Origin of the sequence: Pseudomonas sp. NPDC090203 (genome assembly GCF_044746765.1) — a bacterium.
In the GTDB taxonomy this organism is placed as follows: Bacteria; Pseudomonadota; Gammaproteobacteria; order Pseudomonadales; family Pseudomonadaceae; genus Aquipseudomonas; species Aquipseudomonas putida_AD.
Genome location: NZ_JBIVCV010000013.1, coordinates 168,083 through 222,277 on the forward strand (window position 1 = coordinate 168,083; position 54,195 = coordinate 222,277).

Here is a 54,195-nt window from a genome sequence, read left to right on the forward strand (position 1 = left end):
CGGCACGCTGATGTTCAGCGTGTCGCCGGCAGCCAGGTGCTGGTACGCAGCGTTGCTGGCGTCCAGGGTCCACTTGCCAGTGGCGTCAACGGTGAAGCCGGCTGGCTTGTCGGCATCCTTGACGCTGTAGGTCAGGACGTCGTTGTCGTCCACATCGCTGGCCTGCAACTGGCCAGTGGCGGTGGTGTCTTCCACGCCAGTGCCGGTGCTGGCTTTGGCCACAGGGGCATCGTTGGTGCCGGTAACGACGATGGTCAAGGTCGAGGTGCTGGTCGCGCCTGCAGCATCGGTGACAGTGAACGGTACGTTCAGGGTCGTGGTCTGGCCAGCGGCCAGGTGCTGGTAAGCGGCATTGCTGGCGTCCAGCGTCCACTGGCCGGTCGCGCTGTTCAGGGTCAGGCCGGCCGGGGTGTCCTTGGCTGCAATGGTGTAGGTCAGCACGTCGCCCTTGTCGACGTCGCTGGCGACCAGTTGGCCAGTGGTGACGGTGTCTTCAACCCCGGTGCCGTTGCTGATGCCCGCTACTGGAGCGTCGTTCACCGGCGTCACGTCGATATTGATGGACTGCGAGCCGGTCAGAGCGCCGCCGGTGCCGGTGTTGCCCTGGTCGTCGACGGTGATCGACAGACCGGCGGTGCCGGTGGTGTTGTTCGAGTCCTGTACCGGCGTGAAGGTCGCGCCTTCCAGTGCGGCGTTGATCTGTGCCTGCGTGCCGGACAGGGTCAGGTGGCCCTGGGCATCGCTGGTTGCGCCGCCAGTCAGGACCAGCGTGCCGCCGGTCACGGTGACAGTGATCTTCAGAACGTCAGTCGGGTTGGCATCGACGTCCTTGATGGAAATGGCATTGCCATTGGCCGCCGAGAACGTCAGCGGGGTGTCTTCAGCAGTCGTCACCTGGGTTGGCGCGGTCACGACCGGGGCATCATTGACCGGTACGACGTGAACGGTGCTGGTGACTGCAACCGAATCATTCTGACCGTCGTTGACGGTCACGGTGATGTTGCGGTCGATGGCGCTCGGGTTTTCGCTGCTGTTGCCGAAGGTGATCGATTTGATCACGGCTTCGTATTCGGCAGACGTGGCTGCGCCGCTCAGGGTCAGCACGATCTGGCCGTTGACGGTGGTCGTGGTGACGGTGATTTTCGCGTTCGGGCTGCCGACTACCAGGCTGTCGTCTGCCTGGGCGTTGGTCAGGGTGACCTTGGCGCCTTGCAGCAGCGGGCTGTCGACGTCGGTGACTTTAAGGTCAGGCGCAATCGCCACGCCCTTGTCGCCTTCGGTGAAAGTGGCCTGGTTGTTGGTGCCTGCCGCCGCACCGTTGAGGTCGACCACTGGCAGGGCATCGTTGTCGATGATGGTGGTGGTCACGCTGCCGTTGGTGCCGCTGACCACGACGTTTTCGAAGTTGCCGCCGGTGATGGCGCCAATCGATACAGTGACGTTTTCGACGCCTTCGGGAATGGTGTCGTTGATGGTCGCCAGGTCAAAGGTGACGCTGCTCGAACCGGCCGGAATCTTGACGCTGACCACCTGGGTGTAATCGGTGCCGTTGGCAGCGGTGCCGCTGTAGGTCAGGTTGATGGTGACTTCGGTCTGCGCCGGGTTGCTCAGGCTGATGGTGTAGGTCGCCGACTGGCCTTCGGTCACCTGGGTGCTGCCGGTGATGGTGGCAACGGTGGTGTCGATGGTGTCAGTGATGGTGGTCGTCGCTGGCGCCGGGTTGGTGGTCAGGACCAGGCCAGCACCGCCGGTGGTGCCGGTGATGGTGGTGGTGATGTCATGGGCGTCCAGGTACGGCGTGTTGCCGTTAGGGATCTGCACAGTGACGGAACCGGTGGTCTGGCCGGCGGCAATGGTGATCTGCGAGCCGTTGGACAGCGTGATGGTCAGGTCGCTCAGCGGCGCCTGGGTCACGGTGGCGGTGTATACCAGCGCGCCGCCTTCTTCGGTCAGGGTCGAGGTGGCGCTCAGGCTCAGGGTCGATTCGCGCTGGGGAACCGCGGCGTCTTCCTGAATGCCGGTCACGGCGTTGTTGCTCAGGCCTGCGGTGTTGAAGCCGATGTTCGGGTTCACCACGTCTGCGGTTTCGGTCAGCATCACCACGCTGTGGCCGCCGCCTGCGTTGCCGCCGTCGGCCGAGGTGCCAGTGGTCTGGCCCGCTGCGGTCGCTTCCAGGTCTTTGGTCGGGTCGGCGCCCGCGGCGATGGCTTGCTGCAGCTCGGCAACCGAAGGTGCGGCCTGGGCGGTGGCTTCGGCGATGTTGGTGGTGGACGTCGGGGTTTCCGAGCTCCACTGGCTGTCACGGCCCATGTCCAACTGACGGCCGTCCGGCAATTGCAGCGTGACAGAGCCTTCCGGGCCCGTCAGCACCTGCTCGCCGGCTAGCAGCCGATCACCCTCGATGAGTACACGGCGAATCCCTTCCGGGGAAACTGCGACTACTTGGCCAACAATGCTTTTGACGATGGCAACAACACTGCTCATGGGGGTGACTCTCCGAGTTTACCGTTCAGTTGGTATCCGTCATGCCGACTGGTCACTAAGGGATGCCGATTCGTATTGGGGTGTTCAGTAACTACAAAACTTTGGCGTCAATTAAATAAGTATTTGATTTAGTTATTGTTAATTATTTGACGTCAATTTATTAACTGCTATTTTCAAGGTCAGGCATTAACTTTATGCCAAACTATTGACCTATTCCGCGCCATCCTAAACAATCGCTTCCGTAATGTCACATTGATATTTTCTGAGATCGTGTATTTCGGTTGTTCGCTCCCAGACGCCCTTCAGAACAACGTGACTCCGCCGATCTCCTTCATGACTCTCATGCAACGCAGCAGTGAATGCTGCGTTTTCGAACAAGTACGTTCTCGGGAAGTAAACAAAATGCGAGTGCAACTCCTCACCGCTGTACCTTTCGTTCTCTCCGTCGGCTTTGCGCAGGCACAAACCTTGCCAGAAGCCATGCAGAAGGCCATGGACGTTCATCCCGAGGTGCAGGCAGGCGTCAACGCCCGCATTGCCCAGGACTATGCAGTCCGTGCGGCCAAGGGTGGTTACCTGCCTCGTGTGGATGTCACGGCGGGGTACGGCAGAGCGGGTTCGGACACGCCAACGACGCGTGCGCAGAATGACAACAATCATTGGCAGACGCTGAACCGCGGCGAGTCTGCCATCCGTTTGCGTCAAATGCTATTCGACGGTTTTGCGACAAGTAACGAAGTTGGGCGTCAACAAGCCACCGCAAACTCGCGCGGTTACTCTTTGCTCAACACCTCCGAGCGTACTGCGCTGACAGTTGCGCAGGTCTATATCGATGTTCTTACCCAGCGCGAGATGGTTCGCCTGGCGCAGGAAAACCTTAAAAGTCACGAACGTATCTACGACCAGATCAAGTTGCGCACCAGCCGCGGTGTCGGACGAATGGCAGATATGGATCAGGCCGATGCCCGTCTGGCTCAGGCCCAGAACAACCTGATCACCGAGCAGACCAACCTGGCCGACGCCCAGACCAACTACCTGAGCGCCATCGGTCAGCTGCCTGATCAACTGGAAAAGCCGGCGCCGTTCGCCCTGATGCCGGCGGATCTGGAAGAAGCTCGCCGTCAGATGCTCGAGAACAGCCCTGTGCTGCGTTCGGCCGAATCTGACATCGCTGCTGCCGAGAAGCAGTACGACGCTGCCAAGTCCTCCTTCTACCCACGTTTCGACTTCGACCTGGGTCGCAACGCCGACAACAACGTCGGTGGCGACGAAGGCCACAACAATGGCTGGGAAGCGATGGTGCGCATGCAGTTCAACCTGTATGCCGGTGGCAGCAACAAGGCCGACCTGTCGTCCAAGTCCTACCTGGCCAGCCAGGCACTGGATATCCGCAACAACGCACTGCGTCAGTTGAACGAAGAACTGGGCCTGGCCTGGAACGCCTACAACAACGCTTCCCAGCAAGTACCTATCGCTCAGCAGTACGTTGATCGGGCTACCAGCGTCCGTACGTCGTATCAGCAGCAATTCAGCCTCGGAGAGCGTACCCTGCTCGACCTGCTGGACAGCGAGAACGAGCTGTTCACCGCGCAACAGCGTCTGGTGCAGCTGCAGAGCCTGAAGACCTACACCCAGTACCGCATTCAGGCTGACATCGGCACCCTGCTGAAAAGTCAGGGCGTAGTGGCTCCGCTGGCATCGGTTGTGCAGAATGATATAAAGCCGACAGTCAAACTGCCGGGTATGAACTGATTCTTGACGCGCTCGCGTCAGGCGCCAGATTCTTTTAATTGCTTAAAGAGAGTGTCAGCGTGGACTTGGAATTACCTTCTGCCCTACTAGGTCATGATCCGCGTAGTCAGCATGATGATCCGTTGCTCGATGGTCTGCTGACACTCTGCGCCTTGCATCAAAAACCGGCGAGCCGGGCGATGTTGAGCACCGGCCTGCCGTTGCCCGACCAGCGCCTGAGCGCCGAGCTGCTGCCCCGTGCTGCGGCTCGCGCCGGTTTGCAGGGGCGTCTTCTGGTCCGCAAGCTGGAACAGATCCCTGAAATCGCCTTGCCCGCCATGCTTCTCCTTAAAGAAGGCCGCTGCGCCGTTCTGCTGGGATGGAATGGTGATGTTGCACGGCTGCTGATCAGCGAAAGCGACGGCGGCGAAGTGACGGTCGAGCGTGAAGCGCTGGCCAAGGATTACAGTGGCAAAGTGTTCTTTGCCCAACCGCAACACAAATTTGACGTGACCATGGGCTCGCTGATTCCTCGCGCGCGTTCCTGGTTCAAAGACACCCTCAAGCTGTCGCGCTGGCTGTACGCCGATGCGATCGCTGCCAGCTTCGTGATCAATCTGATCGCGCTGGCTGCACCGCTGTTCGTGATGAACGTCTACGACCGCGTGGTGCCCAACCAGGCCACCGCAACCCTGTGGGTGCTGGCGGCCGGTATCTGTGGCGCCTACCTGTTCGACCTCTTGCTCAAGGGCCTGCGCAGCCTGTGCCTGGACCTTGCCGGCAAGAAGACCGACCTGATCATTTCCGCGACCCTGTTCGAACGTATCGTCGGCATGGCGATGAAGTTCCGTCCGGCGCGGGTCGGCAGCTATGCCCAGAACATCCATGAGTTCCAGGGCATGCGCGACTTCTTGACGTCGCTGACCCTGACCAGCCTCATCGACCTGCCGTTCACCCTGATCATCCTGCTGGTGATCGCGCTGCTGGGCGGGCATCTGGTGTGGATTCCCATCGTCGCGTTCCCGCTGGCGCTGGGCATTGGCCATTTCCTGCAAAAGCCGTTGACCGCAACCCTGGAGCGCACCATGGCGCTGGGCGCCGAGCGCCAGTCGAGCCTGATCGAAACCCTTGCCGGGCTCGATGCGGTCAAGGTCAACAACGCCGAGAGCGAGCGTCAGTACCACTGGGAACAGACCATCGGCACCCTCAGCCGTCTTGAGCTGCGAGTCAAGATTCTGTCTGGCCTGGCCATGAACCTGACCCTGCTGATCCAGCAACTGGCTGGCGTGGCGATGATCTGCTTCGGCGTCTACATGATCATCGACGGCAACCTCAGCATGGGCGGCCTGGTGGCGTGCTACATGCTCAGTGGACGCGCGCTGGGCCCGCTGGCGCAGTTGTCCGGTCTGCTGACCCGTTACCAGCAAGCCAAGGTGACCATGGTTTCGGTGGACCAGATGATGGAGCTGCCGCAAGAGCGCAATTTCGAGGAGCGTCCACTCAGCCGTCAGGTCCTGCAGGGCGCGATGGAATTCCGCGGGGTCGATTTCACCTACCCGAACCAGGAACAACTGGCCCTCAAGAACATCAACCTGGTGATTCGTCCGGGCGAGAAGGTCGGCATCATCGGCCGCAGCGGTTCAGGCAAAAGCTCCCTGGCCAAGCTGCTGGTGGGCCTGTATCAACAGGATGAAGGCTCGCTGCTGGTCGACGGTGTGGACATCCGCCAGATCGACGTCAGCGAACTGCGCCACAACGTCGGTTACGTCGCTCAGGATATCCAGCTGCTGGCTGGTACCCTGCGCGACAACCTGGTTTCGGGCGCCCGTTACGTCGATGACGAAATGGTCCTGCAAGCCGCCGAACTTGCCGGTGTGCACGAATTTGCCCGCCTGCATCCGCTGGGTTACGACCTGCAAGTGGGCGAGCGTGGCCAGAACCTGTCCGGTGGCCAGCGTCAGAACGTCGCCTTGGCCCGTGCGCTGTTGCTCAACCCGCCGATTCTGCTGCTGGACGAACCGACCAGCGCCATGGACAACACCGGTGAAGAGCGCCTCAAGCAGCGTCTGCAAGCCGTTATCGAGAAAAAGACCGTGATTCTTGTGACACACCGGGCCTCGTTGCTCTCTCTGGTGGACCGCCTGTTGGTGATCGACCGTGGCCAGATTCTTGCCGACGGTCCGAAAGCCGCCGTGATGGAAGCGTTGAAGAAGGGGCAGATCAGTGTTGCTTAAATCGGGTCCAAACTCCGGCGGCGGTATCTTCGGCTACTTCAAGGGCTCGCCATCGCTCGACGGCCAGCCGATGCCCGAAGTCAAGAAAGCCCTGGTCGATGACGCACCGCGCATCGTGCGTATCACCATCTGGTCGGTCATCCTGTTTTTCGTGTTCTTGGTGCTGTGGGCCAACTTCGCGGTGATCGACGAAGTGACCAAGGGTGAAGGCAAGGCGATTCCTTCGACCAAGATCCAGAAAATCCAGAACCTTGAGGGCGGCATCGTCGCGCAGATCTACGCCCGGGACGGCGAGATCGTGGAAGCTGGTGCACCGTTGATTCGCCTGGACGACACGCGCTTTGCGTCCAACGTCGGCGAAACCGAAGCTGATCGCGTGGCCATGGAGCTGCGCGTCGAGCGTCTGAGCGCCGAGGTCGATGACCGTCCGCTGAACATCAGCCCGGAAGCTCGCAAGTCCGCGCCCAAGCAGGCGGCCAACGAAGAGTCGCTGTATCAGAGCCGTCGTCAGCAACTGGTGGACGAAGTGGGCGGCCTGCAACAGCAACTGATTCAGCGCCAGCAGGAACTGCGCGAGTTCGGCTCCAAGCAGGAGCAGTACCGCAACAGCCTGAACCTGTTGCGCCAGGAGATCGGCATGTCCGAGCCACTGGTGGCTCAGGGTGCGGTATCGCCGGTGGATATCCTGCGGCTCAAGCGCTCCGAAGTTGAAACTCGCGGCCAGCTGGACGGCACTACCCTGGCGATCCCTCGGGCCCAGGCGGCGATCGCCGAGGTCCAGCGCAAGATCGACGAGACTCGCGGCAAGTTCCGCAGTGACGCTCTGACTCAGCTCAACGAAGCCCGTACCAACCTGTCCAAGGCGCAGTCCACGGCCAAGGGCCTGGAAGACCGGGTCAACCGCACCATGGTCACCTCGCCGGTGCGCGGTATCGTCAAGCAGATGCTGGTCAACACCGTGGGTGGTGTGATCCAGCCGGGCAGCGACATCGCCGAAATCGTGCCGCTGGATGACACGTTGCTGGTGGAAGCACGCATTCGTCCGCAGGACATTGCGTTCCTGCATCCGGGCCAGGAAGCGATGATCAAGTTCACCGCCTATGACTACACCATTTACGGTGGCCTCAAAGGCAAGCTGGAACAGATCGGCGCTGACACCATTCAGGATGAAGAGAAGAAGAACACGTTCTATGTCATCAAGCTGCGCACCGACCGTAGCCACCTGGGTACTGACGATCATCCGTTGCTGATCATCCCGGGCATGGTTGCCTCGGTGGACATCATCACCGGCAAGAAGAGCATCCTCAGCTACCTGCTCAAGCCCGTCCTCAAGGCCCGCGCCGAAGCCCTGCACGAGCGCTGATCGCCAGACCCGCCGGCGGCGCACCCGAAATCGCCCCGCCGGCAAGCCGTGCTGCTACGGTTCCGCGAACAATCCTGAACCCGGGGCTCGACGCGGTCCCCGTAGCAGTCCGGCTCGCCGGCGATGGCGCCATCGAAACCGCCATCGCCAGCAAGCCGTATTGTGCGGGCGATCCGATATCCCGGACTCGGCGCGGTCCCCGTAGCAGCACGGCTTGCCGGCGGGGGCGCCTTCGAGATCGCCATCGCCGGCAAGCCGGACTGCTACGGTTTTATAGGTGATCCGATATCCGGTGTCGGTCGCGCCTCCCGGATCACTTACCGCGCTTGCTGTCGATCCTTATCAACCGTCCACCCTCGAACCGCAGGTACTGATACATCCCGTTGTTCGGGCCGTAGATCCATTCCTGAACCTGCACCTGATCGACCTGGCGGAAGTGGTTTACCGTCTCTTTGTAGCCGATGATGTCCTGGCTGATCGGCTGGCCGCATTTCTGCTGCACTTCGAACATTCGGTCGCCAGCGCTGATCAGCTGGCTGCCACAACGCAAGGTGTCCGCCTGGCTCAGGCCGCTCAGTGCGGCGAGGCCGATCATCGCGATGCATCTTGTCAAAACGCTTTTCAAGTGTCGTTACTCGCTGTCCAGATGCAGGGGGCTGATGACGCGGCCGTCTTTTTCCGGTTGGCCGAGGGCGGCATCGACGAAATAGACCCGGTCATCGGCCAATTGTCCCTTGTCCACCAGATAGTCCTTGATGCTGCCGGCACGGGCCTGGCCGAGCTGGCGCAGCAGCAGGGCGCTGGAACTCCAGGATTTGAGCACCGCCTGGCGCAGTTTGTTCTGGCGCTCTTCCTTGCCAAGATCGACCCACTCGGCCGGTGGCTGCTGCTTGAGCCGGGTACGATAGATGCCGTCCAGCATTGGCGCCTTTTCATCGTCAGGCACCTTCAGGTCCGCCGCCTGGGCCGGAACCTTGTCGCCACGACGCTGCAGGATCTTGTAGTAGGTGCTCTGGTATTCACGCTCCAGCCGCTGCTGGGCAATCAGCGGACCATCGCTGGCCTCGGCGCTGGTGCCTTCGATTTCCAGCCGCAGGGTCGGGCGTTTTTGCAGGGCTTGGGCGAGTTTGTCCAGCGACGCCTGCGCCTCCGGGCTCAGCTCATCGGAGCCCGCCGCGAAGGCCACCGTGCCCAGGTCTTCCGAGCCACCGCCACTGATGAGCCCGCCAATCAGCTTGAACGGCGCGGCCGCAGCCTTGACGATCAGGTTGCGCAGCGTCTGCCAGACAATGGGCATCACGCTGAATTGCGGATTGTTCAGGTCCCCGGTCACAGGCAGCTCGATGGAAATCTTGCCATCGACGTCCTTGAGCAGGGCAATCGCCAGTTTCAGCGGCAGGTTCACCGCGTCGGGGCTGTCGACTTTCTCACCGAGTTGCAGTTGCTCGACCACCACCTTGTTCTCGGCCTTGAGCTGACCTTTGGTGATCAGGTAATGCAGGTCCAGGTTCAACCGGCCCTTGCGAATGCGATACCCCGCAAACTTGCCGGAGTAGGGGGTGAGGGTGGTCAGTTCGACACGCTTGAAGCTGGTGGCGATGTCCAGGCTGGCCAGCGGGTTGAACGGGTTGAGAGCGCCCTTGATGGTGACAGGCGCATAGCGGTCGACCTTGCCCTTGATATCCACAGGCGCCGGTTTGTCCTGGCGGTTATCCAGGGTGCCGATGGTACCGTTGAGCTGTTGCACCGCCGTGGCGAAGTTGGGGGTGAGACTGAAGTCGGCGAAATTGGCCGAGCCGTTGTTGATGTTGACCTGACCGATGTGTATGCCCATCGGTTTGTCCGCAGTTTGTGCCGTCTTGGTCTGCGCAGCCGGTTTCACTTTCGTCGCGGGGGCCGACGCACCATCGGCCGGTTGCGGAATCAGCAGGTCGTCGATGTTGGTAGTGCGGTCTTCGGCGATCATGAAGCGGGCGTAGGGCTGGTCGAGGTTGATCGTCGCAATGCTCAGACTGTCGCCGAGCTGGAAGCTCAGGCCATCGACATTCAGGCGCTGCCATTTGACGAAGTCCCGGGACTTGAGGGTATCGAGCGTGTGCAACTGATCGACCTGCGCCTTGCCGGTGATGCCCAGCGCCAGCGGCTCGGTGCTTTTCAGGTCAACGGCCAGATCGGAATTGAGCATGCCGCTTCGCACTTCAAGGCGAATGAACGGCGTGACATAGGATTGCGCCACCCGCAGGTCGATGTCGCGGGTGGTGACATTGAGTTTGGTCCACACCGGCGCAAGGTTGACCTGGCCTTCTGCGGTGACCTTGCCCTGCTTGCCCAGGCCCGTGTCGAGCTTGATGTTGAAGGGTGACTTGTTGAGGCTGTCGAAGCCGGTCATGTCCAGGTTGAGCGGGCCGACCTCCAATGCCACCGGCTCCTTGGGCGCCTTGTCTGCCAGATGAATGCGGTAATCGCGCAGTTGGATGTCGCGCAACAGCACCTGCCAGGGCTTGCTCGGCGCTGCCGGCTGGCTGGCAGTCGTTTCGGCACCGCTGGCGGTGGCTGGCTGCTTTTTCTCGGTCTCGGCTTTTTTCTGCTCGGATTTCGACGGCTGGCTGGCAAACAGTTTCTGCCAGTCCAGTTCGCCATCGGCTTCCCGCGCGGCCCAGGTTTCCAGGCCCTGGCTGCGAATCTTGCCGACAGTGACCAGTTGCCTGGCGAGGTCGATCGAGGTGTCGCTGACTTCAAGATTCTTCAGGCGCGCCAACGGGCGGCCGTCCGGCGCGTCGATGGCGAACGGCGCGACCTTCAGTGACGTCTTGTCCAGCAGCAGCTCGGTTTCCTTGGCCAGGTTGAGCTTGTAATGGGTTTCGAGGCTCAGCACGCCATCCTTGAGCACCAGGGGCAGGGCGTCGCGCACGTAAGGCCACCAGGCTTTCATCTTGCCGTCGGTTATTTTCAGCGTGCCCTCCGAGGAGATCGGCACCAGGCTGATACGGCCCACCCAGTCGATCTGCCCCCCCGCAGGGCCTGCGGCTACCAGGGTCATGTCGGCGTTGTCTTCGGGCAGGGTGCTGAGGTTTTTCAGGTCGAAGTTGAGCGCGTCGTAGAGAAACTCGATGGGCTCGCTTGGGCGCAGGTCCTGAAAGTGCACGTAACCGTCGGCCAGCCTGATGGCGTCGATGCGTAGCGGGAAGGGTTTGGCAGGCGGCTCGTCAGGCTTGGCCGGTTCGCTCGCAGGCAGTTTGAACAGGCCGGCAAGGTTGAGTTTGCCGTCCTTTGAGAACAGCACCTCGGTCTTGGGCTTGTCCAGATGAACGGCGGCCAGATGCAGCGCCTTGGTCCACAGGCTGTCGATCTGCAGGTTGGCGTAGAGCCGTTCGAAACCGATCTGCTCCTTGCCCGGCGCGCCGATGTTCAGGCCCCAGAGCGTCACCTCCAGCGTGTAGGGGTTGAGCTCCAGACGCTCGAGTTTTGCAGGCTCGGTGGAATAGATCGCCAGTTGCTGATTGATCACCCGCAGGGCGATGCCGGGCAAAATGAAGAAGCCCAGCATGCTGTAGATGGCGAAGACGGCCAGCAAGGCGCCAATGGCGCGTTTCAATCCTTTGGGCATGTAGTCGCCAACTCTCTCGATATGAGGTGCCTTTGAGTATGGCACGCCAATCTGGTTCCAGACGCTACACCCTCAAACCTTGTGGGAAATTTCCTCGCGACTTGTGAGTGCTCAGAGTTGCAAGATCAAGGTCTTGAGCGGCGGCTGTTGGTCCTGCGACGGAAAGTCGGCGCCCGGCGTAAGCACATGGCAATCGCGGACCGGCCGGCCAATCTTGCTGGCGCAGCGCAGGACCTGGTCGCGCCAGTCGTCCATGGAAACCTTTGCCAGGTTATTGCAGCAGATCAGCACGCCGTTCTCGGCTGTGGCCAGCAACGCCGGCTTGAGCAGGCTCTGATAGTCGCGCAGCAGGTCCACCGTGCCGAACGCACTCTTGGCCCAGGCGGGCGGATCGAGCAGCACCAGGTCGAACTGGCGTTGCTCAAGGCGCGTGTAGCTGGGCAGTTTCTGGCCGCGACGGGACGCAATGGGCAAGCCGGCCAATTGGCGAATCGCCGGGAAGTAATCCGACTGGATGAATTGCATGGTTGGCAGTTGCGGGTTCAGTTCGCCGTTTTCCCGACCCACCGCCAGGTTGCCCTCGGCGAAGTCCAGGTTGCACACCTCACTGGCGCCACCGGCCGCCGCACTCAAGCCGACGCCACAGGTGTAGGCGAACAGGTTGAGCACGCTCTTGCCCTTGGCGTGGTCCTTGACCCAGCCGCGCGCGTTGCGCAGGTCCAGAAACAACAGCGGATCCTGCCCGGCATGGCGGCCGCGCACGCGATAATTCAGGCCCCACTCATGGCCGACCAGATCGACCAGCGCGGCATCGTCGGCTTGATAGACAGGGTCTGTACGATCGATCCGCGAATTGCCCTGGGAGCGGTCGTTGTAGACCAGCATCAAGTCCAGCCCCAGCCGGGCATTGATCGCAGCGTGGGCGGCCAGCAGCGATTCGCGGTCCAGGGTGCTGTGGAAGGTCTGCACCAGCAGCTGCGGGCCGTAACGGTCGATGGTCAGCCCGCCCGCGCCTTCCTGGCTGCCGTGAAACAGGCGGTAGCAGTCAGTGCCCTGGGCGTGCAGTTCGGCGAGCAGGGATTGACGGTTGTCGAGGGCGACGCTGAGCGCCTGATTCAAGGAAGACATGCTCGGCGCCTTGGGGCAGGAATAAGGCGCGCCATTCTAGCAGTTTGGTTGTTGCCGGTGTTGCGGTCCACACTTGGCCTGTAGGAGCGCGCTTGCCCGCGATGGCGGTGTGTCAGACAACATCGTCATCGCAGGTTTATCGCCGTCGCGGGCAAGCGCGCTCCTACAGGTCCTGGCGCCATTCCTGAACCTTTCCTGAAGCCCTGCGCAATTGTCCTGGCAGACCTGTAACAGCGGTTTACTCTCTAAAAAGCCGGGCGTATTCTTCGCCCGTTTTCAACAGATGCGGAGACCCACAGTGGGTACTTGTTCGAGTGACAGACGTCAGCCGGTTTCGATGACCGGCCAATCCTCGGCAAGATAACGCGCAGTCTTTTCACTGCCGTTATCTCGCCGACAAACGCGAGAAACGGCAGTGCCGCCCCGTCCGACCGGACCGGGCTTCTGTCCTTTCCCTGACGCCTCATAGCGTGACGAACGCGCGCGGTCTTTCTGGCCGTGCGGGTCAGCCTGTCGTGCGCCGTTCCTTGTGAATTGCGCGCGAGCGGTCGGCCGTGCCTGCCTGAGTCTCTTGAGTAGTAGCCCTTTAGACCAGGGGACAACACCATGAAACTCTTCGATTTGAAGTTCGCACTCCTGAAAGAGTTCTTCGCAGGCTTCCTGCGCACTCGCCACATTGCCCGGCATTTCCGCCGCCTGGCGATGCTCGACAGCCTGACCGACGCCACCGTCAGCCGCGAAGTGCCGCCAACCCTGGCGCAGACCCTGACCCGTGGCGCCGGTAGCGAAGTGCCCGAATTGCTTTCCCGCCTGGGCAGCCATCCTGACGGCCTGACCGAAGAGCAGGCTCTTGAACTGCGTCAACAGCACGGCCTCAACGAAGTCGAACACGAGCAGCCGCTGCCATGGTGGGTGCACCTGTGGCACTGCTACAAAAACCCGTTCAACCTGCTGCTGACCCTGCTCGCGTTCATTTCCTGGCTGACCGAGGACATGAAGGCCGCCACCGTGATTTTCTCGATGGTGGTGCTCTCGACCCTTCTGCGTTTCTGGCAGGAAACCCGCTCCAACCAGGCGGCCGATGCGCTCAAGGCCATGGTCAGCAACACCGCGACCGTGCTGCGTCACCACGAACCATCCCAGGGCGACGCTCACACCAACGGCAAACAGCACCGCGTCGAGCTGCCGATCAAGCAACTGGTGCCGGGCGATCTGATCGTGCTCTCGGCTGGTGACATGATCCCCGCCGACTGCCGCGTGCTCAGCGCCAAGGACCTGTTCGTCAGCCAGGCAGCCATGACCGGTGAGTCGATGCCGGTGGAAAAATTCGCCCGCCGTCAGGAGGTCGACACCGGCAACCCGCTGGACCTGGAAAACATCCTGTTCATGGGCACCAACGTGGTGTCGGGTGCCGCCACCGGGGTGATCCTGGCCACCGGCAACCAGACCTATTTCGGCGCCCTGGCCCAGCGTGTCAGCGCCACCGACCGCGCGCCGACTTCGTTTCAGGCCGGGGTCAACAAGGTCAGCTGGCTGCTGATCCGTTTCATGTTCGTCATGGCGCCACTGGTGCTGTTCATCAATGGCTTCACCAAGGGTGACTGGATGGAGGCACTGCTGTTCGCGCTGTCCATCGCCGTGGGCCTGACCCCGGAAATGCTGCCGATGATCGTCACCTCGACGCTGGCCAAGGGTGCGGTGTTCCTGTCGCGCAAGAAAGTGATCGTCAAACGCCTGGACGCGATTCAGAACTTCGGCGCCATGGACGTGCTGTGCACCGACAAGACCGGCACCCTGACCCAGGACAAGATCTTTCTGGCGCGCCACGTCGATGTGTGGGGCGATGAGTCCGATGACGTGCTGGAAATGGCCTACCTGAACAGCTACTACCAGACCGGCCTGAAAAACCTGCTGGATGTGGCGGTGCTGGAACACGTTGAAATCCATCGCGAGCTGCAAGTCGGTACGGCCTTCAGCAAGGTCGACGAGGTACCGTTCGACTTCACCCGTCGGCGCATGTCGGTGGTGGTTCAGGAGCAAGGCCAGCCGCATCTGCTGATCTGCAAGGGTGCGCTGGAAGAGGTGCTCGGCGCCTGCAATCGCGTGCGCCATGGCGAGGTCGATGAAGCGCTGACCCCTGAACTGCTGGAGCGCATTGTGCAGGTCACGGCCGAGTTCAACGACGAAGGCCTGCGTGTCGTCGCTGTCGCCGCTCGTGCAATGGAAGCCGGGCGCGACACCTACGGCCTGGCCGATGAAAGCGACCTGACGCTGATCGGTTACGTGGCGTTTCTCGATCCGCCCAAGGAAAGCACCGCGCCTGCACTCAAGGCACTGGCCGAGCACGGTGTGGCGGTCAAGGTGCTGACTGGCGACAACGAGCGCGTCACCGCCAAGATCTGCCGCGAAGTGGGCCTGGAACGTCAGGGCCTGTTGCTGGGGGGCGATGTTGAACGCATGAGCGATGCCGAGCTGGCTGTGGCCGTGGAAACCACCAACGTGTTCGCCAAGCTGACGCCTTCCCACAAGGAACGCATCGTGCGGCTGCTCAAGGCCAACGGCCACGTGGTGGGCTTCATGGGGGATGGCATCAACGACGCGCCAGCGCTGCGCACCGCCGATATCGGGATTTCAGTGGACAGCGCGGTGGACATCGCCAAGGAAGCGGCGGACATCATCCTGCTGGAAAAAAGCCTGATGGTGCTGGAGGAGGGCGTGCTGGAAGGGCGTCGCACCTTCGCCAACATGCTCAAGTACATCAAGATGACCGCCAGTTCCAACTTCGGCAACGTGTTCTCGGTACTGGTGGCCAGTGCGTTCATCCCGTTCCTGCCGATGCTGCCGATGCATCTGCTGGTGCAGAACCTGCTGTACGACATTTCGCAGATCGCCATTCCGTTCGATAACGTGGACGAGGAACTGCTGAAAAAACCGCAACGCTGGCAGCCTGCGGACGTGGGGCGTTTCATGATGTTCTTCGGGCCGATCAGCTCGATCTTCGACATCACCACCTTTGCGGTGATGTGGTACGTGTTCGGCGCCAATACACCGGAACATCAAACCCTGTTCCAGTCGGGCTGGTTCGTGGTGGGACTGCTGACCCAGACGCTGATCGTGCACATGATCCGCACCCCGAAAATCCCGTTCCTGCAAAGCCGTGCAGCGATGCCGTTGATGGTGATGACAGGGGTGATCATGGCCGTCGGGATCTTCCTGCCGATGGGGCCGCTGGCGCACTACTTCAAGTTGCAGGCATTGCCACCGCTGTACTTCGTCATCCTGCCGGTGATTCTGCTGGCGTATGTGGGGCTGACTCAGGCGGTGAAGGGGTTCTACGTACGCCGGTTTGGCTGGCAGTAAAGCCCTGCTGATCACGGTCATTTGTAGGAGCGCGCTTGCCCGCGATTGCGGTATGTCTGTCATGGAAATGCTGTCTGACACACCGCCGTCGCGGGCAAGCGCGCTCCTACGATGGGTGTGGGCTTATTACCGCGCCAACGCCAGCGCAACACCCTGACCACCACCGATGCACAGCGTCGCCAGTCCCTTCTTCGCATCGCGCTTGATCATTTCATGCAACAAGGTCACCAGCACACGGCAGCCCGATGCACCGATCGGGTGGCCGATGGCGATGGCGCCGCCGTTGACGTTGACCTTGTCCATGTCCCAGCCCAACTCCTTGCCCACCGACAGCGACTGCGCGGCAAACGCTTCGTTGGCTTCGATCAGGTCCAGCTCGTCCAGAGACCAGCCGGCCTTGTCCAGGCAGCGGCGGGTGGCGCTGACCGGGCCGATACCCATGATCGCCGGGTCCACGCCAGCATTGGCGTAGGCGGCGATGCGTGCCAGCACCGGCAGGCCCAGTTCTTCAGCCTTTTTTGCGCTCATCAGGATCACTGCCGCAGCACCGTCGTTCAGCGACGAGGCGTTACCGGCGGTCACAGTGCCGTCCTTCTTGAATGCGGGCTTGAGTTTGGCCAGCGACTCGGCGGTCGTGCCTGCACGCGGTTGTTCGTCGTTGGCGAAGGAAACGGGGTCGCCCTTGCGCTGTGGAATCAGGATCGGCGTGATCTCATCGACGAAACGCCCGGCTGCGATGGCCGCAGCGGCTTTCTGCTGCGAGGCGGCAGCGAAGGCGTCTTGCGCCTCGCGGCTGATCTCGTACTTGTCCGAGAGATTTTCGGCAGTGATGCCCATGTGGTAGTCGTTGAAGGCATCCCACAGGCCGTCGCTGATCATGGTGTCGACCATGGTCGCGTGGCCCATGCGCAGTCCGGTACGCGCGCCCGGCATAACGTAGTTGGCCAGGCTCATGCTCTCCTGGCCGCCAGCAATGATGACCTCGGCGTCGCCGCAACGAATGGCCTGGGTGCCCAGGTGCAGCGCCTTGAGGCCTGAACCGCAGACCTTGTTCAGGGTCATCGCTGGCACCGCGAACGGCAGGCCGGCCTTGATCGACGCCTGGCGCGCAGGGTTCTGCCCGGCACCCGCAGTGAGGACCTGGCCCATGATGACTTCGTCGACTTGCGCAGGATCCAGGCCGGTCTGCGCCAGCAATTGGCGAATGACCGCAGCACCCAGATCAACCGCAGGAATATTCGCCAGCGAACCCTGGAAACTGCCGACGGCAGTGCGGGTGGCGGCAACGATAACGACGTCTTGCATGATGCGGATCCTCATTGTTGTAGGTTTCGAGCGCTGGGCCGATTGAAGCGAAGACGATTATGGTGGCATGAATGGGCATCAACGGAAATTCAAACCACGCCCATCCTGCGCCTGGCACGGTGCACCGATGCGTTGCGTACGGCCCATCGCAATACCGGTGCCGTGCGGTTGATGGCCGTTCGAATCATTCTGCGCCTGAAAGCCCCGAACTCAATACCGAACATCGCGCTGGCCCACTGCGGCAGCAGCTCTATGCCGGCCTGCATCATCAGCTTGCCCATGGGCCTGGCCATCCGGCTGGGCGCCGGGGCGTGGCGCAGCACGTGCAGCACCTCGAAGGTACGTTCGTCGCACAGCAATTGCGGACGCATCTGTTCAAGGTAATCGGCAATGGCACGGGCGGATCGCGGTACATCCCGGGCACCCAGACGCTCGGCCACCAGCGCGGTCTCGGCGTAGTAACGGTCCTGTTCATCAAGGGAAAGGTCAGGATTCAGATACCGCAGATGAGCCGCCATGAAGCTGCTGACCTCGGCCACATGCACCCACGTCAGCAGCTCCGGATCGTCGGCCTTGTAATGGCTGCCGTCCGGCGCCGTGCCGCTGATCTGTGCATGAATGCCCCGCACCTTGTCGATCAGCCAGTTGGCGTCGTGGGTTGAGCCGAAGGTGGTGCCCGAGACGAATTGCCCGGTACGCCGCAGCCGGCCGAGCATGTCTTCACGAAAATTGGAGTGGTCCCAGACCCCGGCCAGCACTCGCGGGTGGAGCATCTGCAGCATCAGGGCGCAGATGCCGCCGACCAGCATGCTGGCAAAGTCCCCATGCACTTGCCAGCACACCGCCTGCGGCCCGAACAGCCCGGGATCGCCCTTAGGGTTCTCGATGTCCAGCTGCCCAAGGGCCAGGCCGGTCATGCTCATGACCTGGGTTTCGATGCGTGTGCGGATGAATTCCATGGGTGTCCGATAAACATTGGGAGGAGCACCTGTAGGAGCGCGCTTGCCCGCGACTGCGATATGTCTGTCACGGCAACGTTGTCTGACACACAGCATTCGCGGGCAAGCGCGCTCCTACGGGTAGGCGTTACCTGTTCAAGCGCTTTTCGATCAAGCCTTCCACGACACTCGAATCGGCCAGGGTCGAAATATCCCCCAGGCTGTCCAGCTCGTTACAGGCGATCTTGCGCAGGATGCGACGCATGATCTTCCCGGAACGGGTTTTCGGCAAGGCCGGTGCCCACTGGATCAATTCAGGCTTGGCGAAACTGCCGATTTCCTTGCTGACCAGCGCCAGCAATTCCTTCTGCAAGGCCTCATCGGGCTCGACCCCGGCCATGGTGGTGACGAACGCATAAATGCCCATGCCCTTCACGTCGTGGGGGTAGCCGACCACGGCGGCTTCGGCGACGCTGTCATGCAGCACCAGCGCGCTCTCCACCTCCGCGGTGCCGATGCGGTGGCCGGACACGTTGATGACATCGTCCACGCGCCCGGTGATCCAGTAATGGCCGTCCTGGTCGCGCCGCGCACCATCGCCGGTGAAGTAGTAACCGGGGTAGGGCTTGAAGTAGGTTTCGACCATGCGTTTCTGGTCGCCATAGACGCCGCGAATCTGCCCTGGCCAACTGGCCTTGATCGCCAGTAAACCGCTGGTCGCGCCTTGCAACTCCTTGCCCTTGTCGTCGAGCAACACCGGTTGCACCCCGAACATGGGCTGGGTCGCGCAGCCGGGTTTGAGCGGCGTGGTGCTGACCAATGGGGTGAGCATGATGCCGCCGGTCTCGGTCTGCCACCAGGTGTCGACGATAGGGCAGCGTTCTTTTCCTACCTGGTGGAAATACCATTCCCACGCCTCGGGGTTTATCGGCTCACCCACGGTGCCCAGCACGCGAAGGCTTTCCCGGCTGGTGCCCTGCAAGGGTTTCGGACCTTCGCGCATCAGCGCACGCAAAGCGGTTGGCGCGGTGTAAAAGATGTTCACATGGTGCTTGTCGATCACCTGCCAGAAGCGCGAGGTGTCGGGGTAATTGGGCACACCCTCGAAAATCAGCGTGGTCGCCCCGTTCGCCAAGGGGCCGTAGACGATATAGCTGTGCCCGGTGACCCAGCCCACGTCAGCGGTACACCAGTAGATTTCCCCGTCGCGGTAGTCGAACACGTACTTGTGGGTCAGTGCGGCCTGCAACAGATAGCCGCCGGTGGTGTGCAGCACGCCCTTGGGTTTGCCGGTGCTGCCTGAGGTGTAGAGGATGAACAGCGGGTCTTCGGCGTCCATCGGCTCGGGCGGGCAATCATCGCTGATGCCGTGCAGGGCTTCGTGGTACCAGATGTCGCGGCCTTCGATCCAGTCGACCTCACCCTCGGTGCGCTGGACCACCAGCACGGTGCTGACGTTCGGGCAGCTTTGCAGGGCCTTGTCGACGTTCTGTTTCAGCGGGATGTATTTGCCGCCGCGTACGCCTTCATCGGCGGTGATCACGGTGTGGCAATCGGCGTCGAGAATCCGGTCGCGCAGGGCGTCCGGGGAAAATCCGCCGAACACCACCGAATGCACCGCGCCGATGCGCGTACAGGCCAGCATCGCGTAGGCCGCTTCCGGGACCATCGGCATGTAGATACACACCCGGTCACCTTTCTTCACCCCGCGCTGCTTGAGCACATTCGCCAGGCGGGCGACGTTGTGGTGCAATTTCTTGTAGGTGATTTCAGCGGATTCGGCAGGATTATCGCCTTCCCAAAGAATGGCCACCTGATCGCCGCGCTTTTCCAGATGACGATCGATGCAGTTGTAACTGACATTCAATTGGCCGCCCTTGAACCAGTTGGCGGCGCCGGTCTTGAGGTCGCATTGCTGCACCTGATCCCAGGGGCGGGACCAGTCGAGAAACTGGCTGGCCTGCTCGGCCCAGAATGCATCGGGCTGTTCGACCGACTGCCGGTACATGCGCTGGTAGTCCTCAGCGCTCAGTTGAGCGGCCTTGCGCGTGGCGTCGGCGTGGGGGAAATCGCTGAGATTGAACATGGCGTCTCCTTTTCTTGTGGCGTTGTGTAGCCGCGACATCTCATCAGAGTAGTTCGAAAACCCATGGGTTCAGCCTCTGTACACATCCCGTAGCAGCACGGCTTGCCGGCGGGAGCGTCGTGTCAGACAAGTATCTGTCACTGACCCACCGCTCCCGCCGGCAAGCCGTGCTGCTACGGGAGCCAATAAAAAACCCGCCGCCTCTTGCGAGGGGGCGGGTTTCGGATGCTGCGATCAGGCTTTATCAGCCGCGGTGACGACCACGGAAGTAGTTGATGAGCCCTTGGGTCGAGGCATCTTCAGCGGCGGTTTCTTCAGTGCCGACAAGGCGGCTGTAGACGCCTTTGCCCAGTTCCTTGCCCAATTCCACGCCCCACTGGTCGAAGGCGTTGGTGCCCCAGATCACGCTCTGCACGAATACCTTGTGCTCGTACATCGCCACCAGCGCGCCGAGACGGCGAGGGCTGATACGTTCAACGACGATGGTGTTGCTCGGACGGTTGCCTGGAATCACCTTGTGCGGCGCCACGCGCTGCACTTCTTCCTCGGACATGCCCTTGGCGCGCAGTTCGGCCTCGGCTTCTTCGCGGGTCTTGCCCAGCATCAGCGCCTGGCTCTGGGACAGGCAGTTGGCGTACAGCCACTGATGGTGGTCGGAGACCGGGTTGAAGCTGACGATCGGCACGATGAAATCGGCCGGGATCAACTGGGTGCCCTGGTGCAGCAACTGGTGATACGCATGCTGGCCGTTGCAACCCACGCCACCCCAGATCACAGGGCCGGTGTCGGTCTTGACCGGCACGCCGTCCTGGCGAACGCTCTTGCCGTTGGATTCCATGTCCAGCTGTTGCAAGTGCTTGGTGATGTTACGCAGGTAGTGGTCGTACGGCAGGATCGCGTGGCTCTGCGCGCCCCAGAAGTTGCCGTACCAGACGCCCAGCAGCGCCAGCAGGGTCGGCATGTTCTGCTCGAACGGCGCGTTCTGGAAGTGCTGGTCCATGGTGTAGGCACCGGACAGCAATTCCTTGAAGTTGGACATGCCGACCGCCAGCGCGATAGGCAGGCCGATGGCCGACCACAGCGAGTAACGACCGCCGACCCAGTCCCACATCGGGAAGATGTTCTCTTCACGGATACCGAAGGCCACAGCGGCGGCGTTGTTGCTCGATACCGCGATGAAGTGGCGATACAGCTCGGCTTCCGAACCGCCCTGGGCCAGGTACCAGGCGCGCGCGGCGGTGGCGTTCTTCAGGGTTTCCAGGGTCGAGAAGGTCTTGGACGAGACGATGAACAGCGTGGTCTCGGCGCGCAGCTTGCTGGTCAGTTCGTGCAGCTCGGTGCCGTCGATGTTCGCCAGGTAATGACAGCGAACGCCTTTCTGCGCGTAGGACAACAGCGCTTCGGACACCAGCTCAGGGCCAAGGAACGAGCCACCGATGCCGATGTTGACCACGTCAGTGATCGGCTTTTCGGTGTAGCCGCGCCACAGACCGTCGTGAATGCGGCCCACCAGATCGGTGATCTGGTTCAGCACCTTGTGCACTTCGGGCATCACGTTGACGCCGTTGACCATCAGCTTGTCACCCACCGGACGGCGCAGCGCGGTGTGCAGCGCCGGACGGCCTTCGGAGGAGTTGACCAGTTCGCCGTCGTACTGCGCCTTGATGGCGTCCTTGAGGCCCACTTCGTTGGCCAGGTTGACCAGCAACTGGCGGGTCTCGGCGGTGATCAGGTTTTTCGAGTAGTCGAGGAACAGCCCGCTGCTGCTGAGGGTGAAGTTGTTGAAGCGCTGCGGGTCTTCGTTGAACGCATCGCGCATGCTGAAATTCTGCATGGCCTTGCGGTGGTCGTTGAGCGCCTGCCAGGCGGGCAGGGTGGTGACGTCATGAGGAGTGCGGTAGTACGCCATCGCTACGGGGTTCCTTAAACTTGAACTGCCTTTGGACATTGAAAGCCAGACTGTCCGAAGCCTAATCCCCGGACGCGCTTATGTCTGCGCCTGACTTTACCTTTGCTCGGTACTTTTTCTCACAATCTAATGCATGGCCGCCTTTCTCAGGCGAGCTGTACCGGTATGGCATTGCTCGTGTGGCTAAGTTCATTACCCGGTCTGCATGGGTCTGGTAAACCTGGCCGCCGGGTACTGAGCATAGTCGCCATTGCAGACGTGGTGTTTATTCCTTGGCCAGGTGCAGGTTGTCGATCAGCCGCGTCTTGCCCAGGAATGCCGCACCCAGCACTACCAGGTCGTGGTCGTCTGGCGTTGCCGGACGCAGGGTCACGGCATTGCGGATTTCCAGGTAGTCGGGGCGAAAGCCTGCGGCTTCGAGGGCTTTCCAGCCATCGGCGAGCAACTGCGTGTGGTTCTGCTCGCCATTGTGAAGGGCGTCTGCGATCTGTTTGATGACACGGTAAAGCGCCGGTGCCGTCGCGCGTTCGGCTTCGGTCAGGTAACCGTTGCGCGAGGACAGCGCCAGGCCGTCGGCGGCGCGTACGGTGGGCTCGCCAATGATCTGGATCGGCATGTTCAGGTCACGGGCCAGTGCGCTGACGACTGCCAGCTGCTGGAAGTCTTTCTGGCCAAAGATGGCGATGTCAGGCTGGACCATGTTGAACAGCTTGCTGACCACCGTGGAAACACCGTCGAAGTGCCCAGGACGGCTGCCGCCGCACAGGCCTTCGGAGACCACGGGCACGCGGACGATGGTCTGGTCGGCCATGCCGTGGGGGTACATTTCCTCGACCGTCGGCGTGAACAACAGGTGGCAACCGGCTTGCAGCAGTTTTTCCTGATCCGCCGCCAGGGTGCGCGGGTAGGTGGCCAGGTCTTCGTTGGGGCCGAACTGCAACGGGTTGACGAAGATGCTCGCCACCACGAAGTCGGCGCGCTGGGTCGCCTTGGTCACCAGCGCCGTGTGGCCGCTGTGCAGGTTGCCCATGGTCGGGACCAGTGCGATACGTTTGCCTTCGCTGCGGGCGCGGGCAACGGCGGCGCGCAGTTCGCGAACGGTTTTGACAGTGTTCATGCCGAGAATCCGTGTTCTGGTGCAGGGAAGCTGACGCTTTTGACGGCGCTGACATAGGCCGCGATGGCCGACTGAATATCTGGCTGGCCGGTCATGAAGTTCTTCACGAACTTGGGCACGCGGCCGCTGATCGACAGGCCGAGCATGTCGTGCAGCACCAGCACCTGGCCATCCACCGCGCTGCCTGCGCCGATGCCGATCACCGGAATCTTCACTGCGTGGGTGATTTCCTGAGCCAGTTCGCTGGGCACGCATTCCAGCAGAATCATCGCCGCACCCGCCTGTTCCAGGGTGATGGCGTCGGCGCGCATCTGCCGTGCCTGCGCCTCGTGACGCCCCTGCACCTTGTAGCCGCCCAGCACGTTGACCGCCTGCGGCGTCAGGCCCAGGTGCGCGCACACCGGGATGCCGCGCTCTGCCAGCAGGCGGATCGAGTCGGCGAGCCACGCCGCGCCTTCGACCTTGAGCATGTGTGCACCGGCCTGCATCAGCGCGGCGCTGTTGGCGAAGGTCTGCTCGGCAGTGGCGTAGGACATGAACGGCAGGTCGGCGAGAATCAGCGCACCCTGATTGCCGCGTTTGACGCAGGCGACGTGGTAGGCCATTTCGGCGGTGGTGACCGGCAGCGTGCTGTCGTGCCCCTGCAGGACCATGCCCAGCGAGTCGCCGACCAGCAGCACTTCTACACCCGCCTGGCTTGCGGTGTGGGCGAAGGTTGCGTCGTAGCAGGTCAGCATGGTGATTTTCTCACCTTTTTGCTTCAGGCCCAGCAGGGACGTAACGGTGATATCTGGCATGAAAAAAGTCCTCGTTCAGGCGCTGTGAACACTACGGCGAGCAACGCGTGATTCATTCGTAAGACACAGGCACACCGTCGTTTCGCGGTGTTTGAAAAAGCCTGTTCTGCGCCTTGTGGCCGGTAGTCCGGCGTTGGGACGCTTATCTTCGTGAGGAGGGGGCGGGAAGTCAATTCCGGGTGTTACCGGTTTGGTCGGGTTGTTACCGGGCGGGTAACGGGCAAGCGCGATTTATGCCTGTAGGAGCGCGCTTGCCCGCGAATGCGGTGTACCTGTGACGAATAAGGCGCCAGGCATACCCCCATCGCGGGCAAGCGCGCTCCTACAGGATGGAGTCAGCCTGGCAGGCGCTCCAGCCCTTCAAACGGGCAGGCGGCCAGCAGGTTGTCCAGTGCTCGCCCATCGGCCAGGATCAGGCCCGGCGCAAGCTCGGCCAGCGGGTACAGCACGAACGCCCGGGCGTGCATGTGATAGTGCGGGACCTTCAGGCGCGGCTCGTCGATCAGGCGGTCACCGAACAACAGGATGTCCAGGTCCAGCGTACGCGGCCCCCAGCGCTCGAGGCGCTCGCGACCCTGGCCGTTCTCTACGCCTTGCAAGGCATCGAGCAGCGCCAGTGGCGCAAGGCCCGTGTCCAGCGCGGCAACGGCGTTGGTGTAACGCGGCTGGCCTGGCAGCAACGAGTCACTGACATAGAAAGAAGAAACGCCTGACAGGGCAGTCTGCGGCAATTGCGCGAGCGCCTTGAGGGCTTCGCGTAATTGCTCGGCGGGCTCGGCCAGGTTACTGCCCAGGCCGATGTAGACACGTTCCATGTTCATCGTACGCGCTTATTCTCCTGCGTCGGCGCCAGCACGCTTGCGCTTGCCGCCACCGCTGCGACGGCGTTTGCGCGGGCCCTGGCCTGCGGCGTCGGGCTTGTTGCCCAGCTCGCGAATCATGTCGCGGCGCCCGGCCTCATTGGCATCCTGATACTCCGTCCACCAATCGCCCAGGCCATCGGTTTCCTCGCCTGCGCCTTCACGCAGCAGCAGGAAGTCGTAGCCAGCGCGGAAGCGTGGGTTCTCCAGCAGCAGGTCGGCGCGCTTGCCGGAACGGCGGGGCAGACGCTCCTGCATGTCCCAGATCTCGCGGATCGGCATGGTGAAGCGCTTGGGGATCGCGATGCGCTGGCATTGCTCGGAAATCAGCAAGTGCGCCGCTTCCTGCATGGCCGGGATCGGCGGCATGCCGCGCTCTTGCAGGCGCAGCACCAGCGCAGGCAGGGCCGGCCACAGCAATGCGGCGAACAGGAAGGCCGGGGTGACCGGCTTGTTCTGTTTCACCCGCAGGTCGGTGTTGGCCAGCGCGTCGCTGATGAGCGTGTGGGTGTAGGTCGGGTTGTGCTCCAGCGCGTGGGAACTGGCCGGGAACAGTGGATCGAACAGCTCCAGATCCACCAGCATCTCGAAGGTCGGCTCGGCATGGCCCGACAGGAACAGCTTGAGCACTTCCTCGAACAGGCGCGCAGCCGGAATGTCGCGCAGCATCGAGGCCAGCGGGCGAATCGGCGTGGCACTGTGCTTCTCGATGCCGAAGTCCAGCTTGGCGGCGAAACGCACGGCGCGCAGCATCCGCACCGGGTCTTCCTTATAGCGCTGTTGCGGGTCGCCAATCAGGCGGATCAAGCGATTGCGGATGTCGTGTACGCCGTTGGCGTAGTCGAGCACCCGCTCGGTGACCGGATCGTAGTACAGGGCGTTGATGGTGAAGTCGCGGCGCTGGGCGTCTTCTTCCAGGGTGCCGTAGACGTTGTCGCGCAGGATCCGCCCACTCTCGTTGCGGGACGACTGGTTGCTGTCTTCGTCCTCTTCATCCTGAGGGTGGTTGGCGCGGAAAGTCGCCACTTCGATGATTTCACGACCGAAATGGATATGAACCAGCTTGAAACGCCGGCCAATGATCCGCGCGTTGCGGAACTCGGCGCGCACCTGTTCAGGCGTGGCGCTGGTGGCGACGTCGAAATCCTTTGGCGTAATGCCCAGCATCATGTCCCGCACGCAGCCGCCAACCAGATAGGCCTGGTAGCCGGCATTTTGCAGACGCTCGACGATGTTCACCGCATAGCGGCTGAATTGGTTGCGTTGCAACGAATGCTGGCTGCTGTTGAGCACTTCAGGCGTTGTGCGCATGTGTTGCTGCGGCTTGGTGCGCAGAGGGGTACGGAATGACTGGAACAGCTTCTTCAGCATGGGATGCACTGTTTGAAGGAATATTCGGCCAATGACAAAGAATGACCGCATGATGGGCGGGGATTCTAGCATTTAGTCGATCAATGGTGTAGGAAGCTGCGCGAACGCCGCCGGGAGGCAGGAAATACAGGGGTTGGACGGTGGTTGCAGGGCAAGGATTTTGTTCTGGAAGCTACTGGGGGAGCCGAAGCTCCCCCAAAGTGCGTGCTCTTATTTTTATTGTCTGTTGGGCTTTTTGTTTTTGTTGAGCGCCCAATTCACGGCATTTCGCCTGTGAAACCTCCCAATCGGGAGTCAAGAGCAAACGGATTGCTTTGGTCGCTGTGCTGCAGTAATCGTTCGATCCAACCAGTTCAGGCTCTACCTTGGGGTAGTTTTTTGTTGTTCTCGGCCTGGTTGCGGGACAAGTCCCAAATGCAACGCCTCTCCAAAAGAATCAGTTAGCTGCGCCTCCGCCGTTTTGTTCTTGTTATGCGTGAGTCGATACGTCTTGTTTTTATTGTGTTTTTTTGCGGGTGACTGATTTTTGTTGTTCTTGTACGAATACATATAGCAGAACCCGTGCCAACTTTTGACGAAAGCGCTGCAGCCCTTTAAAACCGGGGGTGTGGCAAAACGACGCTATCGCGCGCAGTTTTGCGCAGGCCAAAAAAAGCCGGGGCTGCGTTACCGTACGCCCCGGCTTTTGTTACGTTCCGCTTTCGAGGTAACAGTTCTTTTCGAACTTGCTGAAGGCCCTGTGCCAGAGCCTTCGCGCGCCTCAGGTCTCGCTGGCCACGCCGGTCTTGCGCCGTGGAATGCCCAGGCGCTGGCGACGTTCCCACAGGCACTTGCGGCTGACGCCCAGCTTGCGTGCCAGTTCAGTCTCGGTCATGTGGTCCTGATGTTCGAGCACGAAGTGCTGGAAATAATCTTCCAGGGACAGGTCCTCGGTCGGCTCATGGGCGGTGGAACTGGCGCTGGCCGCCTGAGGCGCCAGGCCAATGAACTCGTCCACGTCCAGATCGCTCAGCTCGATATCGATGCCGAGCAGGTCGGCCGAGATTTCAGGGCTCTCGCAGAGGATCACCGCGCGCTCGACAGCGTTTTCCAGTTCGCGCACGTTACCCGGCCAGGAGTAGTGACGAATCGCCTGCTCGGCATCGGGGCCGAATTTCAGGTCGTTACGGCCAGCCTTGGCGCTCTGGCGGGCCAGGAACGCGTTGGCGATCTCGTTGACGTCGGCGCCACGCTCGCGCAGTGCGGGCAGTTTCAGCGCGATCACGTGCAGGCGATAGTAAAGGTCTTCACGGAACTGGCCGACCTTGGCCAGGCTCTTGAGGTCGCGGTGGGTCGCGGCGATCAGGCGCACATCGACCTTTTGCGACTGCACCGAGCCCACGCGGCGAATCTCGCCTTCCTGAAGCACACGCAGCAGGCGCGCCTGGGCTTCGAGGGGCAATTCACCGATTTCGTCGAGGAACAGCGTACCGCCGTCCGCCGCTTCCACCAGGCCCGCGCGACCTGCGCTGGCACCGGTGAATGCGCCTTTCTCGTGGCCGAACAGTTCGGACTCGATCAGGGTTTCCGGGATGGCTGCGCAGTTCACCGAAATCATCGGTGCCTTGGCGCGGCGCGACAGGTTGTGCAGGGCGCGGGCGACCAGTTCCTTGCCGGTCCCGGATTCACCCTGGATCAGCACGTTGGAGTCGGTCGGCGCCACCTTGCGAATCTTGCCGTAGAGGTCCTGCATCGGCGGGCAGGAGCCGATGATGCCGATCTCGCCATTGCTGTTGTCAGGGCCCGGCTTGTCAGCCGAAGGCTTGCCGGCAGCGGCGGCGCGTTCTGCCTGGATGCTCTGCACCGTCTGTCGGTCACGCAGGATGCGCGAGACCGCCTGGAGCATTTCGTCGTGGTCGAAGGGCTTGGCGATGTAATCCACCGCGCCCATCTTCATCGAGTCCACGGCCGAGCGCAGGCTGGCATAGCTGGTCATGATCAGGACGGGCTTGCCCTGGCCCAGCTTGATCAGTTCAGTGCCCGGAGCGCCGGGAAGGCGCAGGTCGCTGACGATCAGGTCGAACGAGGGGATGCTGAAACGTTCCTGAGCTTCCTGCACGGATCCGGCTTCACTGACCTGGTACTGATTACGTTCCAGCAGGCGACGCAAGGCAGAGCGGATAATGGTTTCGTCTTCGACGATCAAAATGTGCGGCATTGATTCGATTCTCTCGACGGTCTCAGTTCACAGCGGACGTCGCTTCGACATGTCGCGGTAATGTCACCCGAATACGGGTTCCGCGTTGTTGCTCGGGGTCAGCCGGGCTGTCGATGGTGATTTGTCCATAATGCTCTTCAACGATGGAATAGACCAGTGCGAGCCCAAGGCCTGTCCCTTCACCCGGATCCTTGGTGGTGAAGAACGGCTCGAACAAGCGGTCCATGATCGCTTTTGGAATACCGGTGCCTTCGTCTTCGACGATCAGATCCACCGTATGTTCAGACGCCTCGCTCTTGACCCGGATCGCGCTGCCGGCAGGCGAGGCGTCACGGGCGTTGGAGAGCAGGTTGATCAGCACCTGCGCCAGGCGTTGCGGGTCGCCGTCGACCCAGTGGTTCGGGTTGCACAGGTTATAGAACTGCACTTCGAAATTGCGCCGGTTCAGGGCCAGCAGACCAATGGCATCCTGCGCCACTTCGGCCAGGCACACCGCTTCGTCGGATTGTTGATGGCCGCCGGCATGGGCGAAGCTCATCAGCGATTGCACGATGCGCGAAACACGTTTGGTCTGCTCGATGATCTGGCTGCTGATTTCGGTCAGTTCGCCGTCTTCTTCACGCTCTTCGCGCAGGTTTTGCGCAAGGCAGGCGATGCCGGTGATCGGGTTGCCGATCTCGTGGGCCACGCCCGCCGCCAGCCGGCCAATGCTGGCCAGGCGCTCGGAGTGCACCAGTTTGTCTTCGAGCATCTGGGTGTCGGTCAGGTCCTCCACCAGGATCACCAAGCCGCTGTTGCCCGGAGCGAGGGGCTCGTCGATGGCGGCCTTGTGCAGGTTGAGCCAGCGGGTCTGCCCGTCCAGCCCCAGGCGCTGCTTATGCAAGTGCTCGTCCGGCACGTTGATGAACCCCAGCAGCAACTGGCGCCATGGATCGGCGATGGTTTCCAGCCGAGAGCCGACCACCCGCTGTGCACCGATGCCGGTGAGTTCTTCCATGGCCTTGTTCCACATCAGGATTTCCTGATCCTTGGCCAGGGAGCAGACGCCCATCGGCAGCTCCTGCAAGGTCTGGCGGTGGTAGCGGCGCAGGGCGTCGAGTTCGGCGGCAAGCCCTGTGAGGCGCGAGTGGTAATCCTCGAGGCGGCTTTCGATGAAGTGGATGTCTTCGGTGACGTAGTTTTCGCTGCCGGATTTGTACGGCAGGAAGGTTTCCACCATGTCCTGGGCGACACTGGGGCCCATCAGGCCGGACAGGTTGGCCTCGATCCGGTCCCGCAGGCGGCGCAGGGCATAGGGCCTGCGCTCGTCGAAGGGCAGGTAGAGATCGCGCAGCGCCTGTTCGACTTCCTTCTGCGCGGCCTTGGCGCCCAGGGGCTTGGCCAGTTGGGTGGCGAACTCCTGGGGCGATACGGCGTGCAGTTCCCGACGCTGCGGGCGGCGCACGTTGTCCACCGCGCAGGCCTCGGCGGCGCTGGCTTCCTCGGCGCTGGGGTTGCTGAACAGAGAGATCAGGGTGAACACCAGCACGTTGGCCGCCAGCGAGGCGATGGCCGCCATGTGCCAACTGGTGTCGTCGAGCACGTAGATCATGTTCAGCAACGGGATGTAGAAGCCCTGGAAGTTGCCGATCAACGGCAACAGCATGCTGACCAGCCACACCACGATGCCGGCGATCAGCCCGGCCATGAAACCTCGACGGTTGGCGGCGGGCCAGTACAGCACCGACAGCACGCCCGGCAGGAATTGCAGGGTGGCGACGAAGGCGACGATGCCCAGGTTGGCCAGGTCCTGCTTGGCGCCCAGCAGCAGGTAGAAGCCGTAGCCCGCCATGATGATGGCCACGATCAGCCCGCGACGGGTCCACTTCAGCCAGCGGTAGATATTGCCTTCGGCAGGCGGTTGATAGAGTGGCAGCACCAGATGGTTCAGCGCCATGCCGGACAACGCCAGGGTGGTCACGATAATCAGCCCGCTGGCTGCCGACAGCCCTCCGACATAGGCGAGCAGGGCCAGGGCCGGGTTATGGGCAGCGATACCGATGCCCAGCGTGAAGTATTCCGGGCTGGTGGTGGCGCCCAGTTTCAGCCCGGCCCACAGCACCAGCGGCACTGCCAGGCTCATCAACAGCAGGAACAGCGGCAAGCCCCAGCTGGCACTGACCAGCGCGCGGGGGTTGAGGTTTTCGGTGAAGGTCATGTGATACATGTGCGGCATCACGATGGCCGAGGCGAAGAACACCAGCAGCAATGTGCGCCACGGACCTTCCTGTAACGGGGTATGCAGAGCGGCGAGGGCACTCTGGTTTTGCAGCAGCCACTGTTCGAGGCTTTGCGGGCCGTCGAAGACACCGTACAGCGCATACAGACCCACGCCGCCGATGGCCACCAGCTTGATGACCGATTCAAAGGCGATGGCAAACACCAGCCCTTCGTGTTTTTCCCGGGTGGCGATGTGGCGTGAGCCAAAGAAGATGGTGAACAGGGTAATCAGCACGCAGAACGCCAGGGCGACGTAGTTGCGCACCGGCTCGCGGGTCAGAATGCCGATGGAGTCTGCCACCGCCTGAATCTGCAGGGCCAGCAGCGGCAGCACGCCGATCAGCATGAAGATCGTGGTCAGCGCACCGGCCCATGTGCTGCGAAAGCGGAAGGCGAACAGGTCGGCCAGCGACGACAGCTGGTAAGTGCGGGTGATCTTGAGGATCGGGTAAAGCAGCACCGGCGCCAGTAGAAACGCGCCCGACACCCCGAGGTAGCTGGACAGGAAGCCATAGCCGTACTCGTAGGCTAGCCCTACCGTGCCATAGAACGCCCAGGCGCTGGCGTAAACCCCCAGCGACAAGGTGTAGGTCAGTGGGTGACGAATGATCCAGCGCGGAATCAGGCCGCGCTCACTGATCCAGGCAACGCTGAACAGCGCCAGCAGGTAGGCGGCACTGACCAGGATCATCTGGGTCAGGCTAAAGCTCATCGGCATCTCGTTGGCTCTGCAGAATGAAAGTCACCACGATCAGGATCAGCCACAGCATGTAGGGCCGGTACCAGGCCCCCGTCGCGTCGATCCACCAATCCATGATGGCCGGGGAAAATAGATAAATGCCTACCACCAGGAGCAGGACCAATCGGTAGATGTACATTTGGCCTCCCAGGTTGACTGACCGACAGATGAGGAGCGGCATGGTAACGGATGGCTATCAGGCCGCAAGCGACGTTTCGGCCAGTTTTCTACGGCAGTTTGGAGCAACCGCTCTAGTTCAGTCTATTCGAGCTTCTTCGATCGTGGCGACCCGCGGAATCAAATCGGCATTCCAGTGTGCGATTCCCCAGTCCAGCACCTCGCGCGGGGTGGCGAACGACAGGTCCGCTGGCGCGGGCTGCCCGAGTGCACGCAGGGCCCGCATCAGTAGCGGGGTCGCCTGATCGGCGGGCAGGGGCGGGGAGCGGTAGGTCTTGCCCAGCTTGTTGCCGTTGGGCTGGGTAATCAGCGGCACATGCAGGTAGCGCGGTTGCGGCAGGCCCAGTAGCTCCTGCAGGTACAGCTGGCGCGGCGTGGAGTCCAGCAGGTCGGCGCCGCGCACGATGTCGGTGACCCCTTGCCAGCCATCGTCGAGGACCACCGCCAGTTGGTAGGCGTAGAAGCCGTCACGGCGGCGGATCACGAAATCGCCGACGTCGCGGCCCAGGTGCTGGGCGAATGAGCCCTGGACCCGGTCTTCGAAGCGGTATTGCAGTTCCGGCACGCGAATGCGGATCGCGGCGTTGTCAGGCGAATGCCCTGCGTTGCGGCAGAAGCCTGGGTAAATACCCTGGAAGTCTTCCAGTTGCTTGCGCGAACAGGTGCAGGCGTAGGCCAGGCCATGGCTGAACCAGCGGTTGATGATGTCCTGGTAGGCGTCGTGTCGGTCGCTTTGTCTGACCAGTTCGCCGTCCCACTCGAAGCCGTAGGTTTCCAGGGCACCGAGGATGGCCACCTGCGCGCCGGGTTCTTCCCGGGGCGGGTCCAGGTCTTCCATGCGCATCAGCCATTTGCCGCCAACAGCGCGCGCATCCAGATAGGAAGCAAGCGCCGCGACCAGTGAGCCGAAGTGCAGATAACCGCTGGGGGTTGGCGCAAAGCGCCCTATATAAGGAAGGGATTTCATGGACGCAGATGGTACTGGAAATCGGATGGCCGAAGAACCGGACGAATCATCAGACCCTGTAGGAGCGTGCTTGCCCGCGACAGCGATCTTGCGGGCACCGACGCCGGCAAGCCGGACTGCTACGGGGCCGGTGTGTGACGAATATCTGGCTCTTGGCCGAAGGCCGCCCCCGCCGGCAAGCCGTGCTGCTACGGACTGATGTGCGACCACGATCTGGTTTCTGGCCGAAGGCTGTAGGAGCGCGCTTGCCCGCGACAGCGATCTTGCGGGCACCGACGCCGGCAAGCCGGACTGCTACGGGGCCGGTGTGCGACGAAGATCTGGCTCTTGGCCGAAGGCCGCCCCCGCCGGCAAGCCGTGCTGCTACGGACCGATGTGCGACCACGATCTGGCTCCTGGCCGAAGGCTGTAGGAGCGCGCTTGCCCGCGACAGCGATCTTGCGGGCGCCGACGCCGGCAAACCGGACTGCTACGAGGAAATCACTTCGCTCCAGAAACAACAAAAGACGCCGAAGCGTCTTTTGTTCTGAAAGAAAACACGATCATTTACCGATCTGTTTTTCCTTGATTTCAGCCAAGGTCTTGCAGTCGATGCACAGGTCGGCGGTCGGACGGGCTTCCAGGCGGCGCAGGCCGATCTCGATGCCGCAGGATTCGCACCAGCCGTACTCTTCGTCTTCGATCAATTGCAGCGTCTTGTCGATCTTCTTGATCAACTTGCGCTCACGATCACGAGCACGCAGTTCAAGGGCGAATTCCTCTTCCTGACTTGCACGGTCTGCCGGGTCAGGAAAGTTGGCCGCTTCGTCCTTCATATGATCAACGGTGCGATCAACTTCCTGCATCAAGTCCTGTTTCCACTTGTTCAGGATCTTGGTGAAGTGAGCGCGCATGGGCTTGCCCATGTATTCCTCGTCCTTCGTCGTGACGTAAGGCTCGAAACCGCTAATCGTTTGGTTGCTTTTTTGCTTTTCTTCGGTGGGCATGAACGGACAGCCTCTCACTCTTCTAAGCCATTGCGCAGGGTAAAGATCCATCGCCGACGCCTGCCGGCCCTGCGGCTGCAAGCGGGCGAACTTACCAGATCGAATCGGAGCGCGCTACTCCCGGTTGTCGAGCATGGCTCTACAACGCGCCCGTGAACTATGACCACGGCCAAAGCGCCCGGTTTTATATTATTTTGCAGTGCCATCAGTCTAGCCCCCTTGTGCAACTACACCGGTTTTTGCGGATCATCGGCAGCGCGTGAGGCCAGTCTTCTCCGATAATCCTGTAGCGGCGCAAGCGGTTGGGTAGAATCAGGCGACAGTTTTCGACACCTGCCAGTAAAAGGAAGGACCATGCCCCAGCCCTACAGTGCGCGCAGCCGCGCCATCGAACCCTTTCATGTCATGGCGCTGCTGGCCCGTGCCAATGAATTGCAGGCAGCGGGGCACGATGTCATCCACCTGGAGATCGGCGAGCCGGACTTCACCACCGCCGAACCCATCATCAAGGCCGGCCAGGCTGCACTGGCCGCGGGGAAAACCCGGTACACCGCAGCGCGAGGCCTGCCTGAACTGCGCCAGGCGATTTCCGGGTTCTACGCCCAGCGCTATGGCGTGGACATCGATCCCGAGCGGATCCTGATCACCCCTGGCGGCTCCGGAGCCTTGCTGCTGGCGGCCAGCCTCCTGGTCGATCCCGGCAAGCACTGGTTGCTGGCCGACCCAGGTTACCCTTGCAACCGGCATTTCCTGCGGCTGGTGGAAGGCGCGGCGCAATTGGTGCCAGTGGGGCCCGATGTACGCTATCAACTGACGCCGGATCTGGTGGCCCGGCATTGGGACCAGGACAGCGTCGGCGCGCTGGTCGCGTCCCCTGCCAATCCGACGGGCACTCTGCTGCACCGCGACGAACTGGCCGCGTTGTCCGCTTCACTCAAGCAGCGCCACGGGCATCTGGTGGTGGACGAGATCTACCACGGGCTGACCTACGGCATGGATGCGGCCAGCGTGCTGGAAGTGGATAACGATGCGTTCGTATTAAATAGCTTTTCAAAGTATTTCGGCATGACCGGCTGGCGTCTTGGCTGGCTGGTTGCACCCCAGGCTGCGGTCGGCGATCTGGAAAAACTGGCGCAGAACCTCTACATCAGCGCGCCGAGCATGGCGCAGAGCGCGGCGCTGGCCTGCTTCGAGCCGCAGACCCTGGAAATTCTCGAACAACGCCGGGCCGAGTTCGGCAAGCGTCGAGACTTCCTGCTGCCTGCATTGCGTGAACTGGGTTTCAACATTGCGGTGGAGCCCGAAGGCGCCTTCTATCTTTATGCAGATATCAGCGCATTCGGCGGCGATGCCTTCGCGTTCTGTCGGCATTTCCTGGAAACCGAACACGTCGCCTTCACCCCGGGCCTGGACTTCGGTCGCCATCAGGCGGGCCATCATGTGCGGTTCGCCTATACCCAGAGCCTGCCGCGCCTGCAAGAAGCAGTCGAGCGGATCGGGCGCGGGCTGCGGAGTTGGCAAGGCTGATGCGTTTTTTTCCCGAACTCGAAGAAGCACGCCTGCTGCAACGCTACAAACGCTTTCTGGCAGACATCGAAACGGCCAGTGGCGAGCGTCTGACCATCCACTGCCCCAACACCGGCTCCATGTTCAATTGCATGATGCCGGGCGGCAAGGTCTGGTTCAGCCGCTCCAACGACCCCAAGCGCAAGCTGCCCGGCACCTGGGAAATCAGCGAAACCCCGCAGGGGCGCTTTGCCTGCGTCAACACCGGGCGGGCCAATAAACTCGTTGAAGAGGCGCTGCTGGCGGGTGTCATCACCGAACTGAACGGCTTCACGGGGCTAAAGCGCGAAGTGGCCTATGGACAGGAAAACAGCCGGGTGGATTTCCGCCTGGACTACCCCGACGGCTCGCTGTTTCTTGAGGTCAAGAGCGTCACCCTGGGCTTTGACGACAGTGCCGTGGCGGCCTTTCCGGATGCCGTCACCCAGCGCGGCGCCAAACACCTGCGCGAACTGGCCGCCCTGGCTCGCGAAGGTGTGCGCGCCGTGCTGTTGTACTGCGTGAACCTCACCGGTATCGAAGGGGTGCGACCGGCCGAGGAAATAGACCCCGCCTACGCCGCCGCGCTAAGGGAGGCGGTTGCCGCAGGCGTGCAGGTCCTGGCCTATGGCGTGCAACTGACGCCCGAAGAGGTGCGGGTGGATCGTCGACTGGACGTCCATCTGCATCAGCTCAAGCCTGCGCTGGCAGATTGATCCAGATGCCCTGAGCGTCTTCGTTCGCCGCGATCACGTTCAGGTGTTTGCCCTCGCATGGCCCGGCGATGCATTCACCGTTTTCGATGAGGAACAGCGCGCCGTGGGTTGCGCACTGGATCAGGCTGGCGCTGTCATCAAGGAACTGGTCCGGCTGCCATTCCAGAGGAACGCGGCGATGCGGGCACTGGTTTTCGTACACGTAAACCTGCCCGCCACGGCGGACTGCAAGCAGCCTTATGCCGTCGATGTCGAAGCCCCGGCTTTTACCCTCGGCCAGATAAACGCTGTTACACATGTATTTCAGTTGAAACTCCTTCGCGCTTGACGCGCAAATGCAAATAATTATCAAATTGCCCGGCTGTCGGGAGCCGCCTAGTCTGACAGCTCTGCAAACGGCGCGTCGATTCCGTCGGTCTTCGGGCCTGCCCTGTCACGACGTGAGCTGCCGTGTTCCCTCCCTTTAAAGGACTTTCCCCATGCGCTTCGTTGCCAGGCTGACTGCCATTCTGACCGGGTTTCTCATCACTCATCTGGCACTGGCCGATTCGCAGCAGCCCCAGCGCTGGGTCAGTGCCGGCGGCGCGCTGACCGAGTGGGTCGTGACCCTCGGCGGGCAATCGCATCTGGTGGGCATCGACACCACCAGCCAGCATCCGGAATCCATCAAATCCTTGCCCAACATCGGCTATCAGCGGCAGTTGTCGTCGGAAGGCATCCTGAGCCTGCGTCCGAATGTTCTGATTGGCACCGAAGAAATGGGGCCGCCGCCGGTGCTCGCGCAACTCCGCACTGCCGGGGTGAAGGTCGAGGTGTTTTCCGCAGCCGCTGAGGTGAGCGCGCTGCAGGGCAATCTGCAAAAACTCGGCAATTTGCTGGGTGACGAGGATCAGGCGCGTCAGGTTGCCGATCAATACGTGCGCCAACTGGACAGCCAGCATGACTGGGTAGCCCGTGCACAACAGCACCAGACGGCGCCGGGCGTTCTGTTGCTGGTCAGCCATGCGGGTGCGGCGCCGATGGTCGCCGGTGCCGGGACGGTGGGGGACTGGCTGATCAAACAGGCCGGTGGCCGCAATCTGGCGACCCATAATGGTTACAAGATTTTTTCTGCCGAGGCGATGGCAGGGCTCAATCCTGAGGTGCTGGTGTTCACCGATCGCGCACAGAACGGCGCCTCGTCCCGCGATGCTTTGATGCGCGAAAACCCGCTGCTGGCCGCGACCCAGGCGGTGCGCAACAAGCGCGTGCTGGAAGTCGACCCGACGCTGCTGGTCGGCGGCCTGGGCCCGCGGCTGCCCGAGGCCATGCAGGCGCTGTCCAGGGCCTTCTACCCGGCTGACTCATCGCTCAACGCCAAGGTAACGCCAGCTCAATGAGGCTCATGCTCAAGCCACGCACCTTGTTCGTATTGCTGGCCCTGGCCTGCCTGTTGGCAGTCTGGTTGTCGCTGGCTCTTGGCCCGGTCAGCCTGCCGTTGATGGACACCCTGCGCGCCGGCTTGCGCCTGCTGGGCGTGCCGGTGTCCGGGGATGATCTGCAACAGGCCGAACTGATTCTCGGGCAGATCCGTGTGCCTCGGACCTTGCTTGGCCTTGCGGTGGGTGCCGTACTGGCGCTGTCCGGTGTGGCGATGCAGGGCCTGTTTCGTAATCCGCTGGCCGATCCGGGGCTGGTGGGCGTGTCCAGCGGTGCGGCGCTGGGTGCCGCAATCGCGATCGTCACGGGGGCATCCCTGGGTGGCCTGCCCGAAGCTTTTGCCCCTTATCTGTTATCCATTTTTGCCTTTGTCGGCGGCCTGACAGTGACCGGCATCGTTTATCGCCTGGGTCGCCGGGAGGGACAGACCAGCGTCGGCATCATGCTGCTGGCCGGGGTGGCGATGACTGCGCTGGCCGGTTCGATCATCGGCTTGTTCTCCTATCTGGCTGACGACGCGGCATTGCGGACCCTGACCTTCTGGAACCTGGGCACGCTCAACGGCGCCAGTTACGCAAGGCTCTGGCCACTGCTGCTGGTGTGCGCGGCGGTGATCGTCTGGCTGCCGAGGCGGGCCAAGGCGCTGAATGCCTTGCTGCTGGGGGAATCCGAAGCCCGTCACCTGGGGATCGAAGTCGAGCGGCTCAAGCGCGAGCTGGTGGTGTGTATCGCCCTGGGCGTCGGCGCGGCAGTGGCGGCGGCGGGACTGATCGGCTTCGTCGGCCTGATCGTGCCGCACCTGGTTCGCCTGATCGTCGGCCCCGACCATCGCGTGCTGTTGCCGGCCTCGGCACTGGCGGGCGCGAGCCTGTTGCTGTTTGCCGACGTTTTCGCGCGCCTGGTGCTTGCGCCTGCCGAGCTTCCCATCGGTATTGTCACTGCATTTATCGGTGCGCCGGTTTTTCTGTTCATGCTGGTGCGGGGGCGTACGTGATGTTGAAGGTCCAGAACCTGTCGGTTCATCGCGATGGCAAGCCGGTGCTCGCCGATGTCGACCTGACCCTGCACCCCGGCCAGATGCTCGGGGTGTTGGGGCCAAATGGTGCTGGCAAGAGCACGCTGCTGGGCGCATTGTGTGGGGAGTTGAAAACCACCGGCGGGGAAGTCTGGCTCGATGAGCAGCCGCTGGCGCACTGGACGGGGCAACAACGGGCGCGGCGCCTGGCGGTGTTGCCGCAGACCTCCACATTGAGCTTCGCCTTCAGCGTGCGTGATGTGGTGGCGATGGGGCGCCTGCCTCACGACAGCGGCCAGCAGCGCGATGGCGAAATCATCGAGCAGGCGCTCAAGGCCGCCGATGCTGCTCATCTGCAGGATCGCAGTTACCTCGCGCTGTCGGGCGGCGAGCGCCAGCGGGTGCACCTGGCCAGGGTGCTGGCGCAGTTATGGCCGGGCGAGGGCGGACAGACTTTGCTGCTGGACGAACCAACGTCGATGCTTGACCCGCTGCATCAACACACGACGTTGCAGGCCGTGCGTGAATTTGCCAATCGTGGTGGCGCGGTGCTGGTGATCCTCCACGACCTCAACCTGGCGGCGCGTTATTGTGACCGCCTGATGCTGCTCCAGGCGGGTCGCCCGTATGCGCTGGGCACGCCCGAGGCGGTGCTGGTGCCCGATGCACTCAAGAGTGTCTTCGGGCTGGAGGTTCTGGTGCAGCCTCATCCGGAGCGGGGCCATCCGTTGATCATCGCGCGCTGATTGGCGCGCAAGGTGCGTGGAACAAGGAGGTCCTGTGCGTCGTTACCTGTTGCTGCTGGTGCTGTCCTTGGCGAGCGCATGCCAGTCGTCGCCAACGTTGCCACCCCTACCTTCCTGGCAGAGCCCCGAGGGGCGCGAGCATGCGGAGCTGGGTGTGATAAAGGATCTGAACAACGGGCAGGTACTGACGCCGCAGCAACTGGTCCATCGACTGGCCGGCGCCACGCGGGTGCTGGTCGGTGAGCAGCACGACAACCCCGATCATCACGCGCTGCAACTGTGGCTGCTGCAAGCCCTTGGCGACCAGCGCCCGCAAGGCAGCCTGTTGCTGGAAATGCTCACCCCGGACCAGCAAGGCCGTGTGGACTTCGCGCAGCGTGACCTTCGCCAGGGCAAGCCCCCTGCAGATTTGCCTGCGGCACTGGGCTGGCAGAAAGGCTGGGACTGGACCCTTTACGGCCCTGTGATGCGCTTCGCCCTGATGCAGCCGTATCCAATCCTTTCAGCCAACCTTTCTGCGGTGGAGGTCGGCGCGATCTACCATCAACGCCCTGTGTTGAGCGGCGTTCATTCCACCACCAAGGGCGTGCGCAATACTTTGCTTGCCCAGGTGCGCGAATCCCATTGCGGCATGTTGCCGGAAGACGCCTTGCCCGCCATGCTCGCCGTTCAACAGCAGCGCGACAGGCGCATGGCGCAGCGCCTGATGGACGCCCCCGCTCCGGCGTTGTTGTTCGCTGGCGGCTACCACGTGCGCAAGGACCTCGGCATCCCGTTGCACATGGCTGATCTGGGCAGTGACGAACACCCGGTGGTGCTCATGCTTGCCCAGGTCGGCAGTGAGGTTCAGCCGGCGAGCGCGGACTACGTCTGGTTCACCGCTGCGCTGCCCGATCAGGATTACTGCGCCCAGATGCGGCCGCCTTCGCGCTGAGCAGTTACGTTTTTTTGAAGGCAATGTCCTTAAGACCTTTCTGATAGTTGCGTAGGCGCGTTCTTTAGCGTTCCCACGGCCATCCACTGACCCTCCCGCTGGATTATCGTCGCTCCCCCCAAACGCAGGAGAGCGAAATGAAACAGCAGGATGACTTCGAAGAAGCAGTGGCGCAGACGGCAATCAGGCTGATGGAGTTGACCTCACTCAACACCGATGACACCGCAGAGCGCATCGTCGCGCTGTGTCACCGGGCACTGACGCCCCTTGGCAATGTCGCTGCGGTCTGCGTGCTGCCCAGGTTCGCCGGAATTGCGCGGCGCACGCTCGATACCTTGCAGGCACGGGAGGTGAAAGTCGTTGCCGCGGTGAATTTTCCCAACGGACGCGCGCCGATTTCCACCGTGGAGTCAGAGACCCACGCCGCGATGCTGATGGGGGCTGACGAAATCGATCTGGTCTATCCCTTCAATGCCCATCTGATGGGCGACAGGCTGATGGGTGCCAGGATGATCGCGGCGTGCAAGGCCAAGTGCGGCAGCCGCGGGCAGTTGACGGTCTCCCTGGAAACCGGGGTGCTGGCTGATCCGCAGATCATTCACAGCGTCTGCCGGACCGCGATTGCCGAAGGGGCATCGTTTCTCAAGCCTGGCACGGGGAGGCAGGTCGAAGGCGCGACGGCCCAGGCCGTGCGCATCCTGCTCGAGGCCATTTCCGAGCGCAGTTATCTGGTGGGTATCAAGGCACCGGGGAATGTTCGGACTCTGGAGCAGGCCAAAACCTACATAGACATGGCGTGTAACCGTTTCGGGCCGCAATGGCTCGAGCCTGGAAGGATGCGCCTGGGCACTTCAAGCCTGCTGGACGACGCGTTGATGCGCCTGGGTGTGTGCCCCTGATCGCAGTGAAAAATCGCGGGCAAAAAAAGACCCGGCAAAAAGCCGGGTCAAAAACCGTGATTAGCCTGATGAGGAGATAATCTGAGAGTCCGAACCAAGGAGCCTTTCAGGTTACCAGCCAGTCTCGCGACTGGATGTGATAATCATAGTGATTCTCATTTGTAAGTCAACAGGCAATTTCAAACTATTTTCCTGACCCGGTTTTGCTGCACTCCAGTGCCTCCACATCGAGCTTGATGAGCTGTCGATTCAGCGAATCCTTGAGCTCCGTGGACAAGTCACACCAGTGCTGGTCGAGCAAGGCGCCTTCGATGGCGTAGAGCAGCACCTTGGATGTGCGAAAGCCGCGGGTCTTGACTGCGCGATAGGCGTGGATGGCGCCGATGCGGCGCAGGTCGGCGGCATTGTGGATGCCGGAAGCATGTAGCCATTGGGCGGATGTCTTGCCCAGATTTCTCATCGACAGCAGTTCGTCTTCCATGATGACGCCTCCTTGCAGCGTGTTGCTCCGTATGTGGTGACCTCCCTGGACTTGGACAAACTGCGGGCGCAAGCCAAGGAGTGAGTGTAGTTGGCTGCGAGGAGGGTTGGGCAAGCGGAGGTGGGCAGGCGCCGGACGGTAGTTCGCGCAAGGAAAAGCCGACAGACGACGCGGCCCCGGCATGTCCGCGCATGCACGGCGGCGGCGCTGTGGGCAGATTGAAACCTTCGGTATGGATTGAACACGTTCCCGTAGGAGCGCGCTTGCCCGCGATTGCGATCTGGCCGTGACGATTTTCCGCCTGACCCAGCGCCATCGCGGGCAAGCGCGCTCCTACGGTACGGGGCTTTGAACCTGTTATCGGGTGCGGTAACGCAGGCGGGTGCCGAAATTGACCGACATCAGGATCTCGTCGGCGCTCAGCTCAGGCGGGAAGTAGGCGCCCGAGATCTGCGCATGGGCAATGCTCGCGCCTTCCAGGGAGGCCGTGCGGAAGTCCACGCCGCGCAGATCGGCGGAGCGGAAGTAGGCGTCGGTGAAGTCGATATCCTCAGCGTTCAGCTCCCGCAGGTCCAGACCACGGAAATCTCCGCCGGCGAGGTCGATAGGGCCGGTTCTCGGGCGCTGGAGATTGAACGCGTTGACGTCATCTTTTCGCAGCAAGGCGAAGAGCGGCGAGTCGAGCTGCTTGGGCTGGGTCATCTTGGCGTCACCTTGTTGGAATTCTGACGCCATTATAATGCCACTACCATCGAGCCGTGAAGGGGCACGCTTCACGTCTCGATGATTGGTTCGCCGAAGCTGTTTACAGGCCTGGCAGGCACTGGCGGATGTCAGTGACCAGCTTGTCCAGATCGCCGCTGATATTGGTTTCCACGTGGCGGCTGCGCAGTGTTTCGTCTGCGGTCAGCGGCTCGCGGTTGGCCAGTTGGGCTTCGATCACTTCCATCGTGGCGTCGGAGGGGTCTTCGTTGGTGGCCTGGCGCTGGGCCAGCCAGCCCTGGATGACTGCCTTGGGCGCTGCGCAGTCGAGAATCAGGAACGGCGCGCCGGTCGCCTCGGCCACCTGCGCCGTCGCAAGGCGCTGCTCGTGCTTGAGGTAGGTGGCATCGATGACCACCGGCAGGCCTGCATGCAGGACCACTGCCGCCAGTTCGTTCAGGCGCTTGTAGGTCGCCGCGCTGACATCGGCCGCGTAGAGGTCTTTGCTGTCACCGAACAGACGCTTGCGTTCGACGTCCGAGCGCAGGCGAACGGCGCCGAGCGCCTCGACCAGGCGCATCGCGACGTGGCTTTTGCCAACGGCGGATACGCCATGGGTGATGGCCAGGAAGCTGGAAGGGATGGCGCTGTAGCTTTCGGCCAGGTTGGCGTAGTTGCGGTACTGACGCAGGGTGGCGGCGCGCTGGATGTTGTCGGTGTCCGGTTGCAGGCTGAACAGTGCGACCTTGGCACGTACCAGGGCGCGGTAGGCCTTGTAGAAATTCAGCAGTTCCAGGCCTGCGTAATCACCGGTGCGCTCCAGATACTGGCTGACCAGGCGTCGCGACAGGCTCTTGAGGCCGCGGTCTTCAAGGTCCATGGCGAGGAAGCCGAGGTCGGCGTAGACGTCGGTCATGCGGAACGGTTCGTTGAACTCGATGCAGTCGAAGATCACCACCTTGCCGTCGATCAGGGTGATGTTGCCCAGGTGGATGTCGCCGTGGCATTCGCGGATGAAACCGTCGGCCTTGCGCTGTGCCAGCAGGGGCTTGAGGCGTTCGAAGCTGGCGTTGGCCCAGGCTTCCAGCGCCTGGAGCTGGATCAGGTCAGACTTTTCGCTGAGGAATGGCAGAATCTGTTCGAAGTTCTGCGTCACCGGCGCCATCACGCTTTCTGGCGAGCCCAGCACGTTCTCGGCCAGGACCCGGGGTGCGCTCAGGTGGAACTCGGCGATTTGCCGGGCCATGTCGTCGATGTGCGCGGTGGTCAGTTCGCCTTTCGCCTGCAGGGCGCTTAGCAGGCCGTCCTGTGGGAACTGACGCATTTTCAGCACGTATTCGATGGCCTCGCCGGTGCCGCCCAATTGAGGTGCTTCGGCGGTGCCGGTGACAGGCAACACTTCAAGATACAAATTCTCGGTCAGGCGCTGATTGAGGATCAGTTCCTGTTGGCAGAAGTGCGCGCGGGACTCGAGCGTGGTGAAATCCAGGAAGCCGAAGTTCATCGGTTTCTTGATCTTGTACACATAGGGGCCAGTGAGCAAAACCCAGGAAATATGGGTCTCGATGACCTGGAACTGCTCCACGGGATGGGGAAACAGGGCAGGGTTTTGCAGAGCTGCAATCAGTGTCTGGCTCACGGACGGTCCTTGAAAGTGACAAGTCGATATTTTGAGTGTCTAAAGGTGGCCATTATGGCCGCTCGGCGCCGCGCTGCAAACCGCTGTGAGGGTGGTCTGCCGATGACCTTGAAAGTGCGTATAATCCGCCGCCATGACTCGATCCCGTACCTCGAAAAAATCCCCCAAACCCGCCAACAGCCGCCTCCGCAGCCTGTTGGGCTGGGCCCTGAAACTCAGTCTCGTGGGGCTGGTGATCCTGGCCTGCTTCGCCGTTTACCTGGACTCCATCGTCCAGGAAAAATTTTCCGGCAAGCGCTGGACCATTCCGGCCAAGGTGTATGCGCGGCCGCTGGAGCTGTTCGTCGGCCAGAAGCTCTCGCGCGATGACTTTCTGATCGAGCTCGACGCCCTGGGCTATCGCCGCGAAAGCGTGGCCAACGGCCCCGGCGCAGCTTCGGTGAATGGCAATAACGTCGATCTGAATACACGCGGTTTTCAGTTTTATGAAGGCGCGGACCCTGCGCAGCAGATCCATGTGCGTTTCTCCGGCGACTACGTGGCCGACCTGACCGCCGCCAACGGCTCCAAGCTGGCCGTGGCGCGGCTTGAACCGCTGATGATCGGCGGCCTGTATCCGAAGAACCTCGAAGACCGCATCCTGATCAAGCTCGATCAGGCGCCGCCGTACCTGCTCGACACCCTGGTCACCGTTGAAGACCGCGACTTCTACCATCACTTCGGCGTATCGCCCAAGTCGATTGCCCGCGCCTTCTGGGTCAACGCTTCGGCGGGCCAGATGCGCCAGGGCGGCTCGACGCTGACGCAACAGCTGGTCAAGAACTTCTACCTGACCAACGAGCGCAGCCTGTCGCGCAAACTGACCGAAGCCATGATGGCGATCCTGCTGGAGATCCACTACAGCAAGCAGGAAATCCTTGAGGCGTACCTCAACGAAGTGTTCGTCGGTCAGGACGGTCAGCGTGCTGTGCACGGTTTTGGCCTGGCCAGTCAGTATTTCTTCAGCCAGCCGCTGTCGGAATTGAAGCTGCATCAAGTGGCGTTGCTGGTCGGGCTGGTCAAGGGGCCATCCTATTACAACCCTCGTCGCAACCCGGAGCGTGCCCTTGAGCGCCGCAACCTGGTGCTCGATCTGCTGGAACAGCAGGGCGTGGCTTCGGCGGAAGCGGTGGCAGCGGCGAAGAAAATGCCACTGGGCGTTACCAAAATGGGTTCGCTGGCCGACAGCTCCTTCCCCGACTTCCTGGACCTGGTCAAACGCCAGCTGCGTCAGGACTACCGCGACGAAGACTTGACCGAAGAAGGCCTGCGCATCTTCACCAGCTTCGATCCGATCCTGCAGATGAAGTCCGAAGCGGCGGTGCGTGAAAGCTTTGCCAAGATGGCCGGTCGCAAGGGCTCCGACGAGATGGAAACGGCGATGGTCGTGACCAACCCGGAAACCGGTGAAGTGCAGGCGCTGATCGGCAGCCGTCAGGCCGGTTTCGCCGGCTTCAACCGCGCGCTGGATGCCGTGCGGCCGATCGGCTCGCTGGTCAAACCCGCCATCTACCTGACCGCCCTGGAGCGTCCGCAGCAATATACGCTGACCAGTTGGGTGCCGGACGAGCCGTTCCAGGTCAAAGGCGCCGATGGCCAGATCTGGAAGCCGCAGAACTTCGATCACAAGGCCCACGGCAACATTTTCCTGTATCAAGGCCTGGCGCATTCCTACAACCTTTCCAGCGCCAAGCTGGGGCTGGACCTGGGCGTGCCGAATGTCTTCAAGACCCTGACCAAGCTGGGCGTGACCCGTGACTGGCCAGCGTTTCCGTCGATGTTGCTGGGTGCTGGCGCACTGACCCCGATTGAAGTGGCCACCATGTACCAGACCATTGCCAGTGGCGGGTTCAACACGCCACTGCGCGGGATCCGCAGCGTGCTGACCGCCGAGGGCGAACCGCTCAAGCGTTATCCGTTCCAGATCCAGCAGCGCTTCGATCCAGGCTCCATCTATCTGCTGCAGAACGCCATGCAGCGCGTGATGCGCGAAGGTACGGGCAAATCGGTGTACAACGTATTGCCAAGCTCCCTGAATCTGGCGGGTAAATCGGGCACTACCAACGATTCCCGTGACAGCTGGTTCGCCGGTTTCAGCCAGGACCTGCTGGCGGTTGTCTGGATGGGCCGCGACGACAACGGCAAGACGCCATTCACTGGCGCGACCGGTTCGCTGCAGATCTGGACCAGTTTCATGAAAAAGGCCGACCCGCTGCCGCTGGACATGGCCATGCCTGACAATGTCGTGCAGGCGTGGGTCAATGCGTCAACAGGGCAGGGCTCCGATGCCAACTGCCCGAATGCCGTGCAGATGCCGTATATTCGCGGCAGTGAGCCACAACCAGGGCCAACGTGCGGTGGGCCGACAGCGCCTGCCGAGTCGGTCATGGATTGGGTCAAGGGCTGGTTGAATTAAGCGAAGAGGGTGTGAAGTGAACAAGTGGTTGATTCCGGCTTTAGCGGCTCTGGCTTTGCTCAATGGCTGCGCGACACAGACGCGTGGCAACATTCCGGTGGTGGATTCAGGTTCTCGCGTCTCCAACGGCGAGCGGGTGTCGGCCAATCGCAGCAACACCTACCGGGCGCCGGTGCAGGCCCAGACGCCTGCCCAGGCTCAGTCGATCCAGGAAGACTCCGGCGTGACGGTCATGGTGCCAGGCGGGGCCAACGCCAGCGCCGCGCCTATTTCGACCTTTACCCCGCCGATCAGTACCTCGCAGGCACCGATCAGCACCGCGCCGGTCAATCAGGCGCCGATCAACAACACCTACACGCCGCCCGCGGCAACCGGTAGCACCTATAACATGCCGTCTTCGGCGCCGACCGGCATCCCGTCGGCCTCCAGCGGCGGTCTGTCGGCGGATGAGCAACTGGATGGCCCTGTGCTGGCGCTGCTGACCACCGCTCAGCAACAGCAGAGCAGCGGTGACCTCAACGGCGCATCGTCGAGCCTGGAACGCGCACAGCGTGTGGCTCCTCGTGAACCTCAGGTGCTGTACAAACTGGCCCAGGTGCGTCTGGCCCAGGGCGATGCGCCACAGGCCGAGCAACTGGCCCGTCGCGGCCTGACCTACGCCAACGGTCGTGCCAGCCTTCAGGCAAGCCTGTGGGGGCTGATCGCCCAGGCACGGGAAAAGCAGGGTGATGCGGCCGGTGCGGCGCTGGCCCGGCAGAAGGCCAATGGATAAGCGTTTTCCACAGATCGCCGATCAACTGCTGCTGATCGAGCGTGAACTGCGCACCTTGGGCTGGTGGAAGGCTGTGCCACCCAGCGATGACGACCTGGCCAGCCGTGAGCCTTTCTGCGTCGATACGCTGGATTTCGATCAGTGGCTGCAATGGATATTCCTGCCCCGGATGAAAACCATCCTGGAGCAGGATCTGGAGTTGCCCAACGCATCGGGCATTCTGGAAATGGCGCAGATGGTCTATGTCGACCGCGCCGTGCAAACTCGTCGCTTGCAGGAACTGCTGGCGCAATTCGACCGGCTGATCACCGAGTCGGTCTGAAGGTCAGTTGCACGTGTCGTCGATGGACTTCTTGACCTCGGCGATACGCGCCTGGCGCTCCTCTTCCGTGAAACGCCTGAACTCTCCGTTCACCTCTTCCCGAACCCGCGGGTTGTTCTGCAACTGCGCAAGATTGGTGCGCTGAGTCTCGCAATACTCCTTGCGCTTGGCCTCCTGCGCCGCCACTTGCCGTTTCACTTTCGCGTCAACGGCCTGCTGTGCCGAATCCTCTGAGGGTTTGGCGGGCGCGGGCGCAGGCGGCGCAACCGGCTTTTGCACGTCGATTTCCTGCGCCGATTGCCCGGCAGGCGGCTGGGCATCGAAGTGAGTGATCCCCTGAGCGTCAACCCACTTGTAGATCTGGGCGGCCTGGGTGGCGACCGAACCTGTAGCCAGCGTCAGTGTGGCGGCAAGCATCATCCAGCGCATACTGCTTCCTTAACTTCGTTTGCTGTACAGGTGCAACCTATCACAAGCATGCAGTCACGACCTCATTCGGTGCTTTTTCGTCCGGGATGGGTGAAGAAAGCGCATCGATGACTTGACTTGAGAGGGTTGAATCAGAACAATCCAAAGTCCGCTGTAGAGGGACTGCCAGAAGCAGACCGTCTCGGCAGATCATGAGGCGCACACCCGCGCCGACCTGTTACACCCGCAACGCGTTACCTCGCGCTGGGTGGGAAGACCCCGAAACATTAATGGGGAGACTCCCAATACTTGCTCAGTCAGTGCTGACGTAGTCGGCGACCACCGTCGCTCATGCTCTGCTTGGCAGTAAACCTATTAGACCCGTCCCGCTTGGAGCGGACGGTTTTCTGGCGTTTTAGAGGTGGACAACGTGGAGCTTTTATCTGGCGGGGAAATGATCGTCCGCTTTTTGCGCGACGAAGGCGTCAAGTATATCTATGGGTACCCAGGTGGTGCCGCACTGCATATCTACGACGCGCTTTTCAAAGAAACGACTGTTCAACATATTCTTGTCCGTCATGAGCAGGCTGCCACCCACATGGCCGACGGCTATGCGCGTGCGACCGGCAAGGCCGGTGTCGTACTGGTGACTTCGGGTCCCGGCGCGACCAACGTCATTACCGGTATCGCTACCGCGTACATGGACTCCATTCCGATGGTCATCCTGACCGCCCAGGTCCCGAGCTTCATGGTCGGTACCGATGCGTTCCAGGAAACCGACATGATCGGGATCTCGCGTCCGATCGTGAAGCACAGCTTCATGGTCAAGCACGCATCGGAAATCCCTGAAGTCCTGAAAAAGGCCTTCTACCTGGCAGAGTCCGGCCGTCCTGGTCCGGTTGTCGTCGATATCCCGAAAGATATGACCAACCCGGCCGAAAAGTTCGAATACATCTATCCGAAGAAAGCCAAGCTGCGTTCCTACAGCCCGGCGGTCCGTGGCCATTCCGGCCAGATCCGCAAGGCCGTGGAAATGCTGCTGGCGGCCAAGCGTCCGGTCATCTACGCCGGTGGTGGCGTCATCCTGGGTCACGGTTCGGCGCAACTGACTGAACTGGCCCGCTTGCTCAACGCTCCGGTGACCAACACGCTGATGGGCCTGGGTGCCTACCCTGGCACTGATCGTCAGTTCGTCGGCATGCTGGGCATGCACGGCGCCTACACCGCCAACATGACCATGCACCACTCGGACGTGATCCTGTGCGTCGGTGCCCGTTTCGACGACCGCGTGATCAACGGCGCTTCGCGTTTCTGCCCTGGCGCCAAGATCATTCACGTCGACATCGACCCTGCGTCCATTTCCAAGACCATCAAGGCCGACGTGCCAATCGTCGGGCCTGTGGAAAGCGTGCTGACCGAAATGGTCGCGACCTTCAAGGAAATCGGCCAGACGCCTGACAAGGCGGCGGTCGCTACCTGGTGGAAGCAGATCGAAGAGTGGCGCGGCGATCGCAAGATGTACCCGTACAACGAAGGCGATGGCAGCGTCATCAAGCCTCAGACCGTGATCGAGACCCTGAGCGAAGTCACCAAGGGCGATGCCTATGTCGCCTCCGACGTCGGTCAGCACCAGATGTTCGCGGCGCAGTACTACCGTTTCGACAAACCCAACCGCTGGATCAACTCCGGTGGCCTGGGCACCATGGGCTTCGGTTTCCCGGCGGCCATGGGCGTCAAGCTGAGCTTCCCGGATGCGGACGTTGCCTGCGTGACGGGTGAAGGCAGTATCCAGATGAACATCCAGGAACTGTCGACCTGTCTGCAGCACAACCTGCCGGTGAAGATCGTACTGCTCAACAACGGCGTACTGGGCATGGTCCGTCAGTGGCAGGACATGAGCTACGGCTCGCGTCATGCCCACTCGTACATGGAATCGCTGCCTGACTTCGTCAAGCTGGCCGAAGCCTATGGTCACGTCGGCATGCGCATCACTGACCTCAAAGATCTGAAACCGATGATGGAGCAGGCCTTCGCCATGAAGGACCGCCTGGTGCTGATCGACATTCAGGTCGACGCCAGCGAGCACGTCTACCCGATGCAGATCAAAGACGGCGCGATGCGCGACATGTGGCTGAGCAAGACGGAGCGTACCTAATATGCGGCACATCATTTCCTTGTTGCTGGAAAACGAACCAGGTGCTCTTTCTCGCGTCGTCGGTCTGTTCTCGCAGCGTAACTACAACATCGAAAGCCTGACCGTGGCGCCGACCGAAGACCCGACCCTGTCGCGTCTGACGTTGACCACCGTCGGTCATGATGAGGTGATCGAGCAGATCACCAAGAACCTCAACAAGCTGGTTGAAGTGGTCAAGCTGGTCGATCTGTCGGAAAGTGCTCACATCGAGCGCGAACTGATGCTGATCAAGGTCAAGGCCACTGGCGCCCAGCGCGCCGAAATCAAGCGTACCACGGACATTTTCCGCGGCCAGATCGTTGATGTTTCCAGCAGTGTCTACACCGTGCAGCTGACAGGGACGAGCGACAAACTGGATAGCTTTATCCAGGCCATCGGCACCACCGCCATCCTGGAAACCGTACGCAGCGGCGTCACGGGCATTGCCCGCGGCGACAAAGTGCTGAGCATCTAACCTTACACATTTAGCGAATGGCCTTGCGGCCGAGATAACAGGGGAATTTCATGAAAGTTTATTACGACAAAGACTGCGACCTTTCCATCATCCAGGGCAAGAAAGTTGCCATCATCGGTTACGGTTCCCAGGGCCACGCTCAAGCGTGCAACCTGAAAGACTCCGGCGTTGATGTCACCGTTGGCCTGCGTAAAGGTTCGGCTACTGTCGCCAAGGCTGAAGCCCATGGCCTGAAAGTGACTGACGTCGCTTCCGCCGTTGCCGCTGCCGACCTGGTCATGATCCTGACCCCGGACGAGTTCCAGTCCCAGCTGTACAAGAACGAAATCGAGCCGAACATCAAGAAAGGCGCCACCCTGGCCTTCTCCCACGGCTTCGCGATTCACTACAACCAGGTCGTGCCACGCGCTGACCTGGACGTGATCATGATCGCGCCAAAAGCGCCAGGTCACACCGTACGTACCGAGTTCGTCAAAGGCGGCGGTATCCCTGACCTGATCGCTGTCTACCAGGACGCTTCGGGCAACGCCAAGAACGTCGCACTGTCCTACGCTTCGGGCGTTGGCGGCGGCCGTACCGGCATCATCGAAACCACCTTCAAGGACGAGACTGAAACCGACCTGTTCGGCGAACAGGCCGTTCTGTGCGGCGGTACCGTCGAGCTGGTCAAAGCCGGTTTCGAAACTCTGGTCGAAGCTGGCTACGCGCCAGAAATGGCCTACTTCGAGTGCCTGCACGAACTGAAGCTGATCGTTGACCTCATGTACGAAGGCGGTATCGCCAACATGAACTACTCGATCTCCAACAACGCCGAATACGGTGAGTACGTGACTGGTCCTGAAGTCATCAACGCCGAATCCCGTCAGGCCATGCGCAACGCTCTGAAGCGCATCCAGGACGGCGAATACGCGAAGATGTTCATCGCCGAAGGCGCGAGCAACTACCCATCGATGACCGCCAAGCGCCGCAACAACAAGGCTCACGGCATCGAAATCATCGGCGAGCAACTGCGCTCGATGATGCCTTGGATCGCCAAGAACAAAATCGTTGACCAAACCAAGAACTAAGCTTTTCTAAAGCGCGTTCAGGTTTACGAAAAACGCGGCCCTCGGGTCGCGTTTTTTCGTTCTGGGGGGCTCATCTGGTATAAAGCTGCATCGTTTGCCGGCGCGAAGCCGCCGCGAGCATTATCGAAAATTCCCAGCTGCAAGGTATTGTCCATGAGCGAACGTCCCGACGAGCCGAACAAGGCCTCTGACGCCGAAAGCCTGCTACCGATCGACGAACATATAGAAGAGGGCCACGACGCCGAAGGGCGCAAGGTCCGTCATCGCGGCATCTATCTGCTGCCGAACCTCTTCACCACCGCCAACCTGTTTGCCGGTTTCTACTCGATCATCAGCTCCATGAGCGCGCAAAGTGCGATGAGTGCCGGTGACCTGGTGGGTGCCAGCAAATACTTCGGGTTCGCCGCAGCCGCCATTTTCATCGCCATGGTGCTCGACGGCCTGGACGGGCGTGTGGCCCGCATGACCAATACGCAAAGCGCGTTCGGCGCCGAGTACGATTCCCTGTCCGACATGGTCGCCTTTGGTGTGGCACCTGCGTTGCTGGCCTTTGGCTGGGCCTTGGGTGGTCTGGGCAAGGTGGGCTGGATGGTCGCCTTCATCTATGTGGCAGGGGCTGCGCTGCGCCTGGCCCGCTTCAATACCCAGGTGGGCACTGCTGACAAACGCTATTTCATCGGTCTGGCAAGTCCTGCCGCGGCGGGTGTGATCGCCGGCACGGTGTGGGCATTCAGTGACCACGGCATCGACGGCTCGGGTTGGGCCTTCCTGGTCGCGTTGCTGGTGGCCGCCGCTGGCATGCTGATGGTCAGCAACATCAAGTACAACAGCTTCAAGGAACTGGACCTCAAGGGGCGCGTGCCTTTTGTGGCAATCCTGGCCGTGGTGCTGGTCTTCGCCGTGGTATTCAGCGATCCGCCGCGTGTCCTGCTGCTGATCTTCCTCGGTTACGCAGCCTCGGGCCCGATTCAGTACCTGTTGGGCCCGCGTCGTCGTAAATAGCCATACAGATTCATTTCACATGGCGCTGCGCAGCCTATAAGGTTGATTCATACACCTTGGCTGCGGAGGCGCCATGCTCATCAAGATCCCTTGCGCATCCGCTTGCAACGAGTCGGATGTCACGCCCGAATCCATCTACCTCTCACGCCGTGCTGTGCTGGGCGCCTCATTGGCCGGCCTGGCTGTCAGCGCCTTGCCTTCCTGGGCGCAGGCTGGCGATGCTTCGCAATATGACGGCGTCGAAGCCGCAGAGGCACCTGCCTGGTTCAAGGACAAGCTGCCTTCGACCAAGTGGCAGGCGGTGACGGTCCAGAACGAGTCCGTCACGCCGTTCAAGGACGCCACGCACTACAACAACTTCTATGAGTTCGGCACTGACAAGGGCGACCCTGCGCAGAATGCAGGCTCCTTGAAGACCGAGCCCTGGAGTGTGGTGATCGATGGCGAAGTGGCCAAGCCCGGCCGCTACGCGCTGGAAGACTTCATGAAGCCTTATCAGCTGGAGGAGCGGATCTACCGTTTGCGCTGCGTAGAGGCGTGGTCGATGGTCATTCCCTGGATGGGCTTCCCGATTTCCGAACTGCTCAAGCAGGTCGAGCCGACTTCCAAAGCGAAATACATTCGTTTCGAAACCCTGCAGGATCCCAAGGTCATGCCGGGACAGCGTTCCGGCTTTGCATTGATTGACTGGCCCTATGTCGAGGGGCTGCGGCTGGACGAGGCGATGAATCCTCTGGCCATCCTGGCGGTGGGCATGTACGGGCGAGCGTTGCCGAATCAGAATGGCGCGCCGCTACGCCTGGTGGTGCCGTGGAAGTACGGCTTCAAGAGCGTAAAGTCCATCGTGCGGATCAGCCTGGTCAGTGAGCAACCCAAGACCACCTGGCAGAGCATCGCGGCGAACGAGTATGGCTTTTATGCCAACGTGAACCCGACGGTGGATCACCCGCGCTGGACCCAGGCTCATGAGCGGCGCTTGCCCAGCGGCTTGTTCAGCCCGAACATCCGCCAGACTGAAATGTTCAATGGGTATGGGGAGCAGGTGGCGGCTCTCTATACGGGTATGGACCTGCGGAAAAACTATTGATGCGATATCTGTGGTGGCGCCTGGCGGTTTTCCTGGCGATCTGTGCCGTGCCGGTGGCCTGGCTGCATCAGGCGTGGATTCTCGATCTGGGGCCGGACCCTGGCAAGACGCTGGTCGACCGATTCGGCTTGGGCACGCTGGTGCTGTTACTGGTCACCCTGGCGATGACGCCGTTGCAGCGGGTGACCGGTTGGGCAGGGTGGATCGCCGTTCGCAGGCAGTTGGGGCTATGGTGCTTTGCCAGCGTGGTGGTGCACATGCTCGCCTATGGCTTCTTCATTCTGGGGTTTGACTGGGCGCAATTGGGTGTCGAACTGGTCAAGCGCCCTTACATCATTGTGGGCAGCCTTGGTTTTCTCTGTCTCCTTGCAATGGCGGTGACGTCGAATCGTTACAGTCAGCGTCGCCTGGGTGCGCGCTGGAGGAAGTTGCACAAGTTGGTCTACGTGGTTCTTGGGCTTGGTTTGCTACATATGTTGTGGATTGTACGGGCCGACCTTAAAGAGTGGGCTATCTATGCAGGGGTAGGGTGCTTTCTTCTGGCGCTCAGGATTCCAGCAATTGCTGGGCGAATCCCTCGCCGCAAAGCCAGGAAAACAGTAGCTGTAACAAAAGTTTAAATAAGTGCTTGACGCCCCCTCGAATCTCTCTATAATTCGCCCCACTTCCGGCGCAGTCGGAACGGAAAACTCCTTGAATATCAACGAGTTAGACGTTCAGGAT

The 54,195-nt window shown here is 61.6% G+C and carries 42 protein-coding genes; 20 read left to right on the forward strand and 22 right to left on the reverse strand.

From position 1 onward, the window contains the following. A partial coding sequence (locus ACIPO9_RS21895) for a retention module-containing protein (protein WP_400783453.1) occupies positions 1-2,484 on the reverse strand: 2,484 nt, incomplete at its 3' end. A gap of 402 nt (positions 2,485-2,886) precedes the next feature. On the opposite strand from ACIPO9_RS21895, the gene ACIPO9_RS21900 reads away from it, so the two are divergent. Genes ACIPO9_RS21900 through ACIPO9_RS21910 form a run of 3 tightly spaced genes read left to right on the forward strand, consistent with a single transcriptional unit; the run spans position 2,887 to position 7,812 of the window. Then, positions 2,887-4,236, forward strand: coding sequence for a TolC family outer membrane protein (locus tag ACIPO9_RS21900; protein ID WP_274134878.1), 1,350 nt, complete (start codon positions 2,887-2,889; stop codon positions 4,234-4,236). 59 nt (positions 4,237-4,295) lie between these two features. Next, positions 4,296-6,449 (forward strand): type I secretion system permease/ATPase, encoded by a 2,154-nt coding sequence (locus ACIPO9_RS21905; RefSeq protein ID WP_274134876.1) that lies wholly within the window; start codon positions 4,296-4,298, stop codon positions 6,447-6,449. Further along, positions 6,439-7,812: an HlyD family type I secretion periplasmic adaptor subunit gene (locus tag ACIPO9_RS21910; RefSeq protein WP_400609161.1), complete on the forward strand. Its 1,374-nt coding sequence runs from the start codon at positions 6,439-6,441 to the stop codon at positions 7,810-7,812. Before ACIPO9_RS21905 ends, ACIPO9_RS21910 begins: the two co-directional genes overlap by 11 nt. Positions 7,813-8,125: 313 nt before the next feature. Here ACIPO9_RS21910 and ACIPO9_RS21915 read toward each other — a convergent pair whose 3' ends face one another. The 3 genes from ACIPO9_RS21915 to ACIPO9_RS21925 all read right to left on the reverse strand — a co-directional run bounded on the left by ACIPO9_RS21915 (position 8,126) and on the right by ACIPO9_RS21925 (position 12,547). Beyond that, positions 8,126-8,407, reverse strand: a complete 282-nt coding sequence (locus ACIPO9_RS21915; RefSeq protein ID WP_400609163.1) for a DUF2845 domain-containing protein — start codon at positions 8,405-8,407, stop codon at positions 8,126-8,128. A 36-nt stretch (positions 8,408-8,443) separates the two neighbouring features. Then, on the reverse strand, positions 8,444-11,419 hold the full coding sequence (locus ACIPO9_RS21920) for a DUF748 domain-containing protein (protein ID WP_400783456.1): 2,976 nt from the start codon (positions 11,417-11,419) through the stop codon (positions 8,444-8,446). Between the two features lie 111 nt (positions 11,420-11,530). Further along, positions 11,531-12,547 carry a class I SAM-dependent rRNA methyltransferase gene (locus ACIPO9_RS21925; protein ID WP_400783458.1) on the reverse strand — a complete coding sequence of 339 codons (1,017 nt, stop codon included), beginning with the start codon at positions 12,545-12,547 and terminating at the stop codon, positions 11,531-11,533. Positions 12,548-13,168: 621 nt separating this feature from the next. Between ACIPO9_RS21925 and mgtA the strand changes: the two genes are divergently transcribed. Then, the gene (gene mgtA, locus ACIPO9_RS21930) at positions 13,169-15,907 is read left to right on the forward strand and encodes a magnesium-translocating P-type ATPase (protein WP_400783514.1); all 2,739 of its coding nucleotides are present in this window, start codon (positions 13,169-13,171) and stop codon (positions 15,905-15,907) included. Between the two features lie 126 nt (positions 15,908-16,033). On the opposite strand, the gene ACIPO9_RS21935 is transcribed toward mgtA, so the two are convergent. From ACIPO9_RS21935 to dksA, 13 genes are all read right to left on the reverse strand, one after another. Continuing rightward, complete coding sequence (locus tag ACIPO9_RS21935; protein ID WP_400783461.1) at positions 16,034-17,212, reverse strand: acetyl-CoA C-acetyltransferase; 1,179 nt, start codon at positions 17,210-17,212, stop codon at positions 16,034-16,036. Between the two features lie 89 nt (positions 17,213-17,301). Next, positions 17,302-18,171 (reverse strand): oxygenase MpaB family protein, encoded by an 870-nt coding sequence (locus tag ACIPO9_RS21940; RefSeq protein ID WP_400783463.1) that lies wholly within the window; start codon positions 18,169-18,171, stop codon positions 17,302-17,304. A 127-nt stretch (positions 18,172-18,298) separates the two neighbouring features. Continuing rightward, complete coding sequence (gene acs / locus ACIPO9_RS21945; protein ID WP_400783465.1) at positions 18,299-20,236, reverse strand: acetate--CoA ligase; 1,938 nt, start codon at positions 20,234-20,236, stop codon at positions 18,299-18,301. 244 nt (positions 20,237-20,480) lie between these two features. Continuing rightward, on the reverse strand, positions 20,481-22,145 hold the full coding sequence (gene pgi, locus ACIPO9_RS21950; protein ID WP_274134865.1) for a glucose-6-phosphate isomerase: 1,665 nt from the start codon (positions 22,143-22,145) through the stop codon (positions 20,481-20,483). 265 nt (positions 22,146-22,410) lie between these two features. Continuing rightward, the gene (gene panC, locus ACIPO9_RS21955; RefSeq protein WP_400609175.1) at positions 22,411-23,262 is read right to left on the reverse strand and encodes a pantoate--beta-alanine ligase; all 852 of its coding nucleotides are present in this window, start codon (positions 23,260-23,262) and stop codon (positions 22,411-22,413) included. After that, on the reverse strand, positions 23,259-24,059 hold the full coding sequence (gene panB / locus ACIPO9_RS21960) for a 3-methyl-2-oxobutanoate hydroxymethyltransferase (protein ID WP_274134862.1): 801 nt from the start codon (positions 24,057-24,059) through the stop codon (positions 23,259-23,261). Before panB ends, panC begins: the two co-directional genes overlap by 4 nt. 335 nt (positions 24,060-24,394) lie before the next feature. Further along, complete coding sequence (gene folK / locus ACIPO9_RS21965; protein WP_400783516.1) at positions 24,395-24,874, reverse strand: 2-amino-4-hydroxy-6-hydroxymethyldihydropteridine diphosphokinase; 480 nt, start codon at positions 24,872-24,874, stop codon at positions 24,395-24,397. A 15-nt stretch (positions 24,875-24,889) separates the two neighbouring features. After that, entirely contained in the window at positions 24,890-26,290 is a 1,401-nt protein-coding gene (locus tag ACIPO9_RS21970) for a polynucleotide adenylyltransferase PcnB (RefSeq protein ID WP_400783467.1), read from the reverse strand. Between the two features lie 760 nt (positions 26,291-27,050). Then, positions 27,051-28,487, reverse strand: coding sequence for a sigma-54-dependent transcriptional regulator (locus tag ACIPO9_RS21975; RefSeq protein ID WP_400783470.1), 1,437 nt, complete (start codon positions 28,485-28,487; stop codon positions 27,051-27,053). Positions 28,488-28,509: 22 nt separating this feature from the next. Then, positions 28,510-31,464, reverse strand: coding sequence for a sensor histidine kinase (locus ACIPO9_RS21980; protein WP_274134859.1), 2,955 nt, complete (start codon positions 31,462-31,464; stop codon positions 28,510-28,512). Continuing rightward, positions 31,448-31,624, reverse strand: coding sequence for a hypothetical protein (locus ACIPO9_RS21985; RefSeq protein ID WP_002552060.1), 177 nt, complete (start codon positions 31,622-31,624; stop codon positions 31,448-31,450). The genes ACIPO9_RS21980 and ACIPO9_RS21985 overlap by 17 nt, the downstream gene beginning before the upstream one ends. A 117-nt stretch (positions 31,625-31,741) precedes the next feature. After that, positions 31,742-32,629, reverse strand: a complete 888-nt coding sequence (gluQRS, locus tag ACIPO9_RS21990) for a tRNA glutamyl-Q(34) synthetase GluQRS (protein WP_400783472.1) — start codon at positions 32,627-32,629, stop codon at positions 31,742-31,744. Positions 32,630-33,171: 542 nt separating this feature from the next. Next, on the reverse strand, positions 33,172-33,615 hold the full coding sequence (dksA, locus tag ACIPO9_RS21995) for an RNA polymerase-binding protein DksA (RefSeq protein ID WP_274134884.1): 444 nt from the start codon (positions 33,613-33,615) through the stop codon (positions 33,172-33,174). Between the two features lie 354 nt (positions 33,616-33,969). On the opposite strand from dksA, the gene ACIPO9_RS22000 reads away from it, so the two are divergent. Next, the gene (locus ACIPO9_RS22000) at positions 33,970-35,142 is read left to right on the forward strand and encodes a pyridoxal phosphate-dependent aminotransferase (protein WP_400783475.1); all 1,173 of its coding nucleotides are present in this window, start codon (positions 33,970-33,972) and stop codon (positions 35,140-35,142) included. Further along, positions 35,142-35,876 carry a DNA/RNA nuclease SfsA gene (gene sfsA / locus ACIPO9_RS22005; RefSeq protein WP_274134817.1) on the forward strand — a complete coding sequence of 245 codons (735 nt, stop codon included), beginning with the start codon at positions 35,142-35,144 and terminating at the stop codon, positions 35,874-35,876. Before ACIPO9_RS22000 ends, sfsA begins: the two co-directional genes overlap by 1 nt. Here sfsA and ACIPO9_RS22010 read toward each other — a convergent pair. Beyond that, positions 35,854-36,174 (reverse strand): Rieske (2Fe-2S) protein, encoded by a 321-nt coding sequence (locus ACIPO9_RS22010; RefSeq protein ID WP_400783478.1) that lies wholly within the window; start codon positions 36,172-36,174, stop codon positions 35,854-35,856. The two genes, sfsA and ACIPO9_RS22010, sit on opposite strands and share 23 nt — an antisense overlap. Positions 36,175-36,355: 181 nt before the next feature. On the opposite strand from ACIPO9_RS22010, the gene ACIPO9_RS22015 reads away from it, so the two are divergent. The 5 genes from ACIPO9_RS22015 to deoC all read left to right on the forward strand — a co-directional run bounded on the left by ACIPO9_RS22015 (position 36,356) and on the right by deoC (position 40,889). Next, positions 36,356-37,255, forward strand: coding sequence for a hemin ABC transporter substrate-binding protein (locus ACIPO9_RS22015; protein ID WP_400783480.1), 900 nt, complete (start codon positions 36,356-36,358; stop codon positions 37,253-37,255). A 50-nt stretch (positions 37,256-37,305) separates the two neighbouring features. Beyond that, a complete protein-coding gene (locus tag ACIPO9_RS22020) occupies positions 37,306-38,289 on the forward strand; it encodes a FecCD family ABC transporter permease (RefSeq protein WP_400783519.1) in 984 nt (327 codons plus the stop codon). Continuing rightward, positions 38,289-39,056 (forward strand): heme ABC transporter ATP-binding protein, encoded by a 768-nt coding sequence (locus tag ACIPO9_RS22025; protein ID WP_400783483.1) that lies wholly within the window; start codon positions 38,289-38,291, stop codon positions 39,054-39,056. Before ACIPO9_RS22020 ends, ACIPO9_RS22025 begins: the two co-directional genes overlap by 1 nt. Positions 39,057-39,090: 34 nt before the next feature. Next, positions 39,091-39,990: a ChaN family lipoprotein gene (locus tag ACIPO9_RS22030; protein WP_400783485.1), complete on the forward strand. Its 900-nt coding sequence runs from the start codon at positions 39,091-39,093 to the stop codon at positions 39,988-39,990. Between the two features lie 137 nt (positions 39,991-40,127). Further along, on the forward strand, positions 40,128-40,889 hold the full coding sequence (gene deoC / locus ACIPO9_RS22035) for a deoxyribose-phosphate aldolase (RefSeq protein ID WP_400783488.1): 762 nt from the start codon (positions 40,128-40,130) through the stop codon (positions 40,887-40,889). Between the two features lie 184 nt (positions 40,890-41,073). Here the strand turns inward: deoC and ACIPO9_RS22040 are convergent, their stop codons facing one another. The 3 genes from ACIPO9_RS22040 to ACIPO9_RS22050 form a co-directional block, all read right to left on the reverse strand. Continuing rightward, positions 41,074-41,370, reverse strand: coding sequence for a TfoX/Sxy family protein (locus ACIPO9_RS22040; protein WP_400783490.1), 297 nt, complete (start codon positions 41,368-41,370; stop codon positions 41,074-41,076). Between the two features lie 357 nt (positions 41,371-41,727). Beyond that, entirely contained in the window at positions 41,728-42,072 is a 345-nt protein-coding gene (locus ACIPO9_RS22045) for a pentapeptide repeat-containing protein (RefSeq protein WP_274134811.1), read from the reverse strand. Positions 42,073-42,175: 103 nt separating this feature from the next. Next, the gene (locus tag ACIPO9_RS22050) at positions 42,176-43,711 is read right to left on the reverse strand and encodes an AAA family ATPase (RefSeq protein ID WP_400783492.1); all 1,536 of its coding nucleotides are present in this window, start codon (positions 43,709-43,711) and stop codon (positions 42,176-42,178) included. Positions 43,712-43,844: 133 nt separating this feature from the next. Between ACIPO9_RS22050 and mrcB the strand changes: the two genes are divergently transcribed. The 3 genes from mrcB to ACIPO9_RS22065 are packed head-to-tail and all read left to right on the forward strand — an operon-like array spanning position 43,845 to position 47,260. After that, a complete protein-coding gene (gene mrcB / locus ACIPO9_RS22055) occupies positions 43,845-46,166 on the forward strand; it encodes a penicillin-binding protein 1B (RefSeq protein WP_400609206.1) in 2,322 nt (773 codons plus the stop codon). Between the two features lie 16 nt (positions 46,167-46,182). Further along, positions 46,183-46,938, forward strand: a complete 756-nt coding sequence (locus tag ACIPO9_RS22060; RefSeq protein ID WP_274134808.1) for a M48 family metallopeptidase — start codon at positions 46,183-46,185, stop codon at positions 46,936-46,938. Then, complete coding sequence (locus ACIPO9_RS22065) at positions 46,931-47,260, forward strand: YqcC family protein (protein ID WP_400609208.1); 330 nt, start codon at positions 46,931-46,933, stop codon at positions 47,258-47,260. The genes ACIPO9_RS22060 and ACIPO9_RS22065 overlap by 8 nt, the downstream gene beginning before the upstream one ends. 3 nt (positions 47,261-47,263) lie before the next feature. Here ACIPO9_RS22065 and ACIPO9_RS22070 read toward each other — a convergent pair whose 3' ends face one another. Further along, on the reverse strand, positions 47,264-47,689 hold the full coding sequence (locus ACIPO9_RS22070; protein ID WP_274134806.1) for a DUF4124 domain-containing protein: 426 nt from the start codon (positions 47,687-47,689) through the stop codon (positions 47,264-47,266). A 409-nt stretch (positions 47,690-48,098) separates the two neighbouring features. On the opposite strand from ACIPO9_RS22070, the gene ACIPO9_RS22075 reads away from it, so the two are divergent. From ACIPO9_RS22075 to msrQ, 6 genes are all read left to right on the forward strand, one after another. Beyond that, a complete protein-coding gene (locus ACIPO9_RS22075) occupies positions 48,099-49,823 on the forward strand; it encodes an acetolactate synthase 3 large subunit (protein WP_274134805.1) in 1,725 nt (574 codons plus the stop codon). A 1-nt stretch (position 49,824) separates the two neighbouring features. Next, on the forward strand, positions 49,825-50,316 hold the full coding sequence (gene ilvN, locus ACIPO9_RS22080; RefSeq protein WP_093469284.1) for an acetolactate synthase small subunit: 492 nt from the start codon (positions 49,825-49,827) through the stop codon (positions 50,314-50,316). A gap of 50 nt (positions 50,317-50,366) precedes the next feature. After that, positions 50,367-51,383 carry a ketol-acid reductoisomerase gene (ilvC, locus tag ACIPO9_RS22085; protein ID WP_062385125.1) on the forward strand — a complete coding sequence of 339 codons (1,017 nt, stop codon included), beginning with the start codon at positions 50,367-50,369 and terminating at the stop codon, positions 51,381-51,383. A 153-nt stretch (positions 51,384-51,536) separates the two neighbouring features. Continuing rightward, positions 51,537-52,385 (forward strand): CDP-diacylglycerol--serine O-phosphatidyltransferase, encoded by an 849-nt coding sequence (gene pssA / locus ACIPO9_RS22090; RefSeq protein ID WP_400609212.1) that lies wholly within the window; start codon positions 51,537-51,539, stop codon positions 52,383-52,385. 73 nt (positions 52,386-52,458) lie between these two features. Next, positions 52,459-53,472, forward strand: a complete 1,014-nt coding sequence (gene msrP, locus ACIPO9_RS22095; RefSeq protein WP_400609215.1) for a protein-methionine-sulfoxide reductase catalytic subunit MsrP — start codon at positions 52,459-52,461, stop codon at positions 53,470-53,472. Further along, entirely contained in the window at positions 53,472-54,092 is a 621-nt protein-coding gene (msrQ, locus tag ACIPO9_RS22100) for a protein-methionine-sulfoxide reductase heme-binding subunit MsrQ (RefSeq protein WP_400783495.1), read from the forward strand. The genes msrP and msrQ overlap by 1 nt, the downstream gene beginning before the upstream one ends. The last annotated feature ends 103 nt before the right edge of the window (positions 54,093-54,195 follow it).

Excerpts from the sequence above, each read along its gene's own strand:
- ACIPO9_RS21970 (WP_400783467.1), bottom strand. The coding sequence starts at position 26,290 with ATGCTGAAGAAGCTGTTCCAGTCATTCCGTACCCCTCTGCGCACCAAG.
- ACIPO9_RS21915 (WP_400609163.1), bottom strand. The coding sequence starts at position 8,407 with ATGATCGGCCTCGCCGCACTGAGCGGCCTGAGCCAGGCGGACACCTTG.
- ACIPO9_RS21920 (WP_400783456.1), bottom strand. The coding sequence starts at position 11,419 with ATGCCCAAAGGATTGAAACGCGCCATTGGCGCCTTGCTGGCCGTCTTC.
- ilvC (WP_062385125.1), top strand. The coding sequence starts at position 50,367 with ATGAAAGTTTATTACGACAAAGACTGCGACCTTTCCATCATCCAGGGC.
- deoC (WP_400783488.1), top strand. The coding sequence starts at position 40,128 with ATGAAACAGCAGGATGACTTCGAAGAAGCAGTGGCGCAGACGGCAATC.
- panB (WP_274134862.1), bottom strand. The coding sequence starts at position 24,059 with ATGCCAGATATCACCGTTACGTCCCTGCTGGGCCTGAAGCAAAAAGGT.
- mrcB (WP_400609206.1), top strand. The coding sequence starts at position 43,845 with ATGACTCGATCCCGTACCTCGAAAAAATCCCCCAAACCCGCCAACAGC.
- ACIPO9_RS21925 (WP_400783458.1), bottom strand. The coding sequence starts at position 12,547 with ATGTCTTCCTTGAATCAGGCGCTCAGCGTCGCCCTCGACAACCGTCAA.
- ACIPO9_RS22065 (WP_400609208.1), top strand. The coding sequence starts at position 46,931 with ATGGATAAGCGTTTTCCACAGATCGCCGATCAACTGCTGCTGATCGAG.
- panC (WP_400609175.1), bottom strand. The coding sequence starts at position 23,262 with ATGAACACTGTCAAAACCGTTCGCGAACTGCGCGCCGCCGTTGCCCGC.
- ACIPO9_RS21985 (WP_002552060.1), bottom strand. The coding sequence starts at position 31,624 with ATGTACATCTACCGATTGGTCCTGCTCCTGGTGGTAGGCATTTATCTA.
- dksA (WP_274134884.1), bottom strand. The coding sequence starts at position 33,615 with ATGCCCACCGAAGAAAAGCAAAAAAGCAACCAAACGATTAGCGGTTTC.
- ACIPO9_RS21935 (WP_400783461.1), bottom strand. The coding sequence starts at position 17,212 with ATGCAAGACGTCGTTATCGTTGCCGCCACCCGCACTGCCGTCGGCAGT.
- ACIPO9_RS21980 (WP_274134859.1), bottom strand. The coding sequence starts at position 31,464 with ATGCCGATGAGCTTTAGCCTGACCCAGATGATCCTGGTCAGTGCCGCC.
- gluQRS (WP_400783472.1), bottom strand. The coding sequence starts at position 32,629 with ATGAAATCCCTTCCTTATATAGGGCGCTTTGCGCCAACCCCCAGCGGT.
- ACIPO9_RS22070 (WP_274134806.1), bottom strand. The coding sequence starts at position 47,689 with ATGCGCTGGATGATGCTTGCCGCCACACTGACGCTGGCTACAGGTTCG.
- ACIPO9_RS22015 (WP_400783480.1), top strand. The coding sequence starts at position 36,356 with ATGCGCTTCGTTGCCAGGCTGACTGCCATTCTGACCGGGTTTCTCATC.
- ilvN (WP_093469284.1), top strand. The coding sequence starts at position 49,825 with ATGCGGCACATCATTTCCTTGTTGCTGGAAAACGAACCAGGTGCTCTT.
- ACIPO9_RS22010 (WP_400783478.1), bottom strand. The coding sequence starts at position 36,174 with ATGTGTAACAGCGTTTATCTGGCCGAGGGTAAAAGCCGGGGCTTCGAC.
- acs (WP_400783465.1), bottom strand. The coding sequence starts at position 20,236 with ATGTTCAATCTCAGCGATTTCCCCCACGCCGACGCCACGCGCAAGGCC.
- ACIPO9_RS21975 (WP_400783470.1), bottom strand. The coding sequence starts at position 28,487 with ATGCCGCACATTTTGATCGTCGAAGACGAAACCATTATCCGCTCTGCC.
- msrQ (WP_400783495.1), top strand. The coding sequence starts at position 53,472 with ATGCGATATCTGTGGTGGCGCCTGGCGGTTTTCCTGGCGATCTGTGCC.
- ACIPO9_RS22000 (WP_400783475.1), top strand. The coding sequence starts at position 33,970 with ATGCCCCAGCCCTACAGTGCGCGCAGCCGCGCCATCGAACCCTTTCAT.
- ACIPO9_RS21940 (WP_400783463.1), bottom strand. The coding sequence starts at position 18,171 with ATGGAATTCATCCGCACACGCATCGAAACCCAGGTCATGAGCATGACC.
- ACIPO9_RS22045 (WP_274134811.1), bottom strand. The coding sequence starts at position 42,072 with ATGACCCAGCCCAAGCAGCTCGACTCGCCGCTCTTCGCCTTGCTGCGA.
- msrP (WP_400609215.1), top strand. The coding sequence starts at position 52,459 with ATGCTCATCAAGATCCCTTGCGCATCCGCTTGCAACGAGTCGGATGTC.
- pssA (WP_400609212.1), top strand. The coding sequence starts at position 51,537 with ATGAGCGAACGTCCCGACGAGCCGAACAAGGCCTCTGACGCCGAAAGC.
- pgi (WP_274134865.1), bottom strand. The coding sequence starts at position 22,145 with ATGGCGTACTACCGCACTCCTCATGACGTCACCACCCTGCCCGCCTGG.
- ACIPO9_RS21900 (WP_274134878.1), top strand. The coding sequence starts at position 2,887 with ATGCGAGTGCAACTCCTCACCGCTGTACCTTTCGTTCTCTCCGTCGGC.
- ACIPO9_RS22040 (WP_400783490.1), bottom strand. The coding sequence starts at position 41,370 with ATGGAAGACGAACTGCTGTCGATGAGAAATCTGGGCAAGACATCCGCC.
- folK (WP_400783516.1), bottom strand. The coding sequence starts at position 24,874 with ATGGAACGTGTCTACATCGGCCTGGGCAGTAACCTGGCCGAGCCCGCC.
- sfsA (WP_274134817.1), top strand. The coding sequence starts at position 35,142 with ATGCGTTTTTTTCCCGAACTCGAAGAAGCACGCCTGCTGCAACGCTAC.
- ACIPO9_RS22025 (WP_400783483.1), top strand. The coding sequence starts at position 38,289 with ATGTTGAAGGTCCAGAACCTGTCGGTTCATCGCGATGGCAAGCCGGTG.